This window comes from Haliea alexandrii, from assembly GCF_003719295.1.
Taxonomy (GTDB): domain Bacteria; phylum Pseudomonadota; class Gammaproteobacteria; order Pseudomonadales; family Halieaceae; genus Haliea; species Haliea alexandrii.
Window position 1 is genome coordinate 1608460 of record NZ_RFLW01000001.1, and the last position, 57671, is coordinate 1666130.

Below are 57671 nucleotides of genomic sequence, written 5' to 3' on the forward strand. Positions count from 1 at the left end.
GAAGTTGCGGCATGGCATGTGGCGCGCAAAGGCGACCGGCCGAACCCCGGCGGAGAAAAGTAATGGATTTGGCCTACACTATCGCAATAACGTTGCTCACCCTGGGCGTGCTCGTTGCCGTGCACGAGTTCGGTCACTTCTGGGTGGCGCGTCGTTGCGGCGTAAAGGTGTTGCGTTTTTCGATAGGCTTTGGCAAATCCCTTTACACCTGGCATGACCGCCATGGAACGGAATTCTGTGTGGCGGCCATTCCGCTGGGCGGCTACGTGAAAATGCTCGATGAGCGAGAGGGCGAGGTGGCTGCGGGCGAGCAGGCGCTGGCGTTCAACCGCAAGCCGGTGTTGCAGCGCATTGCCGTGGTCGCGGCCGGCCCCATTGCCAACTTCCTGCTCGCGATCGTCGCCTACTGGTTTCTGTTCATGGCTGGCGAAAGCGGCTACGCGCCGGTTATCGGCGCGGTGAAGGCCGGGTCTGTTGCGGATAGCGCCGGCCTCGAGGCGGGGCAGGAGATCGTCGCAATTGATGGCGAGGAAACACCGACCTGGCAGGCCCTGAGTTTTCGCCTGCTGGACCGTATCGGCGACACCGGTACCGTCCACTTCAGCGTCAAGTATCCTGACTCGGGCATGATTTACGAATCCGAGGGCGCCCTGCAGCAGTGGCTGGGCGCAGACGAATCCCCGGATCTGCTGGCTGGCTTGGGTATCACCCCCTACGCGCCCGCTGTGCCACCGGTGGTAAGCGAGGTTGTTGCCGACAGCCCGGCGGAGCGCGCTGGCCTGATGGCGGGAGACCGCGTGTTGAGCGCCGATGGCACCCCCATGGCGGAATGGATGGAGTGGGTGGAGTACGTGCGAGCGCGCCCCGGGCAGGTGATCAGCCTGGCGGTGGAGCGCGGCGATGACACGCTGGCAATGCACATCACCCCCGAAGCGGCAACCCTCGCGGAGGGCGAAACCATCGGCCGTGTGGGTATCGCCGTGTCCATGCCGGAGTTGCCGGAAGGCATGTTGCGAGAGTTCGAGCGCGGGCCCGTGGCGTCGCTGGGTGCGGCATTTGTGCGCACGGGAGACCTGGTGGGCTTTACTCTCAGCTCAATCAAGAAGATGATCCAGGGCCTGATCTCGCCAAAAAACTTGAGTGGCCCCATCACCATTGCTAAAGTGGCGTCCGCCTCGGCAAAGTCGGGGCTGGAGTCCTATATCGGCTTTCTGGCCCTGCTCAGTGTCAGCCTCGGAGTTTTGAATCTTTTGCCCATTCCGGTGCTTGATGGTGGCCATTTGCTGTATTACACCGTGGAGCTGCTGGCGGGGCGTCCAGTACCAGAAAAGGTGCAAATGGTGGGCTACCAGCTGGGCCTGTTTCTGATTCTCGGGGTAATGGCACTGGCTTTATATAACGATTTCGCGCGCCTGTAGGGTTGGGCAACCCGGGCAATGACACATCAAGGACCTTGGGGTCGGGCCTCACCAGTGGTTGGGACTATTTTGAAAAAACGCATTAATCTGCTGCTGGCACTCGCTTTGCTGCTGCTCGCTCCGCTGGGCCAGGCCCAGGACGCCTCCTTCATTGTCGCGGATATTCGCGTGGAGGGTCTGCAGCGTATTTCCGCCGGCTCCGTGTTTGCCGCGATGCCGCTTGCCGTGGGAGACCTGGTTAACGCCGAGGCCATCCGTGCGGCCTCCCGCAGCCTGTTTGCGACCGGCAACTTTGACGATATCCGTATCGGTCGGGATGGCAACGTGCTGGTGGTGATTGTTGCCGAGCGGCCGAGTATCAGTGAAATCAATATCGAGGGTAACAAGGCAATTGAAACCGAGGCGTTGCTCGACGGCCTGCGCGGTGCCGGCCTCGCGATCGGTCAGGTGTTTCAGCGCTCGACCCTGGAAGGCATGCAACTCGAACTACAGCGCCAGTATGTGCAACAGGGACGCTACGACGCGAACATCGAAACGGAAGTACTGCCCGAGCCGCGCAACCGGGTTGCGATCAATATTGATGTGGACGAGGGCACAGTCGCCGCCATCAAGCACATCAACGTGGTGGGCAACGAGGTGTTCAGCGACGAGGAACTCACCGATCTGCTGGAATTGCAGACGACCGGCTGGTTTTCGTTTTTTACCAACGATGACAAGTATTCCCGCGAGAAACTGACCGGGGACCTGGAGAAGCTCAACTCCTATTACCTCGACCGCGGTTACCTGCAGTTCACCATCAATTCCACGCAGGTCTCCGTGTCTCCCGACAAGCGCTCGGTCTACATTACCGCGAACGTCACCGAGGGCGAGAAGTTCACGGTGAGCAGTGTCGACCTCTCCGGTGATCTGGTGTTGCCCGAAAGCGACCTGCGACGCTTTATTCTCGTGGGGGAGGGGCAGACCTTCTCCCAGCAGCAGGTCACTTCCACCGAAGAATTCATAACTCGCCGACTGGGCAACGAGGGCTACAACTTCGCCAAGGTCACCGGCATACCGGAAGTGAACGAGGACGAGAACACCGTGGGCCTCAAGTTCTTTGTTGACCCGGGCAAGCGCACCTACGTGCGCCGGATCAGCTTCGAGGGCAACCAGAAAACAGCGGATGAAGTGCTGCGTCGCGAGATGCGCCAGATGGAAAGCGCGCCGGCTTCTGCCTCGGCGATTGAGCAGTCCCGTATCCGTCTGGAACGGCTGGGGTATTTCAGCAAGGCGACCGTGGAAACGCCCGAGGTGGCGGGCCACGATGACTTGATCGACGTCGACTTCACGGTGGAAGAGCAGTCCTCCGGTAGCATTGGCGCGAGCTTTGGCTACGCCCAGGACGCCGGCCTGATCTTCGGCCTGAACCTGCAGCAAGACAACTTCCTGGGCACCGGGCGGCGTATCGGCATTGGCCTCAACTCGTCGCGCTATCAGGACCTGTACAACTTCAGCTACACCAACCCCTATTTTACCGAAGATGGCGTGAGCCGTGGTTTCAACGTCTTCTACCGCTCTACCGACCTGTCGGAGATCAACGTGGCGCGCTACACCACCGACACCCTCGGTGCAGCGCTCAACTTTGGTTACCCCATCAAGGAGACCCAGCGCCTGGGGTTCAGTTTCGGGGTGGCCAATACGGATATCACCGCCGGTCGCTTTGCCGTGCAGGAGATCAAGGCCAGCCCGCGCCTGATCGATGGCGTAGAGGGCTTCTTCGAGAGCAACCTGTTGCCCGACGGTACCTTTTCAGCACCGGAAGTGTTTCGCCCGCTGGAGGAACTGCCTGATGGTGCCCTAACCATTCCCGAGGAGCCCGGGTTCCTCGACCTGAACGGCGATGAGTACCTCAACTGGACCACGTCGCTGAGCTGGAACCAGTCTACGCTCAACCGCGGTATTCTCGCCACGCGCGGCGAGGCGCAGTCCCTGGTGTTCGAGGTGGCGGTTCCGGGCTCCGATGCACAGTTCTACAAACTGGTGTACCGCGGTGAGAAGTTCATGCCCATTACCGAGGAATGGATTGTGCGTTTCCGCACCGAACTGGGCTACGGTGACGGCTACGGCGATACCACCAACCTGCCGTTCTTCGAGCACTTTTTCTCCGGTGGTTTTGGCTCCGTGCGCGGTTTCGAGAGCAATACCCTGGGCCCTCGTGGCACCCCGGCGGCACTGTATGACATCAACCAGCCGGTGACCGCGGTTGACGAAGACGGCAATGCGACTGAAGTGGGCGGCCCCGATGGCAGCCAGTTCGGTTACCGCTACGACCCGAACACCGGCAAGCTGACGTTCAGCGTGCCCGACACCACGCCTGACCCCTTCGGTGGTAATGCCCTGATTGAAGGCAGCGTCGAATTGCTGTTCCCGTTGCCGTTCCTGAAGGATCGCAGCAAGCTGCGCTCCGCGTTCTTTTTCGATGTGGGCAACGTGTTCAACACCAAGTGCTCCAGCAACCAGCTGAACTGCTTTGATATCGATGCGGATGAACTCCGTTACTCGGTCGGTGTCGGTGTTACATGGATTACCGGTTTCGGCCCCATGAGTTTCAGCCTTGCCAAGCCGCTCAACGAGTCCCCCGAAGATGAGCGCGAGATTTTCCAGTTCACACTGGGTCGGGGTTTCTGATCATTTTTTCTGACATTGGAGTGTATTGTGTCTAAAGTCCTCAAAACCGTATGTATTACCGCCGCACTGTTGCTGCCGACCCTCGGTTGGGCGCAGGGCAAGATCGCCGTGGTCAACCTGGAGCAGGCTATCCTGCAAACGGACCACGCGCAGAAGCGCCTGACGGCTGAGCGCAGCAACGACGCCTACAAGTCCGACAAGGCGGAATTCGACCGCCTGAAGGACGAACTGGACAAGATGGTCAAGGACTACCAGAAGGATTCCGCGGTCATGAGTCAGGACCAGCAGTTGTCAGCGCGCCGCAGCCTCGCCAGCAAGCAGGCTGACCTCGAGCACGTGGCGGGCAAGCTGCAGCAGACGGAGCAAGAGGTAGGGCAGCAGCTGTTGCAGGAAATGTCGCCCAAGGTACAGGAAGTGCTGCAAGAGCTCATCTCCACCGAAGGCATCGGGCTGTTGTTGCAGCGCGGTTCCGTGATTCACGCAGACGCGGGCTACAGCATTACCGCCAAGGTCACGGACAAGCTCAACCAGGCCTTCACCGAGTAAGCCCTTATGCGTACCCTGGGAGAGTTGGCCACATTCCTGGGGGTCGACCTGCGCGGTGACCCATCGCTGACGGTGACGGGCATTGCGCCGCTGGGGCGAGCTGATGCGAACCAGTTGTCTTTTCTGGCGAATGCCCGCTACCTGGGGCAGCTGGAACAGACCCGAGCGGGCGCCGTTATTCTGCGGCCAGACCAGGCCGAGCGCTGCCCCGTCGCCTGTCTGCTTGCAGAAAATCCCTATCTCGCCTTCGCCCGGGCCACCGCGCTGTTTGTCGATGAAAGCGCCGCTGAGCCCGGCGTTCACCCGAGTGCGACAGTGTCTCCCCGGGCCACGCTGGCTGCAGGCGTGTCAGTCGGTGCCAATGTGGTGATCGATGCCGGTGCCGACATCGGCGCCAATGTGGTGCTGGGGGCCAATTGCGTGGTTGGCGAGCGCTGCCGTATCGGCGCGGGTACGCGCCTGCACCCCGGCGTTGTGCTCTACTGCGATGTGGTGATCGGCGAGCATTGCACGCTGCACGCCAATGCAGTGCTCGGCGCCGACGGCTTTGGTTTTGCCCCCAGCCCCGAGGGTTGGCAGAAAATTCATCAACTCGGTGGCGTCCGCGTTGGTGATCGCGTGGAGATCGGCGCCTGTACTACGGTTGATCGTGGCGCCCTGGAAGACACCGTGGTTGAGGACGGCGCGATTATCGATAACCTGGTGCAAATCGCCCACAATTGCCACATCGGCAAAAATACCGCGATAGCCGGTTGCACGGGGCTGGCGGGAAGCACGATTATAGGCGCGAACTGCACGCTCGCGGGTGGCGTTGGTGTTGTTGGTCACGTCGAAATCTGCGACAACGTGCATGTCACGGGTATGACCATGGTTACCAAGTCCATTACCGAGCCCGGTTCCTATTCGTCGGGAACACCGATGGCCTCCACCCGGGACTGGAAGCGCAGCGCTGTGCGTTTTGCACAGTTGGACAGCATCCAGAAGCGCCTCGCGGGACTGGAAAAACAGCAACAACAGTGATCGTGGGGGACCCGCAGTTTGATCATGGACATTTCCGAAATTCGTAACCATTTACCGCACCGTTATCCCTTTCTGCTCGTGGATAGGGTGCTGGAGCTGAACCTTGGCGAGTCCATCGTCGCCTGCAAGAACCTCACCATCAACGAGCCTTTTTTCAACGGTCACTTCCCGGAGAAACCTGTTTTCCCCGGCGTCATGTTGCTGGAAGCGATGGCCCAGGCGGCGGGCATTCTGGGGTTCAAATCCATGAATAAAACCCCGGCCGATGGCTCCATGTACTACTTTGTCGGCGCCGATGACCTGCGCTTCAAACGCCCCTGTGTGCCGGGCGATCAGGTCATGTTGCGGGCGAAGATCCTCTCCGATCGGCGCGGCATCTGGAAATTTGCGGTCAGTTCCGATGTCGACGGTGCCCTGTGCGCCTCTGCCACGATTCTCTGTGCCGATCGCTGAGCCATGATTCACAGCCAGGCCATCGTAGACCCCTCAGCCACCGTTGCCAGCGACGTTGAGGTTGGCCCCTGGACGCTGATAGGTCCCGGCGTCGAGATCGGCCCGGGCTGCAAGATAGAATCCCATGTGGTGATCAAAGGTCCCACGCGCATAGGCGCGGGTAACCATATCTACCAGTTCTCGACGATTGGCGAGGCGACCCCGGATCTCAAATACCGCGATGAGCCCACCTACCTGGTGATTGGTGACAACAACATTATTCGCGAGAATGTGACGATTCACCGTGGCACGGTGCAGGACCGGGCGGAGACGACGATTGGCAACAGCAATCTCATCATGGCGTATGTGCACATCGGCCACGACTCCTCTATCGGCAACCACACGATCCTGGTGAATAACACGGCGCTTGCGGGCCACGTCAAGGTGGGTGACTGGGCCATCCTCAGCGGCTACACGCTGGTGCATCAGTTCTGCAAGATTGGCGCGCACAGTTTCAGCGGTATGGGCACAGCGATAGGCAAGGATGTGCCGGCCTATGTCACGGTCAGTGGCGCCCCCGCAGAAGCCAAGACCATCAATATCGAGGGACTGCGTCGCCGCGGTTTTTCCTCCGAGGCCATTAGCCAGCTGCGGCGTGCCTTCAAGATTGTTTATCGGCAGGGTTTGACCCTGGAGCTGGCGATACAGCGCCTGGAGACCATGCTGCGCGACACGCCCGAGGTGCAGGTAATGATTGACTCCATACGCGCCTCGGAGCGCGGCATCGTCCGCTAGTGGCGGGCAGTCGCCTGCGCGTTGGCATACTCGCTGGCGAGGCGTCCGGCGATATCCTGGGCTCACGTCTTCTCTCAGCACTGCAGCGTCGTTACCCGGATTTGCAGGTTGAGGGTATTGGTGGGCCGTTGATGCAGGCGCAGGGCTTGCACAGCCTGTTTCCGATGGACCGCCTCTCGGTCATGGGTTTCGTTGAACCCCTCAAGCGTCTGCCGGAATTGCTGCGCATTCGACGCAGTGTCTATGAGCACTTCCTGGCCAGCCCCCCGGATGTGTTCATCGGCATCGATTCTCCCGATTTCTGCCTGCGTCTGGAGGCCAGGCTGCGCCGCGCCGGTATTAAAACGGTGCATCTGGTCAGCCCTTCGGTATGGGCGTGGCGCCAGGGGCGTATCCGCACCATTCGCCGGGCCGTGGACCGCATGTTGTGCCTGTTTCCCTTTGAAACCGCCATTTACCACCAACACGGTATTGCCGCTGACTTCGTTGGTCACCCGCTGGCGGACGAGATCCCTTTATTCACCGAACGGGAGCATGCCCGGCACGCGCTGGGGCTGGCAGAGGAGGGGCGCTTGCTGGCCCTGCTGCCGGGCAGCCGCAGTGGCGAGGTGGCCGCGTTGACGCCGCTGTTTCTCGAGGTGGCGCGGCGACTGGCGGCGGCGGACCCGGAGCTGCGCTTTGCCCTGCCGGCAGCTAATGTGGAGCGCGAGGTGCAGATTGCCAGCTTGTTGCAACAGGCGCCAAATCTTCCACTCACGCTGGTGCAGGGGCGTTCCCGGGACGTTATGGCAGCGGCGGATGCGGTGTTGCTGGCCTCGGGGACGGCCACGCTGGAGGCCCTGCTGGTGCAGCGGCCGATGGCCGTCGCCTACCGCATGGCGCCCCTGAGTTGGGCACTGGTGTCGCGGCTGGTGCGCATTCCCTTTGCCGCCTTGCCCAATATTCTCGCAGGGCGGGCGCTGGTGCCTGAGCTAATCCAGGCGGATGCAACGCCGTCGGGCCTGGTGGCGGCCGTGCAGCCGCTGCTCTATAACGCCAAGGTCGCCGCTGAGCAACGCCAGGCGTTCGCCGCTATCCATCAGTCTCTGGCGCTCGGTTTCGGCGAACGCTGCGCGGATGCGATAGAGGCTCTGCTGAGCGACCGCGCACGATGACCGCTCCGCCGGGCATAAACCCGGATACCCCCGGCGTGGCCGGTGTTGACGAAGTTGGCCGCGGACCGCTGGCGGGCGACGTGGTCGCAGCGGCGGTGATTCTCGACCCGGCCAATCCCGTGGCTGGCCTGCGCGACTCCAAGAAGCTGAGTGCGAAGCGTCGGGAAATCCTGGCCGTGCAGATACGCGAACAGGCCGTTGCCTGGGCGATTGGGCGAGCGTCAGTGGCCGAAATCGACAGCCTGAACGTGCTGCAGGCGTCCCTTCTGGCCATGCGCCGCGCGGTCGAGGCGCTGCAGCCCCAGCCCGTGGGTGTACTGGTTGATGGCAACCGTCTGCCGGTCTGGTCCTATCCGGCACAGGCTGTAATCGGCGGTGACGACAGTGTCGCAGTAATTGCCGCGGCCTCGATCCTGGCCAAGGTGCAGCGGGATGCCGAGCTTACGGATCTCGACCGGCGCTATCCAGGCTACGGTTTCGCCAGCCACAAAGGCTACCCCACAGCGCAACATTTGCAGGCATTGCGGCAGCTGGGGGTGTCTCCGGTGCACCGCCGCAGCTTCGCGCCAGTCAAAAACCTGTTGCCGGAGACGCACCGGGGGTAAACTTGCCCCATGAGCGATTTCGTACATCTCCGGCTGCACACTGAATACTCCCTGGTTGACGGCATGGTCCGCGTCAAGCCGCTTGTTGAGCGCGTGGCGACACTGGGCATGGCTGCGGTGGCAGTTACCGACTGCTGCAATTTCTACGCGCTGGTGAAGGTGTACAAGGCCGCGCTGGGCGCGGGTATAAAGCCGATTTTCGGCGTGGACCTGCGGGTTCTCGACGAGGATGACCCGGAGCGCGCATACCCGCTGTGCCTGCTGGCGATGAACGATGCGGGTTACCGCAACCTCACGGTGCTGATTTCCCGCGCCTACACCGAAGGTCAGTACCTCGGCGAGCCGTATGTGCATAAAGCCTGGCTGGCGGAACGCAGCGAGGGGATTATTGCCCTGTCCTGCGGTGCGGCAGGGGACGTTGGCCAGGCGCTGCTGGCCGGTCGGGCCGCGCAGGCCGAGGCGCGAGCGGCTCACTGGATGACGCTGTACCCGGGTCGGTTTTATCTGGAGCTGCATCGCACCGGGCGTGAAGGCGACGAGTCGCACCTGCATGCGGCCGTCGACCTTGCCGGGCGTCTCGCCTGCCCGGTTGTGGCCACCAACGATGTGCGTTTTCTCGACGCCAGCGAATTCGAGGCGCACGAGGCGCGTGTTTCCATCCGCGAGGGGCGCACCCTCGATGATCCGCGGCGCGTGCGCGCCTACACCGACCAGCAGTACCTGCGCTCACCGGCGGAAATGGCAGAGCTGTTTGCCGACATACCGGAGGCCTTGCAGAACTCCGTGGAGATAGCCCGGCGCTGCAACCTGGTGCTGGAATTGGGCAAGCCCTACCTCCCGGACTATCCGGTGCCCGCCGGTCTGACGATGGATGCCTATTTTCGCCAGTTGTCTCACGAGGGACTGGACCAGCGCCTGGCGAGTCTTTTCGACCCGTCGAGCGACAGCTTCCACGAGCGGCAGGTGGAATATCGCGCGCGGCTCGATTTCGAGCTGGATACCATTATCCAGATGGGTTTCCCCGGCTACTTCCTGATCGTCATGGACTTCATTCGTTGGGCCAAACAGCACGATATTCCCGTGGGGCCTGGCCGTGGCTCCGGTGCCGGCTCGCTGGTGGCCTATGCGCTGGAGATCACCGACCTCGATCCGCTGCAGTATGACCTGCTGTTCGAACGCTTTCTCAACCCGGAGCGGGTGTCCATGCCCGACTTCGACGTCGACTTCTGCATGGATCGGCGCGACCGGGTGATTGACTATGTCGCCGATACCTACGGCCGGGAAGCCGTCTCCCAAATTATCACCTTCGGCACCATGGCGGCGAAGGCCGTCGTGCGCGACGTGGCCCGGGTGCAGAACAAGCCCTACAGCCTGGGTGACAAGCTGTCCAAGATGATCCCGTTTGAAGTGGGGATGACGCTGGAAAAAGCCCTGGAACAGGAGGAAGTGCTGCGGGACTTCCTCGCCGAGGATAACCAGGCACTGGAAATCTGGGACATGGCGGTGCAACTGGAAGGCATTACGCGCAACGTGGGCAAGCACGCCGGCGGCGTGGTGATAGCGCCTTCCCGCTTGACGGATTTCTCGCCGCTGTACTGCGATGAAGCAGGCGGTGGCCTGGTAACCCAGTACGACAAAGGCGACGTGGAAGACGCGGGCCTGGTCAAGTTCGACTTTCTCGGCCTGCGTACCCTGACGATCATCGACTGGGCTGTGCACATGATCAACGCCGTGCGCGCGCAGCAGGGTGAAGCTGCGCTGGATATCAGCGCTATCCCGCTGGACGATGCAGCGAGCTTCAGGGTGCTCCAGGCGGCGGAAACTACCGCGGTATTCCAGTTGGAATCCCGCGGTATGAAAGATCTCATCAAACGCCTGAAGCCGGACTGCTTTGAAGACATCATCGCTCTGGTGGCCCTGTTCCGGCCGGGCCCGCTGCAGTCGGGCATGGTGGATAACTTCATCAACCGCAAACACGGCCGCGAGAAAATCTCCTACCCGGACCGTGAGTACCAGCATCTGCTGCTCAAGCCCATTCTGGAGCCGACCTACGGCATTATCCTCTACCAGGAGCAGGTCATGCAGATCGCCCAGGAGCTGGCGGGTTACAGCCTGGGTGAGGCCGACCTGCTGCGTCGCGCAATGGGCAAGAAAAAACCTGAGGAAATGGCCAAGCAGCGCGCCGTGTTTGAAGAGGGTGCCCGCAGCAAGGGCATCGATGGCGAACTCGCCATCCGCATTTTTGACCTGGTGGAAAAATTTGCCGGCTATGGCTTCAACAAGTCGCACTCCGCCGCCTATGCCCTGGTCTCCTACCAGACCGCCTGGCTGAAAACGCATTACCCGGCGCATTTTATGGCGGCGGTGATGAGTTCGGAGCTGCAGAACACCGACAAGATCGTGGTGTTTGTCGAGGAATGCCGCGCCATGCAGCTGGCGCTGCGGCTGCCGGACGTCAACGAAGGGCAGTACATGTTCACCGTGGATACGCAGAACGCGATCATTTACGGCCTCGGTGCCATCAAGGGGCTCGGCGAGGGCCCGGTGGAGAACCTGTTGCGCGCGCGTGACGAGGGCGGCCCGTTTCGAGACCTGTTCGATTTCTGTGCTCGCACGGATCCGCGCAAGGTCAATCGGCGCGCGATTGAGGCGCTGATTCGTGCCGGTGCATTTGACCGCCTGAATGCCGACCGCTGGGTGCTGCTGGCGGCGCTGGACGACGCCTTGAAAACAGCAGAGCAAAGCGCGAACAACCGTGAGTGTGGCATTGCAGACCTGTTTGGCGAGGTGGTGTCGGATGCGTCCCAAGAGGCGGGCGATGTGTACGCGGCGTTTCGCTCCGCGCGCCCCTGGTCGGCGCGCGAACGACTCAGTGGCGAGAAAGACACGCTGGGACTGTACGTTACCGGTCACCCCATTGATGAGTACGCCGAAGAGTTGAAGCGTTTCGCGCCTACGCTGATTGGTGATTTGCGCGCCGACAAGCAGGGCAACCAGATGCTCGCCGGCCTCATCGTGGCCAGCCGCACCATGAAAACCAAGCGTGGTGACACCATGGCGATTCTGCAGTTGGACGACCGCAGCGCGCGCATCGAGGTTACCGTCTACCCGGAAACACTGAGCGAAAAGCGCGACCTGTTGGTGAAAGACCAGATTGTCATTGTTGAGGGCAGTGTGGCCCACGATGATTATTCAGGCGGGTTGTCGGTGCGTGCGCGGGATGTGCATAGCCTGCAATCGATCCGCGAATCCCACGCGGCCGAGCTGACGATTGAAGTGACACAGGCCAGCCTTGACGATGCGCTTGCAGACCGCTTGGCGCAGGCTCTCGGCGCTGCGGGCGGCGGGCGTTGCCCGGTATCCTTGTGGTACCAGCAGCCGGCCGGTCGCGCGCGTATTCGGCTGGGCGAGCGCTGGGCGGTCACCCCCAGCGATGAACTCCTGCAGCAGCTGCGTGACTGCGTGGGCCAGACGCAGGTTGCATTGCAATACGCATGACCAAGGCGTAGCGGCGGGGCCCGGTTCGAACTGCTGCACTGCCCGGAAGTCTCTCACCGGTTTCGTTTGCGCTGCCCCTCATGCCTGCCAGAATGGTGCGGCTGCGGAAAGCGCGTCGTCATATAACAACAGAGGGAAAGTCTCATGCTGCTGCAAGACAAGGTCGTTATCGTCTCAGGAATTGGCCCCGGGCTGGGTCAGGAATTGTCCACGCTGGCGGCCCGGGAGGGCGCCAGTGCTGTGGTACTGGCGGCGCGCACGCCGGCCAAGCTGGATACCGCCGAAGCCGAGATTCAGGCGCTGGGCTTGAATACCCGGGTACTCAAGGTGGTGACGGATATCGCCGATGAGGCACAGTGCAAGGCGCTGGCGGACGCCACCGTAGAGACTTTTGGCCGTATTGATGTCCTGTTCAACAGCGCCTACGACCCGGGTAGCTTTGAACCGATCGCCGAGGCTGACCTGAATGGTTGGCGGCGCAGTATGGAGGTGAATTTCTTTGGCACCATGCAATTGACCCAGGCCTGTATTCCTCCTATGCGTGCTGGCGGTGGTGGCGCCATCGTCATGATTGCGACCATGGTGGAGCACAAGCCGCTGGCCACCCAGGGTGGCTACGGCGCGTCCAAGTCTGCGTTGCGCGCGGCAACCAAGCACCTTGCCCTGGAACTGGGTGGCGACAATATTCGCGTCAACAGCTGTCACATGGGCTGGATGTGGGGCCCGGCGGTAGAGGGCTATTTCGACTGGCAATCCCAGGCTTCAGGCCGCAGCAAGGAAGAGCTCATGGCCGAGGTCACGCGCAGTATTCCGCTGGGCCATATTCCGGACGATGGCGACTGTGCCAAGGCGGCCGTGTTCCTCGGGTCCGACTATGCGCGCGTGGTGACCGGTGCTGCGCTCGACGTCAATGGCGGCGAGTACATGCCCCTGTAAGCGGAGCGCAGTGATGTTCTACGGTTGGTGGCTGGTCGGCGTTGCCTTTCTGGTATTGATGGTCAGCAATGGCAGCATCATGTATTCCTACAGCGTGGTGGCGGTACCGCTGGGGGAGGCTTTCAATGCGAGCCGGATGACCATGATGCTCGGCATGACGGGCATGACGCTGGCCGGTGGCTTGATTTCGCCGTTCCTCGGCGGGCTGATTGACCGCGGCTCACTGCGCGGCATGATGTTGCTGGGGGCGCTGGGTCTGGCGCTGGGTTATATACTGCTTTCAGTGACCACGGCCAGCTGGCAGGTGCCGCTGGTCTATGCCGCTTTGATGGTCCTCGGCATCAACCTGCTCGGCCCGCTGACAACCTCAACCCTGCTCGCCCGCTGGTTCACGCGCCGCCGCGGAATGGCACTGGGCGTGGCCGCCGTCGGTACGTCGGTAGGTGGTTTTGTGTTTCCGCCGCTGGTGCAGTGGCTGATTGACAGTTATGAGTGGCGCAATGCGCTGCGCATTCTCGGCGTGGGTACACTGCTGGTCACACTGCCCGCGGTGTGGCTGGTGTCCAACCGCCCTGCAGACCGCGGCTTGCATCCGGATGGTGATGCACCACCTTCGGGGCCGGCGTTTGTGCCGCCGCCGCTGTCGACGTCTGCGTTGCTGCGCGACCGTAATTTCTGGCTGGTGGCAATGGCGATGGGGCTGCTGTTCGGTGTCTACTCGGCGCTGTTGGCAAACCTCGTTCCCTTCGCGCTGGGCACTGGCGCACCCGCTGAGCGCGCCGCATTTCTTGTGTCGGTGATCGCGCTGTCGGGCATAGTCGGCAAGCTCAGTTTTGGCGCCATTGCCGATCGCCTAGACCTGCGCGCTGCACTGGCGGCGTCCATGATCCTGGTGCTGTTGGGGGTGTCCTGTTATCTGGTAAGTGAAACCTATACCGGCCTGGTCATTGGCAGTGCGAGCCTTGGCCTCGCCGCTGGCGGCATGCTGCCGGTCTGGGGGTCTCTGCTCGCGGTGCTGTTCGGTGCGGCCAACTACGGTCGGGTCATGGGGCTCATGAATCCGGTGATTATGCCTCTCACGCTAATAGGCCCACCGTTGGCGGGACTGATCTATGATACCAGCGGCAGCTACGGTGCGGCGTTTGTCGGCTTCATTGGCGCGCTGCTGATGGGGTTGGTGCTGCTGCCGTTCATTCGCCTGCCCCGAGAGGGTTGATGGCGCGTCCTGTGTAAAGCCCTCTCGTCGGCGAACAGCTTGCGGTGCCGCTGTGGGCCGCGGATATCGACCGCACGTCGTCGTATGACTGATCTCGCCGCGGTGTTTGTGTTGCGGTAGTATTTTCTGTTTGCCGCTGCAAACGTGGGAGGCAATACATGTTCAAGGTTTATGCAACAACGCCGGAATCCATGGGTCCCTGGGACATCGGTGCACATGCGGCCCGGGCGGAGGCGATGGGCTTTGACGGCCTGCAGGTGCCCGATGCGATCCATGATGGCTTGTTGCTGGCGGCGCTGGCGTTGCAGGCAACGCGGCGATTGCGTGTGGGAACCTCGGTGCTGGTCGCGTTTCCGCGTAGCCCGATGACAGTCGCAGTGGCCTCCTGGGATTTGCAGCGACTGTCCGGTGGGCGCTTCGAACTCGGCCTCGGCACGCAAATCAAGCAGAACATCGAAGAGCGGTACTCAGCGCGCTGGGTGTCGCCGGTGCCACAACTGCGTGAGTACGTGCAGTCGCTGAAGGCAATCTTCGACAGTTTCCAGAACGGGTCGCGCTTGTGCTTCGAGGGTGAACACTACCGCTTTACACGTCTGCAGCCATTCTTCAACCCGGGGCCGATTGAGCACCCGGATATTCCGGTGTTTTGTGGGGCGGTCGGCCCCGCCATGACGCGTATGGTGGGCAGGGTCGCCGACGGCATGATCACGCACCCTACCAACACGCCGCCTGAGTATATTCGCGCGGTGTGCCTGCCACGGCTGCAGGAGGGCCTTGACCGCGCCGGACGCCAAGTGCAGTCTCTGCGACTGATTCTTGGTCCGCTGGTGGCCACAGGGGTGGATGAGGGGGCGGTTGCTGCACAGTGGGAGCAACAACGCCGTCTGTTGGGTTTTCTCTACTCGACGCCGGCATACTGGCCCAGCCTGGAGCTGTTTGGCTGGCAGGAGCGCGGTGCCCAGTTGCAGGCCCTGACCCGAGAGGGGCGCTGGCAGGATCTCTCGTCGATTGTGACTGATGAGATGCTCGAGGTCTTCGTGCCCCGCGGCGCCTACGAAAGCATCGCAGACACCTTGCGCAACCGCTATTCGGGGCTGGCTGACAGTATCACGTTCCCTATGCCCGCTGACCCTGCCGAAGACGCACACGCGGCGCGGGCTATTGCCCGGTTGCGCGGCGCGTGAGGCTTTGGCAGGGCGTTTGACCACCTCCGCTGCAGGCGTGACAATCTGCCCATACTCAGCCGGTACCTACCATGCGCGACTATTTGATTTCGGCACCGATGAACGAACTGCTGCTCGCGCTATCGCGCGGGCCGGTGGCCGATCCGCCCTGGCAGGAGTTTCTGCGCCTGCTGGGTGAGGCGCTGGCCGCGGACTATGTCACGTTGATTCTGCGCGCCCCGCGGGAGGGTGATTCCGGGTTGGTGATCAATTCGGTGGTGCTTTCGCCCGATGCGGTCAACGCCTACAACGAAAGTTATTTTGCCCTTGACCCGTTTGTTAACCTGCCCCCCGGTGAGGTGTTCACCGTGGATGCCCTGGTGCCGCCCGGGGACTACTACGAATCGGCCTACTTCCGTCAGTATGTGGAGCCTACGGGCATCCGGCATATCATGGGCGCAGACCTCGGTGATGAGCTGGGCAATACCGCGCGCTTGCGGTTTGCCCGCGTAGCGGGGCGCGATAATTTTGCCGCGCGTGAGCGCGAGCTGTGCCGGTGCCTGCTGCCACACATTCAGCAGACCATACGCCTGCACGCCCGCATTGCCCGTGTGGAGAGCGAGCGCGCCCTGTTTGCGGCGGCGGTGGACCGCATGGCGCTGGCCGCGTTTATCCTCGACCAGCGCGCGCGCATTCGCCACAGCAACCAGGCCGGTCAGCGGCTACTGGCGGAGGGGCGCTGGCTGACCCAGCACGAGGGGCAGTTGCGCCTGGTACACCGCGCGGATCAGCAGGCTTTTCGGGAGTGCCTGGACGATGTTATGCAGGCGCACCTTCGGGGCGAACCCGGCCTGGTCAAGGCCCTGCGTCTCGACAGTGGTAACAGTGCCGGACCGGGCATCCTGATGCGACCACTGCCTCTCGTGGCAGCACCGGATGGCAGCCGCAATCCCTCAGTGGCGATTTTTGTTTCGGACCCGGAATACCAGCGGGAGGCACCGGTAGATGTACTCATGACGCTGTTCGGCTTGACGCGCGCCGAGGCGACACTGAGTCTGTTACTCGCCGGCGGCGCCACACTGGACGAAGCCTGCAGGCAGCAGCACATTTCCCGCAACACAGGAAAGTCGCACCTGAGTGCCATTTTTTCCAAAACCGGCGTCACCCGGCAAACACGCCTGGTGCAGCTAATTTTGAGCAGTGTCGCCCCCATGGGCGATGAGAGATAGAGGAGGAAACTGTTCATGTCACAACAACAGGCCATAGAGGCGGCCGCGTTTCGCCGTTTATTGTCACATCTTGATGCACGCAAGGATGTGCAGAATATCGATCTGATGAACCTGGCGGGCTTCTGTCGCAACTGCTTGGCCAACTGGTACGCCGAGGCGGCGGCCGAGGAGGGAGTGTCGCTCAGCCGCGACGAGGCCCGGGAGCGCGTTTACGGTATGCCCTACGACGAATGGAAGGCGCAGTATCAGCTGGAGGCAACGCCAGAGCAGCTTGCCAGAATGCAGGCTGCCAAAAGCGAGTGAGTTCGACTCAAAGCGTCCGCAGTTGGCGGAAGTAGCCGAGCCGTGTGCTATAGGGCTCCAGCGCGCGGTCGGCCGTGGTCTGCAGCAGGCTGGCAATGGACCCTATCGGTTGCTGCGGGTCGCTGGGCGCGGCCATAAGGTGGTGGCCTAGTTGCTGTAGCCCGGTGCCGAGGACGGAGGCGCTCTCCACCGTCGCCTGAATGAAGAGCATCTCGGCAACGACAACATCCCCGACGGTGCGCCGGAATTTTCCTTCTGCGGTGGTCAACTCAGTTTGCATTGCATCGCTCTCCCTGTCATTCAAAGCCCTGTTACAGTGCACTTGCGCACCGTTGCCGTGCATGTCCGGTGTGATGTGCCGGTTGCAACCGCCTTTCTGGCACTGGCAATGTAGGTGGAGCAATCTTTGTGCCAGCCAGCCAGCCAGCCAGCCAGGCAGCGGAGCGCAGCATAACGCCAGTGTGTGACAAAGCAATGTATGCGGGCGTGATTTTTACCGTTCGTACTCAACGGGGCGTGCGGGAGCCGGCGCTGCCCACGGCCACAGGCGGCGGGCGAGGCGTTTGCTGTCCTCACCGATGAGGTACAGTGCGGGTACCATCAGCAGGGTAACCAGCAGGGCGAACAGCACACCGAAGGCGAGCGACAATACCGCGGGCTTGAGAAATTGTGCGTCCGTCGAGCGTTCAGCCATGATCGGCAGCAGGCCGACGAAGGTGGTGACGGTGGTCAGCAGAATGGGCCTGAAGCGCGCAACCCCCGCTTCTAACACGGCATCCAGTGCTGTGTGTCCCCGTTCGCGCAAGCGGCCGATATAGTCCACCAGTACCAGGTTGTCATTGACCACTACACCCGCAGCGGCACCGATACCGAAATAAGAGAACAGGGCCATGGGTGTCGCGAACAGAAGATGGCCGTAAATCGCCCCCATGAAGCCGAAAGGGATGGCGGTCATGATGAGTAACGGTAGCGCATAGGAGCGGAAAGCGACGGCGATCAGTGCATACATGGCGAACAGGGCAACCGCATACAGGGCGATGATTTCGTCGAAAAATGCCTGCTCGGTTTCCTGTTCGCCGCCGCGCAGTACCACCAGCTGCGGATAGCGCTCCTGCAGCACAGGCAGAAAATTATCCGTGAGGTCCTTGTTCATATCACTCACCAGCTCTGGCGCTGCTTCCGCAGAAATGCGCACCATGCGTTCGCCATCCTGGCGCTGTATCCGGTCGACGGCGTTGTTCACTTCTACCGCGACAACGGTCAACAGCGGCACTTCGCGACCGTCGCCGGTTCTCACCCGGAAGCTGTCAAGGCTGGCGAGTTGTTCGCGCAGCTCCGAAGGGTAACGCAGCATGACACGCACATCTCCGTGTTCCCGCGGCAGGCGTTGGATTTCTTCGCCGTAGTAGGCTTGGCGCACCTGCCGGGATACATCGGCAAGGCTGACCCCCAGCTTTTCCGCGCCCGGTCGCAGGCTCAGGTGAATCTCCTCGCTGCCGGCGCGCAGGCTGTCGCGCACGTAGTAACTCCCCTGATAACTGCGCAGCTGGGCTTGCAGATCACGGCTGGCGGCACGTAGCACATCGAGGTCCCGGTGACGCAGTACCCAGGTGATTGCCGCGCCCTGGTCGTTGAGTGTGTAGCTGACTTCGATTTCTTCCGCATCCGGAATATCTCCAACCAGTTCGCGGAAGCGCTCGGCGGTTTCGCGGGCAGACAGCGCGCGCTCTTCCGGGGGCGACAGGCTGACGATAGCGATCACGCTGTCGCGGCGTGAACGGGTGTACCAGCCCTGCACCAGTTTGCCGCTCCCTCCCTCGGCGGCTGCGCGCGATTCGACTTCTGCAATCAGCTGCTTTTCCGCCTCCTGCAGCCGCGCCAGGACCGCCAGCGAGCGCGAGTAGGGTGCCCCGCTGGGCATCACCACATTGATGTGCACCTGTTCATTCTGTACTTCGGGAAAGAAGGTAAACTTCACCCAGCCCGCAGTGAAGACGCCCAAGCTGATGATGAAAGCGGCGGTGAACAGGCTGGCGGTGAGATAGCGGTTCTCCGTGGCCAGTGTCAGCAGGCGACGGTAGCGCGTGTTGGCAAAGGCAACGATGCTCTCCTCGAACTGTCGCTGCCGCTTTCTCCAGGTGCCGATGTGCTCGCGGTGCTCCAAGTGGCGCAGGTGAGAGGGCAGCACGCAGAATGCCTCGATCAGTGAAATGGTGAGCGCGGCGGTAATCACAATGGAGAACTGGCGCGTCATGTTGCCGCCCTCAATGTCCACGAAAAACCACGGTGCGAAGGCAATCATGGTGGTGAGTACGGCGAAGATCACAGGCCGCGCCACAGCCAGCGCACCGTCAATCGCGGCTTCCGTGCCCCCGCCGGTGTGCGCGTGCTGGTGAATGCTTTCGCCCACAACAATGGCATCATCCACCACAATGCCCAACACCAGCAGAAACGCGAACGTGGACATCACGTTGAGCGAGACATCGTTGGCGGGCAACACGGCAAAGGTCCCCACGAAGGCAACGGCAATCCCGGCAGTCACCCACAGTGCGACCTTGGGCCGCAGTGACATGATCAGCACCATGAACACCAGCAGGAGACCCAGCCAGGCGGAGCTGCCGATCAGGTCCATACGGCTTTCGTAGATGTCGGCGGTATCGAACCAGAGTGTGAGGCTGATGCCTGCCGGAAGGTTGGGGCGCGTGCGCTGCATCCACGCTTTTACCGCCTCGCTGGCCTTGACCACCTGCATGTTGTCGGTAGCGAGCATCTGGATGAGAACCGCCGGTTCACCATTGAGGGTGGCGAGAATCTCGTTTTCCTCATAGCCGTCGATCACCGTGGCCAGATCACCAATAGTCACTGTCGCGCCTGCCGCGTTTTGGCGCAGTACAATTCGATTGAAGTCTTCGCTGCTGTCGGCCAGATTGCGTGCGCGCAGCCTCACATCCCCGGTTGCGGTGCGAACCTGGCCGGATGACAGGTTGATGGAGCTGCCGCGAATGGCGTTGGCAACCTCGTCGAAGCTGACGCCATAGCGCAACATGGCGGCCTGCGACAGTTCGATAGTCACTTCTTCACGGCGCGTGCCAAACAGCTCGACCAGTGAGATCCACGGCAACGCGGCGACCTCGTTGCGCAGGTCCTCGGCCAATCGAGTCAATTCGCGCTCGCTGACCTCGCCGTGCACCGCAATGCGAATCATCTCCTCACGAAAATCGCTGCGTTTTACCCGCGGCGGCTCAATATCCCGGGGCAGCGCTGTTACCGCGTCGACCCGGTTTTTCACATCGTTCAGAAACTGGTCGAGGTCAACATCGGGCCAGGTGCTGACCTCCAGCCGCGCAAGGCCTTCGGAGGCAGTAGACGATACGCGCTTGACGTTATCGAGGTCGTCGAGGGATTCCTCAATGCGCAATACAATCTGCTCCTCGACCTCCTGTGGGGCAGCGCCGGGCCAGGTGACTTCAATTTCGACCTGATGCACTTCGAAGCGCGGAAAGGCTTCGCGCTCCATGCTGACGAAGCCCAGTACCCCGGCGAGCAGAATGCCCAGCATAAGCAGATTGGCGGCAACCGGGTTGTGTACCCACCAGCCTATGAAGTTGCGCACTTATCCGTTCTCCGGCTCGGCAATCGCCACCAGTGCCATGCCCTGCACCGGGTTGCGGATAGCAGACACAATCACCTGCTCGCCGGCACGCAGGCCGCGCCCTATCACGACGCGGGTGGCGCTGCGCGACAGTACTTCCACACCCCGTGTCGCCAGACGGCCATCGTCATCAAGCACATGAACCTTGTTGCCCGGGCGCAGCGCAGCGGGCGGTATCAGCAGGGCTGTCTCCAGCTCGCGCCCGGGTATCGTCGCTTCGACAAAAAGCCCCGCTGCCAGGGGCATGCCCTCTGCCGAGGCACCGCTCGCGTAGGGATCCTGCACTTCTGCCATGGCGTAGAGCATGCGCGATCCCGGATCCAGGGCGGCATCCAGGCGCAGCAGGCGTCCCTGCCACTGGTGCTGCTTACCCGCCACGGTGGCTTTGAACGTGACTGGGGGTTCCTGCCCCATTTCCGCAGTGAAGCCAATCGGCAGGTCGAGTGCGGCCAGCTGATCATCACTCAGGGGCAGTCGGACCTCCACCCGATTGGTGGCGAACGCCCGTCCCAGCGGTGTGCCGGGTGTCACATATTGTCCGACATTAACCTGGGTGCTGAGCAGGCGCCCGTCGAACGGCAGGTGCACGCGGGTGCGCTCAAGATTCAGTTCGGCCTGCTCCAGACGCGCGTTGGCTGCTTCCAGAAGGGCCTGTGCCTCGGCGAGCTGCGGTTGTTTGCGAGCCAGCGGGGAGGCGCCGGGTTCGTTGCGCAACTGCTGCCGTGCGACGTCGGCGTCAGCCAGCGCCTGCTGCACCCTGACATCGGCCTCGGCGACGACAGCGCGGGCTTCACTCAGCGCCAGCCTGTAATCGGTGTCTTCAATCTCGAGCAGGGTTTCGCCTGCCGCGATGCGACCGCCCTCGGTAAACTCCTGCGCAACCGCGACGATGCGCCCACCCACCTGGGCGACCAGGTCCAGCTCTGTCGCCGCGCGTACTTCACCCTGTGTCTGCACCGTTAACCGTGTTTCTTCGGCGCGTACCGTGGTGGTGAATACGCTGATCGGACGTGCTGGTGTGGTGTCCTGTTCCGGTTCGGGGGCGGCTGCGTGCAGCCCGGCATAGCCGGCGATCGCGACAGCGATCACCAAGAGTGGCAGCAGCGCGCTTTTCATTCTTATTGGCATTAGCGTACACCTGTGCTTCCGTGGGTACTGGATGCTGGCACTTGGACGCCAACAGCCCGTTTTAGCGACCCTGTAGTGCAACGTTTTGTGACGGTTTTAGCTCAATGGCATTGTAAATTTTTCACAAATTCGCCAAGGCTGCTAGTGTGGCGTTTGCTCTGCGCAGGAGACGTACCCTTCGGCACCGGTTGTTCCGACGTTCCTTTAGCCCTGTGCAGTCGGGGCGGATGTCCTTTTCGCCAGCAGGCGTCTGATTCGCCGAGCCAGCCAGCCCTCTGCGGCTGGCATCAGTCGGCGCCGGGCGGAGGCGGGCAGGCGCAGTGCAGAGGTGCCCTTCCTGTTTTCAGCGGGCAACATCGTTGCCCATGTGTTCTCGAGATCCTGAAACGCATCCCGGAGCAAACGGTTCAGCGTTGGCCAGTCAGCGAGATCGGTCAATGCCAGAATGCTCTCCCGGACGTCTGAATCCCGATAGAGCAGTGCTTTGCCTGAGCGCCGCAGGCACAGGGCGTCATCCATGAAGTCTTCATAGGTGTTCGCCAGGCGAATGCGCAGTGCCTCGCGTGTAATGGCATCAAGTGCTGGGTAGGTCTGTCTGTAGGTGGCAATGGCGGCAGCGTTCCAGGGGAGCGCATCGTAAGTGGCTACCAATTGTTCTGCCGGTGCACCAAGGTGATGGCGTAACCAGGCTCGCTGTCGGCGGCTGCGGCGCCGACCGGGGTGAAAGCCGAAGTCGCCTGTCATAAACGTGGCGTGCAACAGCCCCGCGATCAGTGTATCTGCAGCTGCATGGTGCGAGGCGAGGATGCTGGCGGTACCTACCAGATGCGCAATGAAAGGCTTGCCACTGGCCCGGTATTGCGCCGAAAACAGGGGCACGACGAGCTGGTAGGCCGTATCGACGCGGGCGACATCCTGCTCACTGTAGCCGAGTGCGACGAGCTGTTTCCGTAGCTGCAGATTGGTTTGTGCAAAATCGAAGACGAGCATCTGACGTCAGGGACGCGCGCTGGCTGGCTTTGATTTGATGTTCTGCACCCATCGGCGCAAGGCGCGCCGCACCACGATGGGAAGTACTCGTGCAGACCAGGCTTTTTGCGTGCTCTCAAAAAGACGGCGGTGTTTTTCCGTCCAGCGCGCAGCGCGTTCCAGCCCGGCATCGCCGGGGGCCAGGTGCCACTTGCGACGAGCATGTTCCAGTGAACTCTCGGTCCACTCGAGGCACCAGCGCAGTTCAAAGAATTCGCGATCGCAGGGCTGGAACGGTGAGGCATTGTCGTAGCGCACCACGGAAGTCGGTTCAAAGAACACCTGCCCCCCGGCGAGTCGGATTTCACGCGCCAGGTCCAGATGCTCGTGGTGCGAGAGGAATGCCTCGTCAAGGAAGCAGGTTTCCGCGAAGGCTTGCCTGTCTAACAACACGCAATGAAACTCAAACATGCCCACGGCTTCGCGCACCAGTTCGCTGCGTACGGTGCGCAGGGCATGCAGCATGTAGCGGTGCGACTGATGTACTGCATTGTAGCCGTCGGAGCGATGCTCGCTCAGCTCACCGCCAGCCATATGGATCACCTGTGGCGTGGTCCCCCCTTCAAGGATAACCGGGCTTACTGCCCATGCGCCGGTGCTGCGAGCGCAGTCAAGCAGGCCTTCCAGCCACCCCTGCGTCACGAACAGGTCGTTGTCGGCGAATACGGCGTAGCGAGTGGTGCAGTGTTCCAGCGCCATGTTGCGGGCCTGGTTGGGCGCGAGGTAATGATCGTGCCGGACGTAGGTGAAACCGTGTTCAGTGCAGAGTTGTTTGAGCTCGCGCGCAATGGATGCGGGCGATTTTGCGTCGATATACACCAATGCGTAGCCCGTGCTGGTATTGCGTATGATGTCCTCAAGGGAGGCAACAGCGCAGCTGAAACGCTCCCTTGGGGTAATGCACAGTGTTACGTCCGGCGGCATACGGGAACCTGCTGTGAACAAGGTGAACCGAGTGTAGCAGACGCCGGCGCTTCACGCCCCGCCCCGGAGAGAGCAGGGGGCGTGTTCACTATCGTCAAGCAGGTACGCTTGCTGGTCCGCTGGTCACTTCCTGTGGCAACACGAACCAGCGCAACGCTTCGTTTTGCGGGGTCAGTTGGAGTGGGCAGGCCTGTGTGTTTCCAGGTTCCTGCTGCAACATTCTTTCAGCCTGTAAAAGTTGTGGGCCCAGCGGCAGTGCAGTGGGGCGATCCTCGGGGGTATCAGCCTGCTCCAGCCAGCCAGGTGTGGCAAGTGACGGCATCGGCGTCTTGTGCCCTCGGCGATGTCGCCACACACCGTGTGCGGCATCCCACGCGTAGCTGGGCAGCATGCGCCACCCATGCTCGGCGACGAGTTCGATGGCGCGGAGCAGGTAGTCGAATTCCTCTGCGCCAATAAAGTAGTTGAAGTTCACCCGCACCCAGCCCGGTCGCATCAGACTGTCGCCCGCAATAATGGCCTGCTCAAAGTGGTCGCTTGTGTCACGGTCGATATCCAACAGGGTGTGGGCGTAGGGCCCCGCGCACGAGCAGCCGCCACGAACCTGAATACCAAACAGGTCGTTGAGCAGTGCGACCACAAAGCCATGGTGCAGATCGCGCTCGCCGTGGCGAAAACGCAGTGAAAAAATGGGCAGGCGGGCCGCGGTGGGGTGTCCCAGCACCTCCAGGTTCGAACACTTGCTGAAGCGCTGCAGTGCGCGGTCCGCGAGTTCTCCTTCGAGTGCGGCAATGTTGCTGGTACCCACTGCTTGCTGGAGCGAAAACACCAGCCCCGCCCGAATGGATTCGACAATGGCGGGGGTTCCCCCTTCCTCCCGGCGCTCCACATCCGTTGCGTAGACATGCGCTGTGGAATTTACCCAGCTCACTGTCCCGCCTCCTACCAGTGCCGGTACGCGGTTTTGGAACAGTGCAGCCTTGGCCACCAATACGCCTGGCGTGCCCGGTCCGCCGACAAATTTGTGCGGCGATAGAAATATCGCATCCAGCGGGTCGGCGCCATTCATGTTGATGGCAACATAGGGGCCCGCGGCGGCGTAGTCCCAGAACGCCAGGGCGCCGTGTTGCTTGAGCAGGCGCGTAATGCCGCTGACATCACTTTTGATACCTGTCACATTCGAGGCCGCCGAAAAACTGCCGATCTTGTGCCTGCGTGCCGCGTGTTTTTCCAGTGCGGCCGCAAGTGCCTGCTGATCAATAGCCCCCTGCGCATCGAGGGGAATCACCGCAACCGTGCACAGGCTTTCGCGCCAGGGGAGCTCGTTGGAATGGTGTTCGTAGGGGCCGATGAAGACTACTGGTCGCTCCGTTTCGGGAATGGCGCTCGCGAGCTGGTAGCGCTGGTCGAGATCGGCCGGCAGGCGCAGGTTCATGATGTCGATAATCTTGTTGATTGCGGCTGTGGCACCCGAGCCGCAGAAGATGACTTTGTCGTTCACCCCACCGTTGACCGCTGCGCGAATCGTGCTGCGCGCGGATTCGCGCAGCGCAGTAGTGCGCGCACCGGTGTAGGCGGTTTCCGTGTGCGTATTTGCATAGAACGGCAGGACCTGCTCGCGGATATAGTCCTCAATGAACTCCAGGCTGCGTCCTGAGGCGGTGTAGTCCGCATAGACCAGCGGTTTCTCTCCGAAAGGGGTGGTTATGCGCTGCTGCCGGCCAATGACGGCATCCCGTATGCGGGCGATGAGAGAGGACATGCGGTTGCTCCTGCGCGATGGGGGTAATGAGCCTGATTCAAGGGTCCAGTGTACCTTTGCCATCGTGGCATATTGTCCGAATTTGTGCGCATAAATCCGTAAAATAAGGCACGTTGTTCCGGATAATTGTTTTATAGTGCCTTAATCGTTTCACTTCGGGGAAATCGCAACATGTTGGTGCTCGATAATCAGGACAGGCAGCTTCTGCGGCTGGTGCAGGCGGATGCGGCGTTGTCGGTGGGCGATCTGGCGGAGCGGGTGGCGCTTTCCAAGTCGGCGTGCTGGCGCCGGTTACAGAAACTGGAGGAAGCGGGCGTCATCCGCCAGCGGGTTACGCTGCTCGATCCGGCCAGTGTGGGGTTGGGCCTCACGGTGTTTATCACCCTTCGCACCAACCAGCACAATGCAGACTGGGCGCAGCGGTTTAACCGGATCGTGCAGGATGTTGAAGGAATACTCGAGGTGTATCGGCTGGGTGGGCAGCTTGACTACCTGTTGAAGGCGGTCGTCGCAGACATGCCCGGTTACGACCGCCTGTATCAACGCCTGATTGAAGCGGATCTGTTCGATGTGTCTGCGAGCTTCGTGATGGAAGAAATAAAAGCCACCACCGCATTGCCGCTGGGGTGAAGTGCCGCCGGTGGGAGCACCGGCGGCGGTAGGGTCAGGCCAGGTTCTTGTTCACGAAGTCCCAGTTGACCAGCGCCCAGAAGGCATCCATGTATTTCGGGCGCGCGTTGCGGTAGTCGATATAGTATGCGTGTTCCCACACGTCCACGGTGAGCAACGGCGTGACACTGCTGTCGGTGAGCGGTGTTTCCGCATTGCTGGTGTTCACAATGGCAACGCTGCCATCGCTGTTCTTCACCAGCCAGGTCCAGCCGGACCCGAAGTTGCCGACAGCGGCATCGGTGAAGGCTTTCTTGAAGTCGGCAAAGGAGCCAAAGGCGGCTTCGATCGCTTTGGCCACTGCGCCGTTGGCTTCACCGCCACCATTCGGGCTCAGGCACTCCCAGTAGAAGCTGTGGTTCCAGATTTGCGCCGCATTGTTGAACACGCCGCCGGAGCTGGTCTTGATCACCTCTTCGAGTGACTTGCCTTCGAACTCGGTGCCGGGAACCATGCCGTTGAGTTTTTCGACATAGGTGTTGTGATGCTTGCCGTAGTGGTAGTCGATGGTTTCGGCGGAAATGTGCGGCGCCAGCGCGTCACGTTCGTAGGGCAGTGCGGGAAGTTCAAAAGCCATGTTGTTGCCTCCGAAATTTTCAGAATTCATGAGTTGGCCATCGTCCAGACTGTATACATTGTGTCGCCAGCCGAGCGTGGAAAGGCGGGCGCTATTATTGGAGGTGGTCCAGCGAAGCGCTGAGTATAGCGTTTCTCACCGGCGGCTGGCCAGTTTGCCTGTCGGCAGGGTGTTCGCGCGGCGCCCTGCCCGTGATTGTGCGCAGTCGCCTGAATGCTTTATGGTGGTTATGGGTTGTTCTTCACGCACCGGCCCGGTGCGCTTGCACGAGGTGTCATGCCATGTTGCTGTCAATCGTTCTCTTTATCCTGCTTGTTATGACCGTGTTGCTGCTGCGCCCGTCACTGGCGACGGGGTCTGTGTTGATCGGTCTGGGCGCGTTGCTCCTGTCTTTGGGGGAGGGTGGCATGTGGCTTATATTCCTGCCCACCCTTGCGGTGTTGCTGGTGCTGAACGTTGAGTCCTGGCGCAGGGAATACCTGGTTGCGCCGGTCTACACGTTGCTGCGCAAGGCCATGCCGCCGATGAGCAGTACCGAACGCGAAGCACTGGAAGCTGGTACCACCGGTTGGGACAAGTCGTTATTCAGTGGCCAGCCGGATTGGCAGGTCTTCGCCGCGACGCACCCCCCGGCGCTGAGTGAGCGTGAACAGGCGTTTCTGGACAATGAAGTCGATACGCTGTGTAGCATGATCACTGAGTGGGATGTGCACCAGCGTCAGGATCTCTCGCCGGAAGTATGGAGCTATCTGCGCGAGAAGGGTTTCTTTGGGCTTATTATCCCCGAGGAGTTTGGCGGTCGTGATTTCAGCCCCTACGCGCAGAGCCGAATCATGGGCAAGCTTGCCAGCCGTTCGATAACCGCGGCGGTCACGGCGATGGTGCCCAATTCACTCGGTCCGGGTGAGTTGCTGGTCAAATACGGTACCGAGGCGCAGAAGCAGCGCTGGTTACCCGGGCTCGCCGATGGCAGCGAGTTACCCTGTTTTGGTCTTACGGGCCCTGAAGTCGGTTCTGATGCCGGAGCAATTCCCGACCTCGGCGTGGTCTGCAAGGGGGATTTCGAGGGTGAGGAGGTTATTGGCCTTCGCCTCAGCTTCCACAAACGCTGGATCACGCTCGCACCCGTGGCCACGGTAGTCGGGCTGGCGTTCAAACTGGAGGACCCGGAAGGCCTGCTGGGAGATCCGGAAAAAACCGATTACGGCATCACCTGTGCCCTGTTGCCGGCGACGCATCCGGGTGTGGAAATCGGCCGCCGGCACAACCCGGGCGCGCCCTTCATGAACGGGCCCATCCAGGGACAGGACGTGTTCATTCCCGTCGACTGGATCATCGGCGGACCCGCGATGGCAGGCAAGGGCTGGCGGATGCTCATCGAGTGCCTGGGCGCCGGTCGCGGTGTTTCCCTGCCGGCACTGTCCACGGCGAGTGGTGCGATGTGCTACCTGATGGTAGGTGCATACGCGCGAATCCGCCGTCAGTTCAACATGGAAGTTGGCAAGTTCGAAGGTGTACAGGAAGCCACCGCCGAGATTGCCTCGGGTGCCTACACGTTGGAGGCGCTGCGTGAACTGATCACCCGTTCCCTGGAAGACGGCACGCCCTCGGTGATGACCGCGATGGCCAAGTACCACGCAACGGAGCTCATGCGCACGTTGGTCAACCACGGCATGGATGTGGTGGGCGGCCGCGGTATACAGCTTGGCCCACGCAACTTCCTTGCGGCGGGCTATCACGCGCTGCCGGTGGCGATCACGGTAGAGGGTGCCAATATCCTCACACGGTCACTGATGATTTTTGGTCAGGGAGCCATGCGTTGCCACCCGTATCTGTTCGACGAGATGCAGACGCTTGAGGCGAAAGAGGAGCACGAGGGGCTGCGCGCGTTTGAACCGCTGTTGATGAGTCATCTCGGGCATGCGGGCAGCAATTTTGCACGGCTCCTCATGCTGGGCCTCAGCGGCGCGCATTTCAGTGGAGTCCCCGCAGGCGCCGATGATTTCAGCAAGCGTTGGTACCAGCGTATCAACCATCTCAGCGCCGCGCTGGCGATCTGCGCCGATGTGGCACTGGGTGTGCTGGGCGGTGACCTGAAACGGCGCGAATTGCTCTCGGCCCGCCTCGGCGACCTGCACAGCCAGTTGCTGATTGCCAGCAGTCTGTTGAAGTTTCATGCCACACAGCCCCGCAGCAAGGAGGCGGATGCGCACGCGGCGTATGCGCTACAACGCTCGCTGCATCTCGCCCAGGAAGCATTGATTGCGTATTGCGCGAACTTCCAGCCGCGTGCGCTGGGGCTTGCGTTGCGTGCGCTGTGCCTGCCGCTGGGACGTATCTATCCAGCACCGAATGACGCCATGGTGCGCGACCTCGGCGACCTGATCATGGCCCCGAACCCCGTACGCGGCACGTTGTCCGAGCGGGTCTATCTCAGTGTCGATCCCGAGGACGCGGTGGGTCGAGTGGAAAGTACCTACCAGATGCTGTTGGCGGTGGAGAAGCCCTTTGTGGCCCTGCAGAAGGCGTGGAGCAAAGGCGAGCTGGAGGCGGGCACGCTGGATGAAGCGCTACAAGAGGCCGTAGTCAAGCAGGTGATTCGCGCGGAGGATGTGGAGCCCCTGCGTGAGTACGATGCGCGACGCCGGGATTGCGTACTTACCGATCACTTTGAAGCGCTGCTTTAACCGCCATACCAGGCGCGTAGTGTGGCAATGACAGTGCAGACCAGGAGCCGTGCCGCGTGTTCGACCTGATATCGCAGCGTCTGTTTGCGGATGCGCCGCAGGAAACGCTGTACCACTACACCACGCTCAGTGGGTTGTTGGGCATTGTGGGTGCGGCGGAACTGCGCTGTAGCGATATACGCTACATGAACGATTCCACGGAATTGCGTCATACACTGGATTTGCTCAGTGACCACGTCACCCGTCGTATTCTCTCAGGGGTGGATAATCCGGCGCTGCTGACCACCTTCCTCGACTGGCTGACGCACCGTGTGGTGAGTGGCCCAATGCTGTTCTGCGCATCGTTTCGGGGCAACGGCAATTTGTTGAGTCAGTGGCGTGGTTACAGTGTGCATGGCAAGGGTGTCAGCCTCGGCTTCGATCCAGCGCATATTCTGGACTGTGCGCTGCGCCAGGGCTTTGAGGTGGGCCAGTGTATCTATGAGCCGGCACTACAGGCGAAAATGATCAATGAGATTATCGATACGCTTGAGACGCTTGCGGGGCAAACGCCAACTGACGACAGAGCAGAGTCAGAAAGCGAACGCTGGATGGCGTTATTCCAGAGTATCGAAGGTGACCTTCTGCGTATTTCGGCTGTTCTCAAACACCCGGCTTTTGAGGAAGAGCAGGAATGGCGGATCGTGTCACCAACGATTTCCGATCCCGCCTCCGCGCCGGTGCAGTTCAGGGAAGGCAACTCCATGCTCATTCCCTGGTATCCATTCTGCCTGCGCAATGCCTCATCAGAACTCGCCATCGAACACGTTTTTCTCGGGCCCACCAGCAACATTGACCTGTCGATGAACTCCCTGTCGCTCTATTTGCGTAATGCCGGCGCGACGCCGGCGCAGCCGATCACCTACTGCGATATTCCCTATCGAAAACGGTGACGGCGGCGCAGCTTCAGCTCAGCCCTGGCTCGCCTCCAGCGCCTGTTCGATGTCAGCGATGATGTCGTCGACATGCTCGATACCCACGGAGATACGCACCATGTCCTCGCTGACACCAGCGGAGGCGAGTTCCTCCGGGTTGAGCTGGCGGTGTGTGGTACTGGCCGGGTGACAGGCGAGGGACTTGGCATCGCCGATATTGACCAGACGCAGAATCAGCTGCAACGCGTCGATGAAGCGCGCGCCAGCTTCGCTGCCTCCCTTGATACCGAAGCTGAGAATACCGGATGCCTTGCCGTCACAGATTTTTTTGCAGGTGGCGCGGTGGGGGCTGTCTTTCAGACCGGCATAGTTGACCCACTGCACCTGCGGGTGCTTGTGGAGATACTTGGCAACCTTTTTTGCGTTGCTGCAATGGCGCTGCATGCGCAGCTCAAGTGTTTCCAGTCCCTGCATCAGCAGGAACGCGCTGTGTGGAGACAGCGCGGCCCCCGTATTGCGCAAGGGCACCACACGGCAGCGGCCGATAAAGGCGGCAGGCCCCATGGCCTCGGTGTAGACCACGCCGTGATACGAAGGGTCAGGCGTGTTCATGATGGCGAAACGCCGCGGCTGCGCTGCCCAGTCAAATTTGCCTGAGTCCACGATGGCACCGCCGATTGTGGTGCCGTGGCCGCCGATATATTTCGTCAGCGAGTGCACAACAATGTCTGCACCGTGCTCGAAGGGCCGGCAGAGGGCGGGCGTGGCAACAGTATTGTCGACAATCAGTGGCACGCCAGCCGCGTGTGCTATCTCCGCCCAGCGCGCGATGTCGACCACGTTGCCGGCGGGGTTGCCAATGGATTCGCAGAACAGGGCCTTGGTGTTGTCGTCGATGAGGGCGGCAACCTTGTCGAAATCGTCGGCCTTGGCAAAGCGCGTCTCGATGCCCTGGCGCGGAAATGTATGGGCAAACAGGTTATAGGTGCCACCGTAGAGCTGCGACGTGCTGACAATATTGCTGCCTACTTCGGCAATGGCCTCAATGGCATAGCGGATGGCCGCCATCCCGGAGGCCACCGCGAGCGCCCCAATGCCGCCTTCCAGCGCTGCTACACGCGCTTCCAGCACGGCATTGGTGGGGTTCATGATGCGGCTGTAGATGTTGCCGGGCACCTTGAGGTCGAACAGGTCGGCACCGTGCTGGGTGTCATTAAAGGTGTAGGAGGTGGTCTGGTAAATGGGGGCAGTTGCCGCATTGGTGGCAGGGTCGCCATCGTAGCCGGCATGGAGGGCGATAGTTGCTGGTTTCATGGTCGGTTGTACGCTCGCTAAAGTGGTTTGGTTGGGCTGGAGGGTAGCAGACGCAGTGTGCTTGGCAAGACCCTGTGCCGCGCCGGTGGGTCTCAACTTGCCCTGCAAGCTGAAGGGTATAGAGTAGCGTTTTCGGTCCCCCTCAGGAGGTTGCTGGTGAAGCTCACGGTGAATGGAACGCAGCGGGAACTGGATTGCGAGCCTGACATGCCCCTGCTCTGGGCACTGCGTGACCTGCTGCAGCTGCGCGGCACCAAGTACGGCTGTGGAAAAGGACTGTGCGGTGCCTGCACGGTGCACCTTGATGGCCAGGCCCGGCGCAGCTGCCAAGTGACCGTCGCCGACGCCAGCGGCGCCGCAATTACGACTATCGAGGGGCTATCCACCGATGGCCAGCACCCGCTGCAGCAGGCCTGGCGCGAGCACAATGTACCCCAGTGCGGGTACTGCCAGCCAGGGCAGATAATGGCCGCCAGTGCGCTGCTGGCCGCGAACCCCGGCGCATCAGACGACGACATTCGCAACACCATGTCGGGCAATTTGTGTCGCTGCGGTACTTATCCACGCATTCACGCTGCTATAAAGAGTGCCCAATATACCCATGCGGCGGTAGAGGAGGCGAAGGACGACGCATGAATACACCGCGAAAAGTCTCCCGGCGCCGTTTTCTGCAGCTCACAGGCCTTACCGCTGGTGGTCTGGTACTCGGTGCTCGCGTGCCGGGCCCCGCAGCGCTCGCGGGTGTTCTGGATGAGGCCACCGGGGCGGCGCTGAATATTTTTGTCAGCGTACGCGCCGATGGCACCGTGGAGATTGTGGCGCATCGCTCGGAAATGGGCACGGGTATTCGCACCGGCCTGCCGCAGATTGTTGCGGATGAAATGGAGGCGGACTGGCAGCGTGTAAAGGTCATACAGGCACAGGCCAATCCGGCGTACGGCAGCCAGAACACGGACGGCTCCCGTTCGGTGCGTGATTTCTACCCGGTCATGCGGCAGATGGGCGCCGCCGCGCGCACCTTGTTGGAGACGGCCGCAGCAGACACCTGGGGCGTACCGGCGGCGCAGTGCAGGGCGCGCGAGCATGCGGTGCATGGCCCCGGTGGCCAAACACTCGGTTTTGGCGAGCTTGCGGCACGCGCCGCAAAGCTGCCCATGCCGGACACGTCGACCTTGCGCATGAAAGCCGAGGCCGATTTCCGTTATGTTGGGCAGAGCCTGCCGATTGTCGACCTCGACGCCATGCTCACAGGCAAGGCGGTTTATGGCATTGATGTGCAGCTCCCCGATATGCTTTACGCGAGTATTGAACGCAGCCCCTGGCTGCAGGGAAAAGTCGAGTCGCTGGAAAGCGACGCCGCGCTCGCAGTGGCCGGTGTGGTTGACGTGGTGACGCTGGAAGCCGCGGACGGCGCACCCGGGTTCAACCCGATCGAAGGTGTGGCGGTGCTGGCCGAAAATAACTGGAGCGCACTGCGCGCACGCGACGCGTTAAAGCTGCGCTGGTCAGCCAGCGCGCACAGTGAACACAGTGCGGCGCAGTATCTGGATGGCCTTGCAGCCCTGGTGGAGAGTGGCCCGGGTGAGGTGCGGCGCCAGCGCGGCAATGTCAGCGAGGCACTGGAGCGTGCAGAGCAGATGGTCAGCGCGACCTATCGTACCCCCTATCTTGCCCATGCACCCATGGAGCCGCCGGTTGCAACGGCGCGTGTTGGCGCGGGGAGCTGTGAGATCTGGGCCTGCACCCAGACGCCGCAGGCAACCCGGCGCGCGGTTGCCGAGGCCCTCGGGCTGGACGTGGATGCGGTTGTGGTGCATGTCACCCTGCTCGGCGGTGGCTTCGGGCGCAAGTCCAAGCCGGACTTTGCCGTGGAGGCGGCGCGGCTGTCGCGTCGCGCCGGACGTCCGGTGCAGGTGGTGTGGAGCCGCGAGGATGACATCCGTCACGACTACTTCCATGCCTGCAGCGCGCAGTATTTTCAGGGAGCGCTCGATGCGCAGGGGCAGGTGACCGCGTGGCTGGCGCGCGAAGCGGCACCCCCGATCGGCGCCACGTTTGACCCCTCGGTGCAGATGAACAGTGAAGGAGGGTTGTCACAAACCTTCGCTAGCGTGCCGTTTGCGGTGCCCAATCTGCGCATTGAGAGCCACCCGGCCCCGGCCCACGTGCGCATTGGCTGGCTGCGCTCGGTCTACAACATTCCCTACGCTTTTGGCGTCGGCAGTTTTGTTGACGAGCTGGCACACGCAGCGGGGCGTGACCCCATCGCATTCTGGCTGGATCTGCTCGGCGAGGACCGCAGTCTCGACTTTGCAGACGAAGGCTTCAACTACAGCAATTATGGCCGCTCCCTGCAGGATTTCCCCTACGACACCGCGCGTATGGCCGCAGTGATCCGCACGCTGGCTGAGCGTGTGCCCTGGAAGCAATCACTTCCGGCGGGCCAGGGCTGGGGATTCTCGGCGGCGAACAGTTTTCTCAGCAATATGGCGGTAGCGAGTAAGGTGGAGGTGCGCGATGGCCAGCTGCGGGTGCTGGAAATGCACGGCGTGCTGGATGCCGGTCGCGTCATCAACCCTGATCGCGTGCATGCGCAGATGGAGGGAGGCATGATCTTCGGCCTGAGCCTCGCTCTCAATGGCGAGATCACGTTCGAAGGAGGGGAGGCACAGCAGTCCAATTTCCATGATTACCCGATCGCTCGCATGCAACAGGTGCCGCCGGTGATCAAAACGCATATCATGCCCAGCGGAGCGCCTCCCAGCGGTGTGGGTGAGCCGCCTACACCGCCTGTTGCCCCAAGCGTTGCCAATGCAGTCTTTGCCGCGAGCGGGCAACGCATTCGCGAACTCCCACTGGGTAAACATCTCAATGTCTAGCGAGCGCCCAAGGCTGTGAACACGGATTATCGGAGAGCCGTTGCATGCGTTTGATGTCACTGGGCCTGGTGCCCCAGATTCTAATCGGTGTTGCTCTCGGGGCTGCGCTGGGTGCTGTAGCGCCCGCGATTGCCGAGCCATTGGGGCTGCTCGGGGCGCTGTTTGTCGGCATGCTCAAGGCCGTTGCGCCCCTGCTGGTGATGCTCTTGGTGATGTCCGCAATCGCCAACCGCCACGAAAGCGGCAGCGACGGCCGCAAGTCAGCATTCACCCTGCTGCTATACCTGACGGGGACGGTGAGTGCTGCGGTGGTCGCCGTGAGCCTGAGCTTTGCATTTCCACAGGAAATCGCGCTGTCCGGGGTGGCCGGGGGGAGCCCACCGGTAGCCGTCAGCGATGTCTTATCTGATGTGTTGTTCAAGTTGATTGATAACCCGGTGAACGCGCTGCTCACGGGTAATTTTCTAGGCTGCCTCACCTGGGCAATTCTGCTCGGCGTGAGTTTCCGGCGCGCCAGCAGCAGTTTTCGCGAACACCTGCAGACTCTGGCGAACGGTGTCAGCGACATTGTGCGTTACGTGATTCGCTTCGCCCCGTTGGGTATTTTCGGTCTCGTCTGCAGTACGGTCGCAACGACGGGTCTGGACGCATTGACCGGCTACGCCAGCCTCGCGGTATTGTTGGTGAGCTGCATGTTGATCATGGCACTCGTGGTCAACCCGTTACTGGTATTTCTTGTGGTGCAGCGCAATCCCTACCCGATAGTCCTCAAGTGTCTGGAGGAATCCGGAATCACCGCGTTCTTTACCCGCAGCTCGGCGGCGAACATTCCGGTGAACCTGAATTTGGCAAAGAAGCTCGGTATCAGCGAGGAGCTGTACACCGTGACGATACCCATAGGTGCCACCGTGAACATGGCCGGCGCCGCAATTACCATCACCGTGCTGACTTTGGCCGCGGCCAATACGCTGGGTATTGATGTGTCGTTGGGGGGTGCGCTGCTGTTGTGCATTATCGCCGCCCTGTCTGCTTGCGGCGCCAGCGGCGTGCCCTCCGGCAGCCTGCTGCTGGTGCCGCTGGCGTGTTCACTCTTCGGCATCCCGCTGGATGTGGCCATGCAGGTTGTGGCGGTTGGCTTCGTGATCAGTGTGATTCAGGATTCCGCGGAAACTGCTCTCAACTCCAGTACAGACGTGGTGTACACCTATGCCGCGGATCAGTCGGGGCTGTTTCAGCCGGCGGCTGGCAGGGTGCGGTCATGACGGTGCGTCAGTACCAGGTCGATGCATTTGCGGCGCGGGTATTCGAGGGCAATCCGGCTGCCGTGGTGCCCCTGGGTGCCTGGCCAGACGATGCGCTGTTGCAGGCCATTGCCATGGAAAACAACCTTGCAGAGACGGCCTTTTTTGTCGCGTCGGGAGAGGGCTACGACCTGCGTTGGTTCACCCCCGCCGCGGAGGTCGATCTCTGCGGTCATGCAACGCTCGCCAGTGCTCATGTGCTGTACAACCAGCTGGGTTACACCGGGGAGTGTGTGCGCTTCTACACGCGCAGTGGTGAGTTGCGGGTTCGGCGTGAAGGCGCGCGTTACGTGATGGACTTTCCCGCCGTGCCGACAGCGCCCTGCGCGGTGCCGCCAGGCCTCGTTGAGGCGCTGGGTTGCGCGCCGCTGGAGGTGCAGGCGGGCGGCAATTATCTGCTCGCGGTATATGCAAGCGAGGCCGAGGTGGCTGCGCTGCAGCCAAATTTCGCCCAACTCGGCGAGCAGGATGCGCTAGGTGTGATCGCCACTGCGCCCGGTGAACGGCACGACTTTGTCAGCCGTTTTTTTGCGCCCCGGTTGGGTGTGCCGGAAGACCCGGTGACCGGCTCTGCCCATTGCCGGCTCGCCCCTTACTGGGCACAGCAGTTCGATAAAACCGTGCTCTCGGCGCGCCAGATATCGCCGCGAGGCGGCGAGGTGGGCATCGCGTTGCAGGGTGAGCGGGTGCAGCTGTCTGGCACCGCTGTGCTGTTTATGGCGGGGGAATTGTTCGGGCTGGCGCTTCAGGCACCGCCGTAACACTGCTTGACCGCGGCGGCGCCGGTACTGCGAATGGCCTGGTATTTTTCCCAGAACGCCTCATCGACGCCGCGCAGGTAAGCGCTTCTGTTCCCCTGGCGATAGCGCGTAAGGTGGCGCGGCCCGCCGTTGTACACGCCGTAGGTGGCGCGCGCGAGGTCATCGATGTTGTCGTTTACCCTGTGCTCGCCGCGTTTGATGGCGTAGTCCACCAGGTAATGGGAGAGAATCTCGCTGCCCGCGCGTGCGTTGTAGCCAACATTATTCTGCAGGGCCTCGAGGTCGTAAATATTGCGCCAGACATGCTGGTTGATCTGCATGAGCCCCACTGAGCCGGCAGAGGAACGAATTGGGGTGACCTTGCCGCCCTCTTCCACGAACTGGCGCCAGCAGGACTCCTGCCACGCGGTAGCTCGCACCAGATCCTGGTACAGCGGAAAGAACTCGCTCGGCACTGCGCCACGCGCGCGCTCCGCGGCAATGCTTTCATCCAGCAGCTGCTCCATGGCCAGCAGATAGCGGTCGAGGTCAGCGGTTGCCGGCACCCAGCCGGTCAACAGCTGTACCAGGCTCTTGCTCACTGAGCTGGCGTGCGCAGGGCGAATCAGCCAGGCAAAAGGGCCGGACGCGGTGGTTTCCTCCAGAGGCTCGCTCTCCAGTTGCGCCGGCAAGCCCAGCAGCGTGCGCAGTTCCGGGTCCACCGCCGTGCTGTAGGCCAATTCATCGTCGCTGACGCTGGGTGCCAGCAGGCGCGCGAGGCGGCGCAGGGTCTGGCTGTCGAGTGCGAGGCCGAGCTGTGGCGCGGCGTTGTCCAGCGCCTGCAGCGCGTGGCCGGCGCTGAGAAAGGCCGCCAGCTCCAGGCTGCGACCACCGGGAATGGCAAGCGCATTCTCGCGCAGCAGCGGGGCAAGGCGGGTCCAGGTGGAAAGGAACAGGCTACGTACGGGGTCTGTGCCGGTGCGTTCGCTGGCCAGTGCCTGACGAAGTTCGTAACGCGCCTCCATCAACAGGGCGAGTAACTCGGTACGCAGTTCCGGGGCCGCCGGCGCTGCGAGATCCTTGATCAGCCAGGTAGCGAAAGCGTCCCATGCCTGCCACGCGTCGTCCCAGGCGGCGAGTTCTGCGCTACTGAGAGTGGCTGTATCCCCATCGCTGGCGGCCACCGTGGGTATGCTGGGCGCTTGCATGGAAAGCAGCACCGTTATGGAGCCCGGGTTGGCCCGCGCTCCTTGCAACTGCAGCGAGCTGGCGACTGCGCTGCGTTCTGCGAGTTCAGCGGGCAGTGCATCGTGAATAAGCGAGCGCAATTCAGTGAGCGCCGGGCCGAAATCCAGCGTGATGGCGCTGAGACGCGGGTGGACCTGGCCTTTGATCCAGTCCCAGATCATGCCCGGCAATTTGCGGCTGCCATCTTCACTACTGAGCATGTTGGAATCGGTCACGCGAAACGAGACCCGGTCGCTGCCCGGGGTCACCCGCACATCTTCAAAGGTTTCAATGAGACCGTTCCAGGCGACGGGCAGACGACAACGTCCACCCAGCAATAACCCTATCCGCGCCTCTATACGGCTGGTAACGCGCAATTGGCCGGACTCCGTGCCTTCTACCCGGGGCTCGGATAGCGTTAGCGCGTTGCAGGACTGTGAATCGTGAAACAATTCGGCTTTTGTGTCTGCCCCCGTGAACAGCTGCGCGGCAAGTGCCTCCTCGACGATAGCCAGATCCAGCTCCAGGGGCAGTTCGATATCTGCCGCTGGTGCCGGAGGGGCACACAACATGGCCAACACCGCGGCAAAGAGTACGTTGCGTAGACGAGTGAGAATGGCGTGTTGGCACATGGGGTGTGGCGACCCGGGGGCAGGGGAATCCGGCGCCGATCATACTGCCAGCGCGCCCCGCGTGACAGACTGCCGGGCGCAATTATCTTCGGCAAAAAGTCACGCGCCGCAGTTCAGCTGTCCTGCTCCAGGTCGGCGATCAGGGCCTCCACATCGACAGCGTTGCCGGCGAGTTCGGCGACGATGTCCTTGAGCTGCGCCAGGGAGACACGACCGCGATCCTGCGCCAGCGCGCGGGCGACATCATCAATCCCCGCGGCTCCGTCTGTCGCCTTTGCCAGCGCCTGGTCGAGCCGGTGCATGAAAACGGCGGCGCGGGCTGTCACCGGCCCGGAAGAGCGAGGCGTGAACAGTGTGTCTGCTTCCTTGGCCCAGTCGGTTTTCCACTCGAGCACCTGCGCGTAGCGCCAGTCACTCATACCGCCGGTGCGAAACAGAATAGCGGAGGCGTAATATTCGGCCAGCCCTTCGACGATCCAGTCCGCCCGCTTGCCGCCGCTGATGCCGGTGCCGACATGGATCAGCTCATGGATCAAGCTGCTGGTGCGGTTGCCACTGATCATCGGGCGATCCGCGTGCATGAACAGCGACCGCGTGCCGGACAGGCCGCCGCGCCACATGGGCTTGCCTGCCGTCACGATCAGCAACTGCTCGGGAAACCCGGGCAGTACCGCCTTGACCGCCGGCAGGTTCCAGCCGATGAACGCGAGGGTGTCCTGCAGACGATCGCCCTGGCCCGCCGGTGCAGCAACGCGTACGTCGGTGCCGGCAATGATGTCCTGTCGACTGGTGATATCGCCGAGTATCAACCATCCTTTGGGACGCGGGAAAATGCGCCCGGGGTCCGAGATTACATACCTCGTGCTGTCATCCTCTCGGGTAGGATAGGGCGCGGCAACCGACCAGCCCTCGGGCAAGAGGAACTGTAATTCTGCCTGCCCCTCCAGGCCTTTGGGCACACGCGCTGAAATCGGCGGAATCAGCTTGTCACTGCGGAGTATCGCCCAGTCCTCAGTGAGCAGCGAATCATAGCGGCCGCTCGCTTTCTGTTCATCAATGACAAACTCGTAGTGCAGGCTGTCTTCCGGTTCGCGCGGTTTCCAGATTGCGTTATTGCCGTCAAGGCGCAGTCCCTGATCCGCGGAGACCGACCGGTGTCGTTCCGGGTTCAGGTTCAGGGTCAGCTGCTTAGGCAATCGTTCACCGCGCAGGCGGATCTCCACCCGGGCGACCTCGCTGTCCGGGTGCACTTTGGCGCGGTACAGAATTTCGTAGTCTGCTGCCTGCGCCGCCGAGGACAGGAGCAGCAGTGAGAGCAGAGTAGCGAACAGCTTTTTGTGCAAAGTGGCCATGGTAACCGAGGACCTGACTGGTTTCGACGACGAGAATACCAGTGGCGTTGGCAAAAGCCATACCGATGGTATTTGTGCCGTTGCGCACGTAGTATTTCCCTGCGGTCCCTGACAATAGCAATAAACAGGATTGGAGGTGTCATGAACGTGAATAACGGTTTCGATATCCAGCAGATCATCGCGCAGGCTCGCGAGGTGATCACCCGGCCAGTCAACTATTTTCAATCGATGCAAAAGACCGGCGGGTTCGGTGACCCGGTCGTATTTGTGGCGGTCATGGGCGCCGTGGCGGGCGTCATTGCCGCAGTCTTTGCATTATTTGGTTCCGCCGGTGGCCTGTTGGCCGGTGTGTTCGGTGCGTTGATTTTCGGCCCGTTGATGGCAGTGCTCGGTGCCTTTATCGGGGCCGCCGTGCTCTATGTGATCTGGAAGCTCATGGGGTCGACGGAGGATTACGAAACCGCATTTCGCTGCCAGGCGGCGCTGGCGGCGCTCTATCCGGTCAGTGCGTTGCTCGGCATTGTGCCCTACATCGGTGCCATCGTAACCATCGCCTGGGGGGCATGGTTGTTAGTTGAGGCGAGCGTTGCCGTGCATGCCCGGCAACGCAGGACGGCGCAGATTGTGTTCGGCGTGCTTGCGGTCCTGTTCATTTTCACCAGCCTCGGCAGCGAGCGTGCCTCACGGGAAATAGACGCGCGGATGGAGGAGATGGGTGAGCAATTCGAGGGCATGGAAGACATGTCCCCCGAGGAGGCCGGACGCAAGCTGGGCGAGTTCATGAAAGGACTTGAACAAGGTGCCCAGGGCGATGGTGATCAGTAACCTCAGGGTCGCTTAATTTCCGGTGCGCACGGCCTCCAGTTTGCTACAGAGGTCCCGTGCCCCGTCCAGGGCGCGTGCGGTCGGGCGCTGAATCAGGTCCGGGTTGACCGACAGCAGGCCGCCATTCAGTGCCTGTAACCCCGGGTATTGTCGCCAGTGCTCGAGCCATTCGGGGTGTGCCGTTTCCATGCCGCCGGCCACAATCACGCGCGGATTGCGCGCGAGTACGGATTCCAGGTTGATCCGGGGAGCGAGCGTGGCGGCATCCGCGAAGATATTCCTGCCGCCACAGAGCGTGATGATCTGGCTGATCAGATGCACACCGTTGACGGTCTGCAATGGCTGGTGCCATATCTGGTAGAACACTGACAGGGGTGCCGCGGCGCCGAACTCCCCCGCCAACCGCGCAAATCCGTCCTCGAGGCGCTGTGCCTCGGTTTCGCTGTGTGCCTCGGTGCCGGCCAGTCGCCCCAGGCGGCGGATGCTTGCGGGTATGTCGTCGAGTGAGCGCAGTTCGCTGACGTACACGGGAACGCCCAGCCGCTCGAGTTTTTCCAGAGCGCCAGCCCCGTTGCCGGAGCCCCACATCAGTATCAGGTCGGGTTTGCTGGCCAGGATTTGCTCCAGGCTGAAAGCATTGAAGGAGCCTACGCGAGGTAGGCTCCGGGCCTGGATGGGGAAGTCGCTGTAGCTCACCACACCCACCAGACGATCGCCGGCCCCGGCGCTATAGAGGTTCTCCACGATGTGCGGGGCCAGTGCGACGATGCGCCGGGCGGGCTCTGGCACTGTCACGCTGCGCCCGGCGAAATCCTCCACCGTCACGGTTCCGGCAGTGAGGGTGCCAGCGTAGCCTGCCAGCAGGCAGCACAGCGCGAGAACGCGTTTCACAGGCCAATAACCAGTGGTTGACGCCCGTTGGGATGCGGCTGCACCAGCACCTCGGCGTGAAACAGTTCCCGGAACAGCGCGGGCGTGAGGACGGCCTCCGGACTACCGCTGGCCACGGCCTGCCCTGCATTCAGTACCAGCAGCCGATCGCTGACGCTGGCCGCCAGATTGACATCGTGCACCACGAGCATAACGGCACAACCTCGCGCGGCAATGTCGGCAATAACCGTGGTCAGCTGCTGTTGATGGGCAAGATCCAGCGCTGCTGTCGGTTCGTCCAGCAGCAGGAGCGTACCGCTCATGTCGGTGGTGTGCCACAGCTGCGCCAGTACGCGGGCAAGCTGCACACGCTGGCGTTCGCCACCCGAAAGCTGGGTATAGAGCCGGTTGCGCAGGGACAGCGTATCTGTCGCGCGCAATACCTGACGCACAATATCCTGATCGGCACGCAGGCCGGTGCTGTGTGGCGTACGCCCCAGCAGTACCACTTCCTCCACGGTGTAAGGGAAATTGAGCAGCGATAGTTGGGGCAGGAACGCCCGCCGCTGCGCAAGCTGCTGCCGCGGCCAGCTATCCAGCGCGCGGCCCGCTAAGCGCAGGCTGCCGCTGGTGGCTGCAAAGTCGCCGGCAAGCAGGCGCAGCAGGCTGGATTTCCCGGCACCGTTGGGGCCGATGAGGCCGATCACCTCGCCCGGCTCCAGCTGCAGGTTGATGTCTGTTAGCACCGGGTCGCCCCAGGGTGCGGCGTCCACGCTTTGCAGCGTAAGCACGCTCATGTTTGCATGCCATAGTGGTGTCGCTGGCGCAGCAGCGATATGAAGAATGGCACGCCGATGAGGGCAGTGATGATGCCGACCGGCAGCTCCGTGGGTGCCAGCAGGGTTCGCGACAGGGCATCCGCGCACACCAGCAGGATGGCGCCGCCCAGCGCGCTGGCGGGTAGCAGTGTGCGGTGGTCGGGGCCGATCAGCAGGCGCACGATATGCGGCACGACCAGGCCGACGAAGGCGATGGTGCCCACCAGCGCCACTGAGGTACCCACGCCGATAGCGACCCAGGTGATCAGGGCAAGTTTGGTGCGGTTTACGGCGATACCGAGATGCCGGGCTTCGGACTCCCCCAGCAACAGTGTGTTCAGGGGCAGCGCATAGCGCGGAAGTACCAGCAGCACCGAACCGGCGACCACCGTGGCAAGCAACAGGCGCGGCAGGGTGGCGCCATCGAGGCCTCCCATTTTCCACAGGCTGATCTGGCGCAGGCGCTCGTTGTCGGTGAAGAACTCGAGCAGGCTGCCCGCCGCTCCCGCCAGGGCGGTGATCGCGATACCTGCCAGTAGCATGGTGGCGACTGAGGTACCGTTATCGGAGCTGGCCAGTCGGTAGACCAGCAGCACGGCCAGCACACCGCCGACGAAGGCCGCCAGCGAGACCAGGCTCAGGCCCATAAAGCCCGTCAGGCTACTACCCCCCGCCACAATCAGCAGTGAGGCACCCAGTGAGGCACCCGCGGTCACCCCGATCAGGGAAGGGTCCGCGAGGGGATTGCGGAACAAGCCCTGCATGGCGGCACCGCTCATGGCCAGCGTGGCGCCGATGATGGCCGCCAGCAATACGCGCGGCAGACGGATCTGCTGCACAATAAGGCTGGCCTGGCCGCGGTCGGCACCCAGGAGTGCGCTCAGCGTATCACCGGGAGCGATTTTCACCGCGCCGCTGCCCAGCGCCAGAAGCATGGTGAGTGGCAGCATGATGACCAGCAACAGCAGCAAGCGCTGCGCCCGTCGTCGGCGATGGATGACGTTAGTAATCAACGCCGAGCCGGGCCTTGATGCCGGCGTTGTAGGCGTGCTTGATTTCCTTCACTTCGGAGACGGTGTCCATGATGTCCTGCAATGCCTTGCCGCCGCCGCGGCCGGTGACCACCACGCTTTGTTCCAGCGGCCGCTCTGCAAGCGCGGCGAGCACCTCGCTTTCGGGCAGGTAATCAAACGCCAGCATGTAGGTGAGTTCGTCCAGTACAACCAGGTGGTAGTCCGGATTGTTGAGCATGGCAGCCGCCTGTTCCCAGGTACGCTGCGCGGCGGCGATGTCCGCACTGCGATCCTGAGTGTCCCAGGTGAAACCGGTGCCCATCTGGTAGAAATCTACCTGCGGGCACTGTTCCCGCAAGTAGATTTCCTCACCGGACAGCTGTTCACCCTTAATGAACTGCACCACACCGACCTTGTAGCCGTAGCCGAGAGCGCGCATGACCATGCCGAAAGCAGAACTGGATTTGCCCTTGCCATTTCCGGTGAGCAGGATGCTGACCCCGCGCTCTGTGCTGGCGGCGCTGATGCTGGCATCAACACTGGCTTTCTGTTTTTCCATCGCCTTTTTGTGGCGCTCATTTTTGCGTTCTTCGCTCACGGCTCTGCTCCTAGAAGGTGTAGCGCACGCCGGCATAAGCCGCCCGTTCGCTGCTGCGGTAGTCGGTAATTTCCTGGTAGTCCTCGTCCAGCAGGTTTTCAACACGGCCGTACAGCTCCAGGCGGGGCGTAAAGAAGTAGCGCGCATTGATGTCCAGCACCTGGTAGTCGTCCAGCGCCGAACCATCGCGTTCCTGGGCATCGCGGGACGTGCGCCAGTGCAGGCCAAGTGTGGCCTGTTCGGAGAGCGTACGCCACTGCAGCCCGAGGTTGGCGAGGTGGCGGGGGCGGTAGATACGTTGCCCGCCCGCCGCGGTTTCCGTGTCGTTGTAAGTGTAGTTTCCCTGCAGGCTGAACTGTAACGGCAGGGGCACCTCGGCGATCAGCTCCAGGCCCTTGGATTCGGTGGTGCCCGGACCTTGCAGGTAGCCCGAGAAGGCGACCGGATCAAAGAATATTTCATTCTCGACGTCTTGGCTGAAGTACACCGCCTCCAGCATCAGGCCTGCATTGGCGTACCAGCCCACGCCCACTTCGTAGCCCTCGCTGCGTTCTTCCTGCAGAGTCGTATCCGAGGCCGGTGGGCTGGCGAAAAAGCTGCCGTTGTAGGCAATTTCGTACAGGCTGGGTGCACGGAAGCCGGTGCTCCACGCTGACTTGAATTTGACCTCACCGCTATTGCCGAGCGGCATCAGGTAGGCGGCACTGACCCGGTAGGAATCGTGGCTGCCGAAGTCGGCGTTGTCGTCGTAACGGGCGCCCGCCGTGAAGAACAATTGATCCGCCACGCTGCCTTGATACTCAAAGTAGTAGCCGGTCTGGTCGCGCTCGGTATCAAAGCTGCCGTCATCCAGTGACTGCTCCTCGTAGTCGACGCCATAGACCAGCTGCAGGTCGCTGGTGGGCGCATAGCTGCCGAGATAAGTCACGCGCGTGAGGTCACCTTCCGTGCCGAAGCCCGGCAGGCCCTCGGTGAAAAACTGACGCTCGGTCTCGCTGTGGTTGTAGGCAAACTCGTGCCGGGTTTGCGCGCCGTTGAAGCTGACGGCACCACGCAGCGCCTGTTGCTCGTAGGCGTCCGAACAGAGATTGCTGGGCGCGAAGGTATCGTTGGTAAAACAGTTGTCGTACTGGTTGTCACCGTCGACGTCCCGGGCCACGACTTCCAGGCGTAGCTGCTCGCTGATATTCCAGCCGGCGCGCGCGTGCACCGTTGTATTGTTGTATCCATCATCGTCAGCGGGGTTGGTGTCGGACATGCGTGCGTTAAAGCCGTCCGTGCTGTAGTCCGCGATGGACAGATTCGCGTCGACCTGTTCATTCCCTGTGCCCAGGTGCGCACTGTACTGCGTTGTGCCGTAGCGACCCGCTTCCGCGCTCAGTTCGCCGCCCAACCCGCTGCGTGGAGCCTGCGTGCTGATACTGATGATGCCGCCCGCATCGGCCCCGTACATCAGCCCCTGGGGACCACGCAGGATTTCAACACGCTGGATGCCGCTGCTGAGCAGGTGTTCCATGCGCGGGCCCGTTTGTGGCGTCGTGGTATCAGAGACATCAATGCCGTCGATCAGGACCTTGGTGCGGAAACTTTCTTCCCCGCGAATACGCAGGGAAGACGCTTTGCCGGCCCCGCCATTATTGCTGACCGCGACGGCAGGCACCGTGCGCAGAATATCCTGCAGGTTGGCGAAGCCCAGTCGCTGGATGTCCGCAGCGTCTACCACCGAGATTGACGTGGCGACCTCACGCATCGGCATGGCGACGCGGGAAGAGCTGACGACAATTTCCTCGAGTTGGGACGACGGTGCCGCCTGTGTGTACGCGGGCAGGGTGAACAGCAGCGCGATTGCGCCGCTCAATTTCTGTGGTGTCATGACGTGCCTCAATGCCAAAAGTTTTGTGGCGATTGAGGGAGGGGATCAGGGAACGCAATGCGGGGAGGCATCATGCAACCTTCAATGAAGCCCTCCGCTCCATCGTTGCTCGTAACAGGCAGGTATCGGGCTCACAGAGGACTCTGTTTACCGTTGCGGGGGCAGCGGAGGGATCGGCGCTATGCCTTACCTCACTTCCCATTTAACCTACCCAGCCGTGTCAAGCGACACCAGCGGCAGGCACCTGGTACGCCGCGCACTGTAGAGGCCAGAGAGCAGGCTGTCAATTGTCCAGATTCTGTCCGCATGCTGCAGGCGTCGTTCTGTCGGCGTGCTTGACGTAGAATGCAGGGCTAGCGGTGCGATGAGGGCAGTCATGACAGTTTCGGCAACACAGAGGGTGCAGGTGGCAGAACGCCTCGGCCGCGAGCCCCGCGGCCTGCGAGAGATCGCGGTAGCGGATGAGGCCGGTCACCCGCAGGTGATTCGCGTCGCGTCGCTGGTCGAGCGCACGCCCTTCCCCACCCTGTTCTGGCTGGTCGACCCCGCATTGAACTACCGGATTGACCGGGAGGAGGCGAGTGGGCTGATCGCGCGGTTTCAGCGTCAGGTCGATGATGACCCAGCCTTGCAGAGGGGCATGGCCGCAGACCACGCGGCCCATATCAAACTGCGTGAAGAACACCTCGCGCCGGACGAGCGTCAGGCGCTGGAACAGTTGGGCTTTGCCGACGTGTTACGGCAGCGCGGCATTGGCGGAATCGCCGACTCCGGACGTATTCGCTGCCTGCACACCTGGTACGCGGCGCACCTGGTGGTGCCCAATACTATTGGCAGGCTGCTGGATGCTCACTGGGCGGCTCAGCCAGCCGCAGACGGCGAGGCGTAGCCGTGCAGAGTGCCAATCAGGCGGCTCTCGAGGCGGCGCTTGCCTGGCTGCAGCGACGGGAGACCGCCGTCTGGTTGTGTACGGTCGCCGCCGCGCAGGGCTCTTCACCACGACCTCCGGGTTCATTGCTGGTGTGCAATGCGCAGGGTGAGCAGGTGGGCTCGCTCTCTGGCGGCTGTATCGAGGAGGACCTGCTGGAGCGTTTGCGTTCCGCTGCATTGCCCTTAACTGGTGCCGAGCTTGTGCCTTATGGCGTGACGGCAGAGCAGAATGAACGCCTCGGTTTACCCTGCGGCGGCCGCTTGCAGGTGCTGGTGCAGCGGCTGCAACCCGACCGGGACGAGGCGTGGCTGGAGGCAGCGCTAACGGCGCTGGCAGAGCGGCGCTGCCTGCAGCGCCGGGTGTCGATTCCCACCGGTATTACGCAATGGTCACCGGTTGCGACGCACGGCCCGCTGCAGCTGTTGGAGGCCGAACTGGTGCAGACCTTTGGCCCACAAATGCGCATGCTGCTGGTAGGCGCGGGTCAACTCAGCCAATCCCTGGCGGAGTTGGCACTGGCGATGGACTACGATGTTCTGGTGGCCGACCCCCGCGAAAGCGTGCGTGCGCAGTGGCCGGGGCCCGCCGTCCCCCTGCTGGACGGCATGCCGGATGACGCCGTGCGCACGCACGCCAGTGATTGCCACAGTATTGTGATCACCCTCACCCACGACCCCCGCATCGACGACATGGCGCTGATGGAGGCGCTGACTACCGAGGCCTGGTATGTCGGCGCGCTGGGCTCCCTGAAAACCACCGAGAAACGCCTTGGACGGCTCCGGCAGCTCGGCCTGAGCGATACGCAGTTGGCCGCTCTGCATGCGCCGGTGGGCCTGGATATCGGCAGCAAGACACCGCTGGAAATTGCGGTATCGATCATGGCGCAGTTGGTGAGCCTGCGCCGCAGGCCCCCGCCCGCGTGACCGTTGGCGTGCTGTTGCTCGCCGCCGGTGAGGGGCGACGTTTCGGCAGCGACAAACGCCGCGCGCAGACCCGGTCCGGGCAGACGTTACTGGCTACTTCTATTGCTGTGATTCGTGGCACAGGCCTGCCGCTGCGGGTCTGTCTGCGTCCCGGTGAAGCGCAATTGGCGCAGCAGGCAGGCTTGCAGCCGGAGGAAGTGATTGCCTGCGCTCGCGCGCGCTGCGGCATGGGTAGCACGCTCGCGGAGGGCGTTGCACAGCTGCCTGCATGGGAAGGGGTTCTGGTGGCGTTGGCGGATATGCCTGCTATTCAGTCGTTGACCTATCGTGAGGTGGCGGCCGCATTGACACGCGAGACCATCGTGGTGCCCACCTGGCAGGGGTGCAGCGGTCACCCGGCAGGATTCGGCGCGGATTGGTTTGACCGGCTGGCAAACCTGCAGGGCGATACGGGTGCGCGGGCGCTCGTGCGCGAGGCAGGTGAACGGCGAACGCTGCTGGCCGTTGCGGACCCGGGCATACTTCGGGATATTGATCACCCGAGTGACCTTGCCCGCACCTGACTCTCCGCGCCCCAGCTGCAAGCGGCAAGTGCCCGGTGGTATAGTAGATAGCTCTGCACCACACATCGGGATCCCATGACCACCAATACAGACGACCTGCGCATTCGGCGCACCAATGAACTGGTAGCGCCGCAGCAGCTGATCAGTGATATCGCCCTGGACGAGACGGCGGCACAGACCGTGAGTGCTGCACGCCGCGGTATTCACGCTATTCTGGCCGAAAAGGATGACCGCCTGCTGGTGGTCGTCGGCCCCTGTTCCATTCACGACCCCGACGCGGCCCGTGATTATGCACAACGCCTGCAGCGTGTGGCGCAGTCGCTGCAGGCCGACCTGCAGGTGGTTATGCGGGTGTATTTCGAGAAACCGCGCACCACGGTGGGCTGGAAAGGGCTGATCAACGACCCGGACCTGAATAACACGTTCCAGATCAACAAGGGCCTGCACCTCGCCCGTCAATTGCTGGCAGACCTCGCCGCCATGGGCTTGCCGACCGGCACCGAATACCTGGACCTGATCAGTCCCCAGTACGTGGCGGACCTGGTGTCCTGGGGCGCGATCGGCGCACGCACGACCGAGAGCCAGACGCACCGCGAACTGGCCTCGGGGCTGTCCTGTCCAGTGGGCTTCAAGAACGCGACCGATGGCGACATACAGGTGGCGATAGACGCCATCAAGTCGGCGTCCCAGCCACACCATTTTCTGTCGGTCACCAAGCAGGGTCATTCCGCGATTTTCCAGACAGCGGGCAACGAGGACTGCCACATCATTCTGCGCGGCGGCAAGCATCCCAACTACGACATGTTCTCGGTGGACGATGCGGCCGCCATGCTCCGCAAGGCGGGCTTGCCCGCACGTATCATGGTGGATGCCAGCCACGCCAACAGTCGCAAGATACCTGCGCGTCAGGTGGATGTGATTCGCGATATCGGCGCCCAGGTGGCGCGGGGCAACAGCGCCATCTTTGGCTTGATGATCGAGAGCAACCTGGTCGCCGGGCGCCAGGATGTGGTGGCCGGTGAATCGCTGGTATATGGCCAGAGTATTACCGACCCGTGTATCGACTGGGAGCACACGGAAACGCTACTCGAAGAACTGGCGGCTGCCGTGCGCACGCGGCGCGGGCTGTAGCCGCTTGCCTGTCCACGCCACAGGAGGGGATAGGGTGAAGCACCTGTTTTTGGCATGTGTGGTACTTGTGCTGGCGGCCTGCAGCGATTCGGCACACCAGGGTGGCAAGTCTGGCCTTCCGGACGTCGATGCCCACACGGCGGGAATGCAGTACCTGCAGGGCTTCCAGAACCTGTACTGGGACGATACAGGCGGACGTCTGTACCTGGAAATTAGCGCCTTTGAGCAGCCTTTCATTTACGTCAGCAGCCTGTCCAGCGGTGTCGGCTCCAACGATCTGGGCCTTGATCGGGGGCAGCTCGGCAACACCCGTCTGGCGCGATTCAGCCGGGTGGGCGACAAGGTGTTGCTGATGGCCGATAACCCCGTGTATACGGCGGGCAGCAGCAACGCAGACGAGCGTCGCGCCGTGGAAGAGGCCTTTGCCCGTTCCGCGCTGGCCAGTTTCCCCGTGGTGGCCCGCAGCGGCGATCGCGTGCTGGTGGATGGCACGGATTACTTTGTCAGCGATGTGCACGGTGTCGCGAGGCGGCTGAAGGACCGCGAGGAGGGTGATTACCACGCCGACCCGGATCGCTCTGCCATCTACCTGCCCCGTACTCGCGCTTTTCCCGATAACACCGAGGTGGATGCGCTGGTCACCCTGGCAGGCGAACCTGCCGGCCAGCAGCTGGCCACCGTCACCCCCGATCCGCGGTCACTGAGCGTGCACCAGCATCACGCCTTTGTGCGCCTGCCCGAGCCCGGCTACGAGCCCTTGCCCTACGATCCGCGCGCGGGCTTTATCGACCCGGATTACGACCGGCAGCGGGTCGACTATGCGGTGCCCATTGGTGAGCCGGTTCGCCAGCCCTATGCCTGGCGCCATCGACTGCAAAAGAAGGATCCGCAAGCGGAGCGCAGTGAGGCCGTGGAGCCAATCGTCTACTACCTGGACCGGGGAGCCCCCGAGCCGGTTCGCAGTGCGCTGATGGAAGGCGCCGCCTGGTGGAATGAAGCATTTGAAGCGGCGGGTTATGACAACGCCTTCCAGGTCCGTCTCCTGCCCGAGGACGCCGACCCGATGGATGTGCGCTATAACGTCATTCAGTGGGTGCATCGCTCTACGCGCGGATGGTCCTACGGTTCCAGCGTGCGCGACCCGCGCACCCAGGAAATCATCAAGGGCCATGTGACCCTCGGTTCGCTGCGCGTACGGCAGGATTACCTGCTGGCGGAAGGGTTACTGGCGCCCTATGCGGAAGACGGCAGTGTGCCCGAGACCATGTTGGACTTTGCCCTGGCGCGTATCCGTCAGCTCGCGGCGCATGAAGTGGGCCATACCCTGGGCCTGGAGCACAACTTTGCGGCGAGTGCGGACGGGCGGGCATCGGTGATGGATTACCCTCACCCTTACGTCACCTTGGACGCAGCGGGCGTGCCTGACCTTTCCCAGGCCTACACCACTGGCCTCGGTGAGTGGGACAAGCGAGCCATTCTGCATGGCTACCAGCATTTCCCGGAGGCGGTGGATGCCGCCGCAGCGCGTGAGCAGATCGTTCGCGATACCTATGCGGCGGGCCTGCACTATGTGGCCGATGTGCATTCCCGTGTCGATGCCTTCGCCGTCAGTGCCGGCCCGGCACACCCGCTGGGGAGCCTGTGGGATAATGGCAGCGATCCGGTGGAAGAGTTGAATCGGCTGATGGACCTGCGCGCTAACGTGCTGGGGCGTTTTTCCGAGCGCAGCGTGCGGCTTGGACGACCCCTGGCCCAGCTGGAGGATGTACTGGTTCCCATGTACCTGTTGCATCGCTATCAACTGCAGGCGGCGGCGACTCTCATTGGTGGTCAGGCGTTCAGCTACGCACTGCGTGGCGATGGGCAGGTGCCGGTGGCCGCAGTGTTGCCCGCGCAGCAGCGCGCAGCGCTCGAGGCGTTGCTGGCAACGCTGGCCCCGGATGCGTTGGCCATGCCAGCCGACCTGTTGGCGCTGATACCGCCGCGCCCACCGGGCTATGGCGGCGACCGCGAGCTTTTTCCCCGCGATACCGGGTACGTGTTCGACCCCCAGGCGGCTGCGGCCACCGCTGCGGGCCTGACTCTGGATATGTTATTGAATCCCACGCGTGCGGTGCGTATGAATAATAACCAGGCGCGCTCCGCCGCCCAGCCCGGGTTCCCGGAGCTGCTGGATGCCGTGCTCAAGCGCAGCTGGTATGCGGAGCCCGCGCAGGGTAATACTGGCGCACTGCAGCGGGTTGTCAATATGGAAGCGCTGGCGCGGCTGCTGCGTTTGGCGCGCACCGCCGAGGTGCAGCCCCAGGTGCGCGCAGAAAGCCTGGACGCACTGCTGGCACTGCATGGCTGGCTGGAGCAGCAGGCACAAGTAGTATCACCTGCCTGGCGCGCGCACTACCGTTTTGGGCAACTGCAGATACAGCACTTGCTGGACACGCCGGGTGCCCTGCAGGGATTGCAGCCGCACGTGGCTCCCCCGGGCTCCCCCATCTGAGCCAGAGCCGTTGGGCGGGTCGCTGGTCTCGCTTGTTATACCAGCAACCGGCAGTCTCGCTTTCGGGGGTGCTTGCCCGCGCGCAGCTTTGTAGAGTGTATCGCGGCGTTAGCGCCACAATAATAATGACGATGAAAAGGAAGTCCCTGTGCTGGAACTGGAAGCATTGCGCCAACAGGCGATGCTGGATACCGGGCTGGAAGATTTTGGCGACCCGGCCTTTTACGAGGCACTGGAGCGCCTGCTCGAGGCGCTGCATACCGAAGCGCGGCTGAACGAGTTCGGTCACATGCGGGCCGAAATGACCATTCTTGAGGGGCTCTCGCGGCGCCTGGAGATCGAAGATTACCTCACCTCTCACCCCGAGGTTGGCGAGCAGCAGGTGCAGCGCCCGGTATTCATTCTGGGTCTGCCGCGCACCGGCACCACGGCCCTGCATCACCTGCTGAACCAGGATCCCCGCAATCGCACCCTGCGGCTGTGGGAGGCCCAGCAGCCTGTACCGCCACCGGAGACGGCGTCCTATACCAGTGACCCGCGTATTGCCGCGCGTGCCGAGGGCGTCGCCTTGACTGAGACGTTTCTCCCCGGCTTTCGCCAGACCCACCTGATTGACGCCGAAGAGCCGGACGAGTGCTACATGTTGCTCAACCGCAATTTCATGTCGGTTGAATACTCCGCGCTATTTCACGTACCCAGCTACGCGAACTGGCTGTACGCCAATTTGTGTCGTTCTGACAGCTACGACTATCACCGCAGGCAGCTGCAGCTGCTGCAGTCGCGTCATGCGGGGCAGTGGGTGCTGAAGGCACCCTTTCACCAGCTCGGCCTGCGCGAAATACTGCGGGTATACCCGGATGCCATTATTGTCCAGACCCACCGCGCGCCACTGGCGTTTGTCGGTTCTGGCTGCAGCTTCAGCGAGGTGCTGCGGCGCAGCAGCAGCGACAGCATTGATCGCGCGGAAATCGGCCGTGACTGGATGACCATGCTCACCGCCTATACGCGTACATTCGAAGCAGATCGCGCGGCGCTGGAACCGACACACCCGGGCCAGTTCCTCGATGTGTATCACGACGAGTTTGTCGCCAACCCCTGGCGTGTACTGGAACAGCTTTATGCCCTGCGCGACATGCCGCTGCAAGCGGAGGCGCGGCAGCGTATGCAGGCCTGGCTGGACAATCACCCGCGCGGTAAACACGGGCTGCACCGCTATCGGCTGGAGGACTACGCCATCAGTCGCGATGAGGTGGCGGCGCTGTTTGAGGACTACATGCAACGTTACGACCTGACACTGGATGAAGAGGCAACGGTATGAATGAACCTGCAAAGGCAGAACAGCGTGTGATGGATGGCAGCACCTGGAGTGAGTTCTGCGATGCGCTAAAAGAGGCGGGTACGCTGGTGGATGCGGAGAACGCGCCGCAGGATGCGTTTACCCGCGCCGAGGGTTACCGTTATCTATCGCGTATGTTGCGCGCCGGGCTGGAAAGCTTCCTCGAAGCGGGTGACCCGCGTTTTCCCGAGTTGCGCTGTCCGGCACATGAAACCATCAAGCTCGGTGCCGACAACCCGGATAACCACTACCAGACGGCGACCATCGACCCGCAGTATGACTACCGGATAACGGGGACGCGGGGTACGGTGAATTATCTGGGCTTTGGCACCGTGATCAATCGCTACAGCAGTGGCGGTGGCATGAAAACCGATGGCTGGCTTGACTCACGGGACATGGATATCAACCCCGACGGTACGCTGGAGATTATCGTCAGCCAGCGCCAGCAGCCGGGCAACTGGCTGCCCATGGGGCCCGAGACCAACTCGCTGAACGTGCGCCAGACCTTCCAGGATCGCCGTGGCGAGACGCGCGCGGAAATTCGCATAGAGCGTATCGGCGCGGAGCATGAGCGGCCCGAGCCGCTATCGCCGGAAAAGCTCGACCGTGCCTTGCAGGGCGCGGTGCAGTTCATGCGCAGCACCACCGGGCTGTTCGAAGGCTGGGCGGCGAGCTTCCTGCCGACCCTGAACCAGGTCGCACCGGCGGACCAGGCGTTTTGCCAGGCCATTGGTGGCGACCCCAATATCTACTATTTTCACAGTGCCTGGGAGCTGGCACCGGATGAGGCGCTGTTGATCGAGGCACCCGTGGTGCCGGCCTGTCAGACGTGGAACTTCGTGCTGCAGAACTGGTGGATGGAATCACTGGACTTCCGTTACCACCAGATTCACTTCAATAAACACACCGCCGCCTATGAAGAGGACGGCGGCGTGGTGATCGTGGTGGCGCACGAGAAACCGCCGCAGGCGAACTGGGTGGAAACCGCGGGCCACCACACGGGCACCCTGTGCTGGCGCTGGATAGGTGCCAGTGAGCATCCACCGGTGCATGCCCGCGTGGTCAAGTTCAGCGAACTCGCGGGACTTCCCGGCCGCCGCTGAGGCAGCGGCCTAGCTCACCAGCAGGCGGGCGCGCGCTGCGGCGTATTCGCGCTGCAGGCGCGCCACCAAGTCACCCGCGGAGAGAATTTCCTTCACGGCACCTATGCCCTGGCCGCAGCCCCAGATATCTTTCCAGGCCTTGGCGTCGCTGTTGCCGCCAGAGCCGAAGTTCATCGCCGACGGGTCACTCTCGGGCAGGTTGTCCGGGTCCAGCCCGGCTGCCTCGATAGAGGGGCGCAGGTAATTGCCGTGGATTCCCGTGAACAAGTTGCTGTAGACAATGTCGCCGGCGCCGTGGTCGACAATGGCCTGCTTGTAGGCCTGCTCGGCATTGGCTTCTTTGGTGGCGATGAACGCCGAGCCGATATAGCCCAGGTCCGCCCCCATGGCCTGTGCGGCGAGGATAGCATCGCCGGTGGCGATTGAGCCGGAAAGCAGCAGCGGGCCATCGAACCACTCCCGGATTTCCTGAATCAAGGCGATGGGCGACAGCGGGCCGGCGTGGCCACCGGCGCCGGAGGCGACGGCGATCAGGCCGTCCGCACCCTTCTCGATGGCTTTGTGGGCAAAACGGTTGTTGATCACATCGTGCAGCACAATTCCGCCATAACTGTGTACCGCCTCGTTGACCATTTCCTTCGCACCGAGAGAGGTAATAACAATGGGCACCTTGTACTTCACACACATTTCCAGGTCGTGTTGCAGGCGGTCGTTAGAGCCGTGCACGATCTGGTTCACGGCAAACGGTGCCGCTGGTGTGTCGGGGTGTTCTGCGTCCCACTCAGCCAGTTCACGGGTGATTTTCGCCAGCCAGACGTCGAGCTCCTCCGCCGGCCGCGCATTCAGGGCCGGGAAAGAGCCGACGATGCCGGCTTTGCACTGGGCAATCACCAGGTCCGGGTTGGAGACGATGAACATGGGGGCGGCGACGGCGGGCAGACGCAGTTTGTCTTGCAGAACAGCGGGTAGTGCCATGGGATGAAACTCCATTACGGGTTGCAGTTTTATGCAATTTATTGCATATTGAGTTGATATGCAACCTTTTGCATGCAAAGCGTTCCGGGTTTAAGCTGCCAAGCTCACGCCGCACGCGATACGAGGTACTCAGCAGCAGCCATGGCACTCTCTCACGCAATCATGACCGCCCTGTTGGAAGACGACATGTCGGGCTATGAACTGGCCAAGGCGTTCGATATCTCCCTGGGGCTGTTCTGGCGCGCCAGCCATCAACAGATCTACCAGGAACTGCACAAGCTGGCCGACCGGGGTTGGCTGCAGCGCGAAACCGTCGCCCAGGCGGGCAAGCCCGACAAGATCGTCTACGCGCTTACCGAGGCCGGGCGCAGCGCCATGGCGGAGTGGGTGATGGGCAACTCGCGCGTGCAGGAGGGCAAGGACGACCTGTTCGTCAAGTTGTACAATCTTGCCGAAAGCAACGCCGCGCATCTTGCGATGGAGATTGGCCATCGTCGAGAGCAGATGATGCAGCGCCTCTATCTGTATGAAAAAATCCGCCGACGCCACTATGCAGACCCCACGGCCCTGCCGGTAAGGCGCAAGGGTGTGTTTCTGGCCCTGTTGGCAGGCATCCGTCAGGGAGAGCACTTTCTGGCCTGGTGTGACGAGGCCCAGGCCATTCTGGCGACGGTGGATGGCAAGGAAAGTGATGGTGGCTGAAGGTTCGGGGAGTGGGCGATCCCGGGCTACGCAGCGCACACGTCGTTGGCTCCCGCAGGTTTAGTCCCTGGCTGAAAGCCCGGCCGCGGCACGGGCGCATGCCTCTATTTGAGCCCAATCCCCTGACCGGATTGCGGCGCTGTCGAGCATCCAGGTTCCACCGACACACAGGACGTTATCGAGCGCCAGGTAGTCTTTTACATTCGCCAGGTTTATGCCGCCTGTGGGGCAGAATTTTATCTGCGGCATGGGCCCGGCGATGGCTTTCAGCATCCGGGTGCCGCCAGCGGCTTCAGCCGGGAAAAACTTCATGCAGTGAAAGCCATGTTCCAGAACCGTCATGGCCTCGCTCGGCGTTGCCACACCGGGAAGCAAGGGGGTGCCGCTTGCAGTTGCTGCCTCGAGCAGTGCGGCTGTTGTCCCGGGGCTAACAATAAATTCGGCACCGGCATCGACAGAAGCCTGGAAGTCGCTTGCAGAGAGCACAGTGCCGGCACCCACGATCGCCCCGGGGACGTGTTTCTTGATGGCCGCAATGGCGGTCAGGCCGTGCTCGCTGCGCAAGGTGATTTCCAGCACGTTCAGTCCACCGCGCACCAACGCCTCAGCCAGGGGCACGGCATCATCTGCGCGCTCGATGACGATAACGGGGATGACCGGGCTTGTGGTTAGTACAGTGTCCAATTGCTTCGTCATTGTGTTCGCTCGCGATGGGTGGAACGGGATTTCTAGGGCGCCCAATACACGGATACTTTGCTGTCAGCGCCGTGCAGCAAGGCGCTCACAGGCAGGCCGAGAGTGTCCCGGGAATGGCGTGCGGTTCGGTACACCTCGAGTTTCTCCTCGCCGGTAATCAGTAGGATAATGCTGTTGCAGGCGCGAATTGCGTTCAGTGTGAGCGTCATGCGCTCAGTGAACTTGCCCGTCACCGCGCTTTCCCTGGCTTGGATAGGCGCGCATAGCCGGGCGTTGTTCTCATCCAGCGCATACCCCAGGTTCCGTGCATGAGGAAAAAGCGATGCGGTATGGCCGTCGGCCCCCAGCCCCAGAATGCAGAGGTCGAAGGGGGAATGGATGCGCCTGTATCTCGTTTCGCACTCCATCTCACCGTCCGTGGCAGTTGCAGCCGCCGTTTTCATACCGAAGAACGCGGCCTTGGACGCCCGGTTCTTGAGTAAGCTGTCGACGATGGCCGTCTCATTGCTTCCGGGCTGGCCGGGGTTTACCCAGCGCTCATCAACCAGGGCGATATCAACCTTTTCCCACGACAGTTCCTGACGCGAGAGCTGGCGATACAGGGGCAATGGGGTGCTGCCGCCCGATACGAAAACCGTCGCGTGGTCATGTGTTTCGATGCCACGCCGCAGGACGTTGGCGCAGTGGTTCGTGAGCGCCTCGAATAACTCGGTTCTCTGCGCGAAAAAGCACTCCTCAATCATCCGCGCAGACGTCCTCAATATCACCTGCGTTGTACCAGGCGTGGCAGTCCTCGGCGAGCAGCGCGTCGGCTTCGTCGGGGCCCCAGGAGCCTGCACGGTACAGCTCCGGAGAGCTGGAGGAGGCTTGCCAGGCTTCAATGATGGGGTCAATCCAGGCCCATGCAGTGGAGACTTCCTTGCGGCTGATAAACAGGCTGGAGTTGTCGGCGGCAGCGTCCAGAATCAGACGCTTATAGGCGCTACTGCGCAAATGTTTGTAGGTGTCGGAAAAGTTGAGGTTGAGAGCGGTGGGTTGCAACTGCATGTCC

The 57671-nt window shown here is 62.1% G+C and carries 50 protein-coding genes and 1 riboswitch (2 of these 51 only partly in view); of the genes, 31 read left to right on the forward strand and 19 right to left on the reverse strand.

Annotated elements, in window-relative coordinates; all coding sequences use genetic code 11:
* From ispC to EGJ68_RS07340, 15 genes are all read left to right on the forward strand, one after another.
* Positions 1 to 63, forward strand: the final stretch of a protein-coding gene (gene ispC, locus EGJ68_RS07270; RefSeq protein WP_199227980.1) for a 1-deoxy-D-xylulose-5-phosphate reductoisomerase. Its footprint begins 1140 nt before the window's first position; the window shows 63 of its 1203 coding nt (coding positions 1141–1203); the start codon falls outside the window, past its left edge; its stop codon occupies positions 61 to 63.
* Positions 63 to 1418 (forward strand): sigma E protease regulator RseP, encoded by a 1356-nt coding sequence (rseP, locus tag EGJ68_RS07275; RefSeq protein ID WP_123033777.1) that lies wholly within the window; start codon positions 63 to 65, stop codon positions 1416 to 1418. The genes ispC and rseP overlap by 1 nt, the downstream gene beginning before the upstream one ends.
* 18 nt (positions 1419 to 1436) lie before the next feature.
* Entirely contained in the window at positions 1437 to 4085 is a 2649-nt protein-coding gene (gene bamA / locus EGJ68_RS07280) for an outer membrane protein assembly factor BamA (protein WP_123033778.1), read from the forward strand.
* Between the two features lie 27 nt (positions 4086 to 4112).
* Entirely contained in the window at positions 4113 to 4631 is a 519-nt protein-coding gene (locus EGJ68_RS07285) for an OmpH family outer membrane protein (protein WP_123033779.1), read from the forward strand.
* 6 nt (positions 4632 to 4637) lie between these two features.
* Positions 4638 to 5651: a UDP-3-O-(3-hydroxymyristoyl)glucosamine N-acyltransferase gene (gene lpxD, locus EGJ68_RS07290; protein WP_123033780.1), complete on the forward strand. Its 1014-nt coding sequence runs from the start codon at positions 4638 to 4640 to the stop codon at positions 5649 to 5651.
* 24 nt (positions 5652 to 5675) lie between these two features.
* Positions 5676 to 6104, forward strand: coding sequence for a 3-hydroxyacyl-ACP dehydratase FabZ (gene fabZ / locus EGJ68_RS07295; RefSeq protein WP_027948594.1), 429 nt, complete (start codon positions 5676 to 5678; stop codon positions 6102 to 6104).
* Between the two features lie 3 nt (positions 6105 to 6107).
* The gene (gene lpxA / locus EGJ68_RS07300; protein WP_123033781.1) at positions 6108 to 6878 is read left to right on the forward strand and encodes an acyl-ACP--UDP-N-acetylglucosamine O-acyltransferase; all 771 of its coding nucleotides are present in this window, start codon (positions 6108 to 6110) and stop codon (positions 6876 to 6878) included.
* Positions 6878 to 8032, forward strand: coding sequence for a lipid-A-disaccharide synthase (lpxB, locus tag EGJ68_RS07305; protein WP_233248707.1), 1155 nt, complete (start codon positions 6878 to 6880; stop codon positions 8030 to 8032). The genes lpxA and lpxB overlap by 1 nt, the downstream gene beginning before the upstream one ends.
* Positions 8029 to 8637, forward strand: coding sequence for a ribonuclease HII (gene rnhB, locus EGJ68_RS07310; RefSeq protein ID WP_123033782.1), 609 nt, complete (start codon positions 8029 to 8031; stop codon positions 8635 to 8637). Before lpxB ends, rnhB begins: the two co-directional genes overlap by 4 nt.
* A gap of 9 nt (positions 8638 to 8646) precedes the next feature.
* On the forward strand, positions 8647 to 12135 hold the full coding sequence (dnaE, locus tag EGJ68_RS07315; RefSeq protein ID WP_123033783.1) for a DNA polymerase III subunit alpha: 3489 nt from the start codon (positions 8647 to 8649) through the stop codon (positions 12133 to 12135).
* A gap of 144 nt (positions 12136 to 12279) precedes the next feature.
* Positions 12280 to 13071, forward strand: a complete 792-nt coding sequence (locus EGJ68_RS07320; RefSeq protein ID WP_123033784.1) for an SDR family oxidoreductase — start codon at positions 12280 to 12282, stop codon at positions 13069 to 13071.
* A gap of 13 nt (positions 13072 to 13084) precedes the next feature.
* Entirely contained in the window at positions 13085 to 14287 is a 1203-nt protein-coding gene (locus tag EGJ68_RS07325; RefSeq protein ID WP_158283554.1) for an MFS transporter, read from the forward strand.
* Between the two features lie 158 nt (positions 14288 to 14445).
* The gene (locus EGJ68_RS07330; RefSeq protein ID WP_123033786.1) at positions 14446 to 15471 is read left to right on the forward strand and encodes a TIGR03617 family F420-dependent LLM class oxidoreductase; all 1026 of its coding nucleotides are present in this window, start codon (positions 14446 to 14448) and stop codon (positions 15469 to 15471) included.
* Positions 15472 to 15542: 71 nt separating this feature from the next.
* Entirely contained in the window at positions 15543 to 16679 is a 1137-nt protein-coding gene (locus tag EGJ68_RS07335) for a helix-turn-helix transcriptional regulator (protein ID WP_123033787.1), read from the forward strand.
* 15 nt (positions 16680 to 16694) lie between these two features.
* Positions 16695 to 16982, forward strand: a complete 288-nt coding sequence (locus EGJ68_RS07340; protein WP_123033788.1) for a DUF1244 domain-containing protein — start codon at positions 16695 to 16697, stop codon at positions 16980 to 16982.
* A gap of 7 nt (positions 16983 to 16989) precedes the next feature.
* Here EGJ68_RS07340 and EGJ68_RS07345 read toward each other — a convergent pair whose 3' ends face one another.
* The 6 genes from EGJ68_RS07345 to EGJ68_RS07370 form a co-directional block, all read right to left on the reverse strand.
* On the reverse strand, positions 16990 to 17262 hold the full coding sequence (locus EGJ68_RS07345; protein ID WP_123033789.1) for a hypothetical protein: 273 nt from the start codon (positions 17260 to 17262) through the stop codon (positions 16990 to 16992).
* 213 nt (positions 17263 to 17475) lie between these two features.
* The gene (locus tag EGJ68_RS07350; protein ID WP_123033790.1) at positions 17476 to 20595 is read right to left on the reverse strand and encodes an efflux RND transporter permease subunit; all 3120 of its coding nucleotides are present in this window, start codon (positions 20593 to 20595) and stop codon (positions 17476 to 17478) included.
* Positions 20596 to 21762, reverse strand: a complete 1167-nt coding sequence (locus EGJ68_RS07355; RefSeq protein ID WP_233248708.1) for an efflux RND transporter periplasmic adaptor subunit — start codon at positions 21760 to 21762, stop codon at positions 20596 to 20598.
* Between the two features lie 204 nt (positions 21763 to 21966).
* Positions 21967 to 22752 (reverse strand): DUF6817 domain-containing protein, encoded by a 786-nt coding sequence (locus EGJ68_RS07360; protein WP_123033792.1) that lies wholly within the window; start codon positions 22750 to 22752, stop codon positions 21967 to 21969.
* A gap of 6 nt (positions 22753 to 22758) precedes the next feature.
* Positions 22759 to 23715, reverse strand: a complete 957-nt coding sequence (locus tag EGJ68_RS07365; protein ID WP_123033793.1) for a glycosyltransferase family 2 protein — start codon at positions 23713 to 23715, stop codon at positions 22759 to 22761.
* A 94-nt stretch (positions 23716 to 23809) separates the two neighbouring features.
* Positions 23810 to 25477, reverse strand: coding sequence for an aminotransferase class V-fold PLP-dependent enzyme (locus tag EGJ68_RS07370; protein WP_123033794.1), 1668 nt, complete (start codon positions 25475 to 25477; stop codon positions 23810 to 23812).
* A 171-nt stretch (positions 25478 to 25648) separates the two neighbouring features.
* Between EGJ68_RS07370 and EGJ68_RS07375 the strand changes: the two genes are divergently transcribed.
* Entirely contained in the window at positions 25649 to 26107 is a 459-nt protein-coding gene (locus EGJ68_RS07375) for an Lrp/AsnC family transcriptional regulator (protein ID WP_123033795.1), read from the forward strand.
* A gap of 34 nt (positions 26108 to 26141) precedes the next feature.
* On the opposite strand, the gene sodB is transcribed toward EGJ68_RS07375, so the two are convergent.
* Positions 26142 to 26723, reverse strand: a complete 582-nt coding sequence (gene sodB, locus EGJ68_RS07380; RefSeq protein WP_123034107.1) for a superoxide dismutase [Fe] — start codon at positions 26721 to 26723, stop codon at positions 26142 to 26144.
* A 281-nt stretch (positions 26724 to 27004) separates the two neighbouring features.
* On the opposite strand from sodB, the gene EGJ68_RS07385 reads away from it, so the two are divergent.
* Together EGJ68_RS07385 and EGJ68_RS07390 are read left to right on the forward strand one after the other, a co-directional pair.
* A complete protein-coding gene (locus EGJ68_RS07385; RefSeq protein WP_123033796.1) occupies positions 27005 to 29410 on the forward strand; it encodes an acyl-CoA dehydrogenase in 2406 nt (801 codons plus the stop codon).
* A 56-nt stretch (positions 29411 to 29466) separates the two neighbouring features.
* Positions 29467 to 30342, forward strand: coding sequence for a DUF2971 domain-containing protein (locus EGJ68_RS07390; RefSeq protein WP_123033797.1), 876 nt, complete (start codon positions 29467 to 29469; stop codon positions 30340 to 30342).
* An 18-nt stretch (positions 30343 to 30360) separates the two neighbouring features.
* Here EGJ68_RS07390 and EGJ68_RS07395 read toward each other — a convergent pair whose 3' ends face one another.
* Positions 30361 to 31638, reverse strand: a complete 1278-nt coding sequence (locus EGJ68_RS07395) for an O-acetylhomoserine aminocarboxypropyltransferase/cysteine synthase family protein (RefSeq protein ID WP_123033798.1) — start codon at positions 31636 to 31638, stop codon at positions 30361 to 30363.
* A 153-nt stretch (positions 31639 to 31791) separates the two neighbouring features.
* Between EGJ68_RS07395 and EGJ68_RS07400 the strand changes: the two genes are divergently transcribed.
* Genes EGJ68_RS07400 through EGJ68_RS07415 form a run of 4 tightly spaced genes read left to right on the forward strand, consistent with a single transcriptional unit; the run spans position 31792 to position 36579 of the window.
* On the forward strand, positions 31792 to 32274 hold the full coding sequence (locus EGJ68_RS07400; RefSeq protein ID WP_123034108.1) for a (2Fe-2S)-binding protein: 483 nt from the start codon (positions 31792 to 31794) through the stop codon (positions 32272 to 32274).
* Positions 32271 to 34517, forward strand: a complete 2247-nt coding sequence (locus tag EGJ68_RS07405) for a xanthine dehydrogenase family protein molybdopterin-binding subunit (protein WP_123033799.1) — start codon at positions 32271 to 32273, stop codon at positions 34515 to 34517. Before EGJ68_RS07400 ends, EGJ68_RS07405 begins: the two co-directional genes overlap by 4 nt.
* A gap of 44 nt (positions 34518 to 34561) precedes the next feature.
* Entirely contained in the window at positions 34562 to 35779 is a 1218-nt protein-coding gene (sstT, locus tag EGJ68_RS07410; RefSeq protein WP_123033800.1) for a serine/threonine transporter SstT, read from the forward strand.
* On the forward strand, positions 35776 to 36579 hold the full coding sequence (locus EGJ68_RS07415) for a PhzF family phenazine biosynthesis protein (RefSeq protein WP_123033801.1): 804 nt from the start codon (positions 35776 to 35778) through the stop codon (positions 36577 to 36579). The genes sstT and EGJ68_RS07415 overlap by 4 nt, the downstream gene beginning before the upstream one ends.
* Here the strand turns inward: EGJ68_RS07415 and EGJ68_RS07420 are convergent.
* Both EGJ68_RS07420 and EGJ68_RS07425 read right to left on the reverse strand, forming a co-directional pair.
* Positions 36564 to 38417: a lytic transglycosylase domain-containing protein gene (locus tag EGJ68_RS07420; RefSeq protein ID WP_123033802.1), complete on the reverse strand. Its 1854-nt coding sequence runs from the start codon at positions 38415 to 38417 to the stop codon at positions 36564 to 36566. The genes EGJ68_RS07415 and EGJ68_RS07420 overlap by 16 nt on opposite strands.
* A gap of 113 nt (positions 38418 to 38530) precedes the next feature.
* Complete coding sequence (locus EGJ68_RS07425; protein ID WP_123033803.1) at positions 38531 to 39769, reverse strand: hypothetical protein; 1239 nt, start codon at positions 39767 to 39769, stop codon at positions 38531 to 38533.
* Positions 39770 to 39910: 141 nt separating this feature from the next.
* Here EGJ68_RS07425 and EGJ68_RS07430 point away from each other — a divergent pair, with 141 nt between their 5' ends.
* Positions 39911 to 40594, forward strand: a complete 684-nt coding sequence (locus tag EGJ68_RS07430; RefSeq protein ID WP_123033804.1) for a YIP1 family protein — start codon at positions 39911 to 39913, stop codon at positions 40592 to 40594.
* 12 nt (positions 40595 to 40606) lie between these two features.
* Here EGJ68_RS07430 and EGJ68_RS07435 read toward each other — a convergent pair whose 3' ends face one another.
* The 5 genes from EGJ68_RS07435 to EGJ68_RS07455 are packed head-to-tail and all read right to left on the reverse strand — an operon-like array spanning position 40607 to position 45766.
* A complete protein-coding gene (locus EGJ68_RS07435; RefSeq protein WP_123033805.1) occupies positions 40607 to 41485 on the reverse strand; it encodes a cobalamin-binding protein in 879 nt (292 codons plus the stop codon).
* Entirely contained in the window at positions 41482 to 42261 is a 780-nt protein-coding gene (locus tag EGJ68_RS07440) for a heme ABC transporter ATP-binding protein (RefSeq protein WP_123033806.1), read from the reverse strand. Before EGJ68_RS07440 ends, EGJ68_RS07435 begins: the two co-directional genes overlap by 4 nt.
* Positions 42258 to 43232 carry a FecCD family ABC transporter permease gene (locus EGJ68_RS07445; RefSeq protein ID WP_123034109.1) on the reverse strand — a complete coding sequence of 325 codons (975 nt, stop codon included), beginning with the start codon at positions 43230 to 43232 and terminating at the stop codon, positions 42258 to 42260. The genes EGJ68_RS07440 and EGJ68_RS07445 overlap by 4 nt, the downstream gene beginning before the upstream one ends.
* Before the next feature lie 52 nt (positions 43233 to 43284).
* The gene (gene cobO / locus EGJ68_RS07450; protein WP_123033807.1) at positions 43285 to 43929 is read right to left on the reverse strand and encodes a cob(I)yrinic acid a,c-diamide adenosyltransferase; all 645 of its coding nucleotides are present in this window, start codon (positions 43927 to 43929) and stop codon (positions 43285 to 43287) included.
* On the reverse strand, positions 43904 to 45766 hold the full coding sequence (locus EGJ68_RS07455; RefSeq protein WP_123033808.1) for a TonB-dependent receptor plug domain-containing protein: 1863 nt from the start codon (positions 45764 to 45766) through the stop codon (positions 43904 to 43906). Before EGJ68_RS07455 ends, cobO begins: the two co-directional genes overlap by 26 nt.
* 110 nt (positions 45767 to 45876) lie before the next feature.
* Positions 45877 to 46018, reverse strand: a riboswitch (cobalamin riboswitch).
* Positions 46019 to 46142: 124 nt separating this feature from the next.
* Between EGJ68_RS07455 and EGJ68_RS07460 the strand changes: the two genes are divergently transcribed.
* From EGJ68_RS07460 to EGJ68_RS07490, 7 genes are all read left to right on the forward strand, one after another.
* The gene (locus EGJ68_RS07460) at positions 46143 to 46655 is read left to right on the forward strand and encodes a DUF501 domain-containing protein (protein WP_233248709.1); all 513 of its coding nucleotides are present in this window, start codon (positions 46143 to 46145) and stop codon (positions 46653 to 46655) included.
* 2 nt (positions 46656 to 46657) lie between these two features.
* Entirely contained in the window at positions 46658 to 47620 is a 963-nt protein-coding gene (locus tag EGJ68_RS07465; protein ID WP_123033810.1) for an XdhC family protein, read from the forward strand.
* The gene (locus EGJ68_RS07470; protein WP_158283555.1) at positions 47617 to 48183 is read left to right on the forward strand and encodes a nucleotidyltransferase family protein; all 567 of its coding nucleotides are present in this window, start codon (positions 47617 to 47619) and stop codon (positions 48181 to 48183) included. The genes EGJ68_RS07465 and EGJ68_RS07470 overlap by 4 nt, the downstream gene beginning before the upstream one ends.
* 75 nt (positions 48184 to 48258) lie before the next feature.
* Positions 48259 to 49314 (forward strand): 3-deoxy-7-phosphoheptulonate synthase, encoded by a 1056-nt coding sequence (locus EGJ68_RS07475; protein WP_123033811.1) that lies wholly within the window; start codon positions 48259 to 48261, stop codon positions 49312 to 49314.
* 34 nt (positions 49315 to 49348) lie between these two features.
* On the forward strand, positions 49349 to 51808 hold the full coding sequence (locus EGJ68_RS07480; RefSeq protein ID WP_199227949.1) for a zinc-dependent metalloprotease: 2460 nt from the start codon (positions 49349 to 49351) through the stop codon (positions 51806 to 51808).
* Between the two features lie 148 nt (positions 51809 to 51956).
* The gene (locus EGJ68_RS07485) at positions 51957 to 53126 is read left to right on the forward strand and encodes a sulfotransferase family protein (protein WP_123033812.1); all 1170 of its coding nucleotides are present in this window, start codon (positions 51957 to 51959) and stop codon (positions 53124 to 53126) included.
* A complete protein-coding gene (locus EGJ68_RS07490; RefSeq protein ID WP_123033813.1) occupies positions 53123 to 54247 on the forward strand; it encodes a DUF1214 domain-containing protein in 1125 nt (374 codons plus the stop codon). Before EGJ68_RS07485 ends, EGJ68_RS07490 begins: the two co-directional genes overlap by 4 nt.
* Before the next feature lie 9 nt (positions 54248 to 54256).
* Here EGJ68_RS07490 and EGJ68_RS07495 read toward each other — a convergent pair whose 3' ends face one another.
* Positions 54257 to 55222, reverse strand: a complete 966-nt coding sequence (locus tag EGJ68_RS07495; protein WP_123034112.1) for an NAD(P)H-dependent flavin oxidoreductase — start codon at positions 55220 to 55222, stop codon at positions 54257 to 54259.
* 141 nt (positions 55223 to 55363) lie between these two features.
* Here EGJ68_RS07495 and EGJ68_RS07500 point away from each other — a divergent pair, with 141 nt between their 5' ends.
* Positions 55364 to 55924, forward strand: coding sequence for a PadR family transcriptional regulator (locus EGJ68_RS07500; protein ID WP_123033814.1), 561 nt, complete (start codon positions 55364 to 55366; stop codon positions 55922 to 55924).
* Positions 55925 to 55984: 60 nt separating this feature from the next.
* Here the strand turns inward: EGJ68_RS07500 and EGJ68_RS07505 are convergent, their stop codons facing one another.
* The 3 genes in view from EGJ68_RS07505 to zwf are tightly spaced (at most 32 nt apart) and all read right to left on the reverse strand, a layout consistent with a single transcriptional unit that may run on beyond the window.
* Positions 55985 to 56620 carry a bifunctional 4-hydroxy-2-oxoglutarate aldolase/2-dehydro-3-deoxy-phosphogluconate aldolase gene (locus tag EGJ68_RS07505; RefSeq protein ID WP_123034113.1) on the reverse strand — a complete coding sequence of 212 codons (636 nt, stop codon included), beginning with the start codon at positions 56618 to 56620 and terminating at the stop codon, positions 55985 to 55987.
* A 32-nt stretch (positions 56621 to 56652) separates the two neighbouring features.
* Positions 56653 to 57363, reverse strand: coding sequence for a 6-phosphogluconolactonase (gene pgl / locus EGJ68_RS07510; protein WP_123033815.1), 711 nt, complete (start codon positions 57361 to 57363; stop codon positions 56653 to 56655).
* Positions 57356 to 57671, reverse strand: the 3' portion of a protein-coding gene (gene zwf / locus EGJ68_RS07515) for a glucose-6-phosphate dehydrogenase (protein WP_123033816.1). It continues 1172 nt past the right edge of the window; 316 of the gene's 1488 nt are visible here — the last part of the coding sequence; its start codon lies off the right edge, out of view; the stop codon is at positions 57356 to 57358. The genes pgl and zwf overlap by 8 nt, the downstream gene beginning before the upstream one ends.

Bases quoted from the DNA above. Each gene is read 5' to 3' on its own strand.
- rseP (WP_123033777.1), top strand. From the start codon at position 63: ATGGATTTGGCCTACACTATCGCAATAACGTTGCTCACCCTGGGCGTG.
- bamA (WP_123033778.1), top strand. From the start codon at position 1,437: ATGACACATCAAGGACCTTGGGGTCGGGCCTCACCAGTGGTTGGGACT.
- lpxD (WP_123033780.1), top strand. From the start codon at position 4,638: ATGCGTACCCTGGGAGAGTTGGCCACATTCCTGGGGGTCGACCTGCGC.
- fabZ (WP_027948594.1), top strand. From the start codon at position 5,676: ATGGACATTTCCGAAATTCGTAACCATTTACCGCACCGTTATCCCTTT.
- lpxA (WP_123033781.1), top strand. From the start codon at position 6,108: ATGATTCACAGCCAGGCCATCGTAGACCCCTCAGCCACCGTTGCCAGC.
- rnhB (WP_123033782.1), top strand. From the start codon at position 8,029: ATGACCGCTCCGCCGGGCATAAACCCGGATACCCCCGGCGTGGCCGGT.
- dnaE (WP_123033783.1), top strand. From the start codon at position 8,647: ATGAGCGATTTCGTACATCTCCGGCTGCACACTGAATACTCCCTGGTT.
- EGJ68_RS07320 (WP_123033784.1), top strand. From the start codon at position 12,280: ATGCTGCTGCAAGACAAGGTCGTTATCGTCTCAGGAATTGGCCCCGGG.
- EGJ68_RS07325 (WP_158283554.1), top strand. From the start codon at position 13,085: ATGTTCTACGGTTGGTGGCTGGTCGGCGTTGCCTTTCTGGTATTGATG.
- EGJ68_RS07330 (WP_123033786.1), top strand. From the start codon at position 14,446: ATGTTCAAGGTTTATGCAACAACGCCGGAATCCATGGGTCCCTGGGAC.
- EGJ68_RS07335 (WP_123033787.1), top strand. From the start codon at position 15,543: ATGCGCGACTATTTGATTTCGGCACCGATGAACGAACTGCTGCTCGCG.
- EGJ68_RS07340 (WP_123033788.1), top strand. From the start codon at position 16,695: ATGTCACAACAACAGGCCATAGAGGCGGCCGCGTTTCGCCGTTTATTG.
- EGJ68_RS07345 (WP_123033789.1), bottom strand. From the start codon at position 17,262: ATGCAAACTGAGTTGACCACCGCAGAAGGAAAATTCCGGCGCACCGTC.
- EGJ68_RS07355 (WP_233248708.1), bottom strand. From the start codon at position 21,762: ATGCCAATAAGAATGAAAAGCGCGCTGCTGCCACTCTTGGTGATCGCT.
- EGJ68_RS07360 (WP_123033792.1), bottom strand. From the start codon at position 22,752: ATGCTCGTCTTCGATTTTGCACAAACCAATCTGCAGCTACGGAAACAG.
- EGJ68_RS07365 (WP_123033793.1), bottom strand. From the start codon at position 23,715: ATGCCGCCGGACGTAACACTGTGCATTACCCCAAGGGAGCGTTTCAGC.
- EGJ68_RS07370 (WP_123033794.1), bottom strand. From the start codon at position 25,477: ATGTCCTCTCTCATCGCCCGCATACGGGATGCCGTCATTGGCCGGCAG.
- EGJ68_RS07375 (WP_123033795.1), top strand. From the start codon at position 25,649: ATGTTGGTGCTCGATAATCAGGACAGGCAGCTTCTGCGGCTGGTGCAG.
- sodB (WP_123034107.1), bottom strand. From the start codon at position 26,723: ATGGCTTTTGAACTTCCCGCACTGCCCTACGAACGTGACGCGCTGGCG.
- EGJ68_RS07385 (WP_123033796.1), top strand. From the start codon at position 27,005: ATGTTGCTGTCAATCGTTCTCTTTATCCTGCTTGTTATGACCGTGTTG.
- EGJ68_RS07395 (WP_123033798.1), bottom strand. From the start codon at position 31,638: ATGAAACCAGCAACTATCGCCCTCCATGCCGGCTACGATGGCGACCCT.
- EGJ68_RS07405 (WP_123033799.1), top strand. From the start codon at position 32,271: ATGAATACACCGCGAAAAGTCTCCCGGCGCCGTTTTCTGCAGCTCACA.
- sstT (WP_123033800.1), top strand. From the start codon at position 34,562: ATGCGTTTGATGTCACTGGGCCTGGTGCCCCAGATTCTAATCGGTGTT.
- EGJ68_RS07415 (WP_123033801.1), top strand. From the start codon at position 35,776: ATGACGGTGCGTCAGTACCAGGTCGATGCATTTGCGGCGCGGGTATTC.
- EGJ68_RS07420 (WP_123033802.1), bottom strand. From the start codon at position 38,417: ATGTGCCAACACGCCATTCTCACTCGTCTACGCAACGTACTCTTTGCC.
- EGJ68_RS07425 (WP_123033803.1), bottom strand. From the start codon at position 39,769: ATGGCCACTTTGCACAAAAAGCTGTTCGCTACTCTGCTCTCACTGCTG.
- EGJ68_RS07430 (WP_123033804.1), top strand. From the start codon at position 39,911: ATGAACGTGAATAACGGTTTCGATATCCAGCAGATCATCGCGCAGGCT.
- EGJ68_RS07440 (WP_123033806.1), bottom strand. From the start codon at position 42,261: ATGAGCGTGCTTACGCTGCAAAGCGTGGACGCCGCACCCTGGGGCGAC.
- EGJ68_RS07445 (WP_123034109.1), bottom strand. From the start codon at position 43,232: ATGCTGCCACTCACCATGCTTCTGGCGCTGGGCAGCGGCGCGGTGAAA.
- cobO (WP_123033807.1), bottom strand. From the start codon at position 43,929: ATGCCGGCGTGCGCTACACCTTCTAGGAGCAGAGCCGTGAGCGAAGAA.
- EGJ68_RS07455 (WP_123033808.1), bottom strand. From the start codon at position 45,766: ATGACACCACAGAAATTGAGCGGCGCAATCGCGCTGCTGTTCACCCTG.
- EGJ68_RS07460 (WP_233248709.1), top strand. From the start codon at position 46,143: ATGACAGTTTCGGCAACACAGAGGGTGCAGGTGGCAGAACGCCTCGGC.
- EGJ68_RS07475 (WP_123033811.1), top strand. From the start codon at position 48,259: ATGACCACCAATACAGACGACCTGCGCATTCGGCGCACCAATGAACTG.
- EGJ68_RS07490 (WP_123033813.1), top strand. From the start codon at position 53,123: ATGAATGAACCTGCAAAGGCAGAACAGCGTGTGATGGATGGCAGCACC.
- EGJ68_RS07495 (WP_123034112.1), bottom strand. From the start codon at position 55,222: ATGGCACTACCCGCTGTTCTGCAAGACAAACTGCGTCTGCCCGCCGTC.
- EGJ68_RS07500 (WP_123033814.1), top strand. From the start codon at position 55,364: ATGGCACTCTCTCACGCAATCATGACCGCCCTGTTGGAAGACGACATG.
- EGJ68_RS07505 (WP_123034113.1), bottom strand. From the start codon at position 56,620: ATGACGAAGCAATTGGACACTGTACTAACCACAAGCCCGGTCATCCCC.
- pgl (WP_123033815.1), bottom strand. From the start codon at position 57,363: ATGATTGAGGAGTGCTTTTTCGCGCAGAGAACCGAGTTATTCGAGGCG.